The following is a 56442-nucleotide window of genomic DNA, read 5'->3' as shown; positions in this document are numbered from 1 at the left end:
CGACCAGCTGCCCCGCAACCCCAGCGGAAAGCTCCTCCGGCGGGAGCTGCGCGAGAGGTTCTGGCAGCACCTCGACCGGCGCGTGGCCTGAGCGCCGGCGCGGTCCCCATCCGGCCACCAACACCCACCCTTCGTGCAAAGGCGGATCCATGCACATTTTCCTGCGACACAACAGCGACCGGATCGCGCTGTCGACAGGCAGCCCCAACCGGCTCTCGCTCGGCTACTCCGAGGACCCGCGAGCGGTGGCGAGCCGGCTCCCCCGACGCGGTGCCGACGAGCCGAAGAACGTGCTCCTGCTGGGCGCGAACGGATACGTCGGCATGCACATGCTGCGTGAGCTCCTCGGCGACGCCCGGGTGGCGACGGTCTACGCCCTGGTGCGCCGCAAGGGCGACAAGTCCGGCGAGGACCGCATCGCGCGGCAGCTCCGCAAGTACAAGATGGAGCTGCCCGACACCGGGAAGCTGTCGGTCCTGGAGGGCAGCTACCTGGAGCCGGCGATGGGGCTCGACCCCGCCGCCCACGACGAGCTGCTCGCCGAGGTCGACGTGGTCATCGACGCCGCGGGGGCGACGACCCACGACTACCCCTACTCCCGGTACCGCCAGGAGAAGGTCCTGCCGACGCTCCGGCTCGCCGAGTTCTGCCTGCAGAAGCGGTTCAAGACGCTGCACGTCATCGGCTCGGTCGGCAGCGAGGTCTACCAGCAACGGCGCGACTTCTACCGCAACAGCTTCTTCTACACCGGCTACAGCAGGATGAAGTGGGTCGTCAAGCACCTCAGCCTGCGGGCGAACCGCGACGGCGTGCCCATCCACATCTACCAGGCGCCGTTCGCGTTGGGCGGCGCGCCCACCGGGTTCAAGGACCCCGGTATGGAGTACTCGTTCTGGAACATGATCTCGCACATGCTCCAGCTGGGCCTGATCTGGGACTCGGAGGTCACCAGCCCGATCGTCGCCGGCGACGTGCTGGCCCGGTCGGTCGTGGACAACGCGTTGTCGGACGCGCCGCGGCCGATCAGCTACCCGGTGACCCCGGCGACCACCCGCGAGATCGCCGAGCGGTTCGACCTGAAGCTGGTGTCGTGGCAGGAGTTCCGGCGCGAACTGATGCGGCAGCACCGGTTCCGGCCGGGTCAGATCGACTGGTCGAAGCCGATCACCAGCATCAAGCGCGGCCGGCAGCAGTCCAAGTTCGTACGCTCGCTGTTCCCGCGGTCGTTCCACACGCTGCTGAGCAACATCCACCACGCCGCCGCCAACCCGACGACCGTGCGGCTCGACACCGACCTGCCGCCGATCGACGTCCTGGTCAACAACGCCAGGCGGATCCGCAAGCTCGGCAAGTACCTGCCCGAGGAGACGGTGGCTCCCGTCGCCGTCGCCGCGTCGGTCCCCGCTCCGGCACCCGCCGGCGAGCCGGCCCCCGGCGAGCCGGTGACCGTCGGGGCCGTCTGAGCCCTCTTCTCGCCCGACCGCGCCCCGGCTGCCCCGGCACCCGTCCAGGTCAGCCGGGGTCAGGCGGGCAGGCGGGCCCAGCCCGGCGCCCATGCCCCGGCCACGGATGCCCTCCGCGCCGACATCAGGTGCCGGCGAAGGGCGGTGAGGCTGGGGTGCCGGTTGCCCGCGCGGCGTACGAACGAGTGCGGGTAGACCGGCGTCGGGCCGTGCAGCGGGATGCGGCGCAGGTCGTGGGTGGCGGGCCAGACGTACCGGTCGCCGGCGCCCACGAGGGTCCCCAGGTCGGCGGAGTCGGCGATCGCGTCGAGCAGCGCCTCCGTGCCGAAGTTCGGGCCGATCGCGTCGATCCTCAGGTCGAAGGCTTCGGTGAGCTCGTCGTAGTAGGCGGCCCACTCGGTGCCCCGCCGGATGCCCGGGATCCAGATGCGGTGCCCGGCCAGGCCGGCCGGGGTCAGCGACCGGGCGGCGGCGAGCGGATGGGACGGCCCGACGAGCATTTGCAGCGGGTCGTCCAGGGCCCGTTCGACCAGGATTCCGTCGGGTAGCTCGCGCACCGGTACGGGCACGGCCCGGAAGGTCGCGTCGATCTCCCCGGCGCGGACCGCCTCGATGGCCGTCGCGGCGTTGGCGTCCGACAGCGTGACGACGTCCAACTCGATCGCCGGGTGCGCCCGGTAGAAGCCCTGCAGTGCCACGGCCGGGGCGATGCGGCGGTTCAGGACGTCCACGCGCAGCGCGCGTTCGCCCGGCCGGACCGAGGCGGCAGCCCGTTCGGCCGCCCGGAGCAGTTCGCGGGAGTGCGGAAGGAACGCCTGCCCGTCGAGGGTGAGCCGGGCGCCGCGGGCGGTACGGGCGAAGAGGGTGACGCCGAGGTCGCGTTCGAGATTGGCGACGCGCTTGGAGACGGCCTGCTGCGTGATCCGCAGGTCGACGGCGGCTTCCTGGAACTGTCCGGCGTCGGCGACGGCGACGAAGGTGCGCACGGCCTCGATGTCCACGCCCGGATCGTACGACCGCACAAACGCCGGTTGTGGCTCGCCGGTACGTCCCTTGTTGGACGCCAGCTCACCCGCCCTGGTCGAATCCCTGCCGTCAACGATCGGTTGTGACGGGGAGGATCAGCATCGGACGGCGGCGGTTGGGACGGTCGTTCGGGTGGTTGTGGTCGGCTGACCGCGCTGTGGGGCGCTCTCGCCGCGCTCGCCGGGGTACGCGCCGCGATCGGCGTCGCCGGCGTGCTGCTCCTGGCCACCCCGTTCCTGCTCCCACGCGCCGGCACGAGGACGCCGGTCGGCGAACCCGCGCAGCCGACCGTGAGCGCTGCGGCGTGACCGGTGCCGGCAGGGCGCACCGGCGGCCGTTCGACCGTTCGACCGTTCGACCGTTCGACCGTTCAAGGCTTTGACGAATCCGAATGCGTTGCCCCCGTTACGGAGTCGCCGCCGCACGCAGGAACGGGAATGACCAAAGGCCCGCCGAACTGTACACCGATCGGCACACGAATGACCCACCCGCGACCCATCGAGGGAGAATTCCGCCCCGCCGATCGGTCGCTGCCGACCCTGGAGGTCGCCTCGCATCTCCATTGATTCTCGCTGTAAGACGGTGGCAGAGCGACCGCCGACCCCTTGGCAGGAGGTCGACGCATTCGCTACCTTCTCTATTGCCGCAAGCGGGAACGGAGAAGGGGGGTTGTCGTGCCGGTGCGCCGCTCGGAGAATGTTTCCGAATTTCTCTTTCGGGGCCTCCGAAAGCTGCCGCAGTCGACTTTCCTGCCTCCTCCGCCCGGCCGATCCGCATCCTGACTGCGTTTCCGCGGCACTGAGGTTCCCCCGAACGCCCGTCTCGGAAGTAGCGGAGACGGTCCCGTCCAGGGGTGCACCGAGTCCATCGCGCCCGAGAGGAGGTACACACCATGGCCTTCGACATCGTGATCGTCGAGACGAACGAAGTTGTGCTGAACCACGGGGCCGTCTGACGCGCCCGGTGCCGGACCCGCATGCGGGTCCGGCACCATTCCGTCTGTCGTGCTTCGTCGTCGAAAGGGCATCGGAATGCGGGTACGTCGCCGCGACCAGCTCGTGTGCCGCTGGGACAGCGACGCGCTGATGGTCGCCCTGCCCGGTCAACGCCGGTGGCTGCGGGTCACTCCCGACCTGCTGAACCTGTTGCAGCGGCTGGACGACTTCACCGGCATCGACGAGATCGCCGCCCAGTTCCCAGGCGAGGCCGCCGACGCCGCCACCCGGGCGGTCCACAAGCTCCGCGACGCCGGCATCCTCGTCGCCGACACCGACGACGCCTGCACCCCGCCCGTCTGGCAGCACTGGGGGCCCATCGCGTCCCGCATGCACACCGAGGCGCGCGATGCCAACTACCTCGTGGACTCGCCGCAACGCGACGCCACCGCCGCGCAGATCGCGGCCGACGGTGCGCCTCCGGCGCCGTTCAAGCGGTATCCGGACGCCCCGGCCGTGCACCTTCCCCGCCGCACCCTGCCGCTGCGTACGCCCGTCGAGGAGGTCTTCGCCGCCCGGCGCACCCACCGCGCGTTCGCCGGCACCCCGGTCGGCATCGACGCGCTCGCCACCGTGCTGTCCTGCACCTTCGCGCCCCAGCGGTTCCTCGACGGCGGCGCGTTCGGCCCGCAGCAGGGACGCATCAGCGCCTCCGCCGGTGGCCGGCACGAGGTCGAGTGCTACGTGGCCGTCTACGACGTCACCGGCGTCCCGGCCGGCCTCTACCACTACGCGCCCGAGGTGCACCGCCTGGAACTCCTCGACGCCACCGTCGACCGCGAGCGCATCGCCGCCCTGGCCTACGAGCAGGAACCCTCCTACCAGGGGGCCTTCACCTGCCTCACCACCACCGTCGCCGCCCGCCTGTCCTGGAAGTACCGGCACCCCCGGGCCTACCGGCTGTGGATGTTCGACGCCGGCCACTACGGTCAGACCTTCGCGCTGACCTGCACCGCGCTCGGCCTGGCGCCGTTCCAGACCGTGGCGTTCCACGACAGCGGCGTGGAGGCGATGCTCGGCGTGGATCCCGACCACGAGTTCGCCACCTACCTGCTCTCCGCCGGCAATCCCGCGCCCGATGACGGCACCCGCCGCACCGGGCCGGGGTATCCACCGCCGGCGCGCCTGGCCGCCAGCGCCCACCGGTCACCGGCCGACCCGGCCACCGGCCGGGAACAGCTCGGATGAGCCCGACCGGCCGCACCGGCGTCCCCACCGCGGCGTCCGGCACCGCCAGCCGCGGGGTCCCGCCCGGCCGCGCCACCAACCCGGCGACCCTCGTCGGCGCGCCGGCCACCGGCCACCGCCGGACGCTCCGCACGCCATGAGCGCACCCGCCAGCCCCGCCACCGCCGCCGCGCAGAAGCTGAGTCAGCATCCGCGGTTCCTGCGGGTGTGGGCCAGCCAGTCTGCCGGGGCCGTCGCCGACCAGATCCTGCCGGTCGCGTTCGCGCTGTACGCCGTACAACTCGGGGCCGGTGCCGGCACCATCGCCGTCATCCTCGCCGGGCGGGCGATCGCCCTGGTGGTCTGCCTGCTCGCCGGCGGCATCCTCGCCGACCGAGTCTCCCGGCCCCGGATCCTGTTCACCGCCGACCTGATGCGCACCGCCATCGTCCTCGGCACGCTGCTCGCCCTCGACGACCTGCCCCTGGCCGCGCTCGGCATCGTCACCGCGCTCTCCGGTGTGGCCGAGTCCCTGTCCCGGCCGGCCATGCGGTCGTTGATCCCGGCGCTGCTCCCCGCCGGCCTGCTGGAGCGCGGCAACGCCATGGTCTCCGCCGTGCAGCGCTCCGCGACCCTCCTCGGGGCGCTCGCCGGCGCCGCGATCGTCACCGCCATCGGCATCCACGCCGCGCTGGGCCTGGCGGCCCTGCTGTTCGCGACCGGCGCCCTCGCGGTGCTGGGCGTGCGCGACGTCGCCGCCGACAACCGGGCCCGGACCAGCATCCTGGCCGACGCCGCGGCCGGCATCGCCACCGTCCGGCGTCGCCCCTGGGTCGCCGCCGTCATGGCTGCCGTCGCGGTCCAACTCTTCGCCGGCACCGCGCCCAGCCTGACGCTGCTGCCGCTGATCGCCGCGGACCGCCTCGGCGGCGAACTCGCCTACGGGCTCGTCCTCGCGGCTGCCGCCGCCGGTGCCCTCCCGGCCATCGCGCTGGCCGGCCGGTGGCGGCCCCGGCGGCCCGGCACGGTCAGCATGCTCGCCCTCACCACCTACGCCGCCCTGCCCGCCAGCCTCGCCTTCGCGCTGCCGCTGCCGGTCACGGCGCTCTGCTTCGCCCTCGGCGGGTTCGTCGTGGAGATCTACTTCATTTCCTGGCTCTCCGCCCTGCAACGCGAGATCCCCGCCGAGGTGCTCGGCAAGACCCTCGCCCTGGACCAGCTCAGCGCCTTCGCCCTGCTGCCGGTCGGTTACGCCCTCACCGGGCCGGCGGTCGCGGCGTTCGGGATCCAGCCCACCCTCGTCGCGGCGGCCGTCCTGACCGCCGCGGCCAGCGCCGTCACGCTGCTGGTCCCCGGCGTCAGCACCTTCAGCGACCCCGGCCGCGCCCACGCCACCGACGCGACGGCGGGCGGCGCGGACCGCGGCGGATGATCCCGTCGGGTACGCGCGACGGGCCGTGACCGGCTGGCGGTCACGGCCCGTCGCGCGCGGTGGACACCGCCGCCGGGTCAGCCCACCCGGGCGGCGCCGGCGGTGACGCCCGTGACGCCGCTGCCCGACTTCGTGACGTGGTAGGTGACGGTCGTGCCGCTCCAGAAGTGGAAGGTGAGCGTCACCCGGGCGCCGTCGTCGACCTCCGCGAGGAACGCCTCCGTCAACGTGATGCGGTTGCCGGTGTAGTCGGGGGCGAAGGCCACGTCGAACTCCTTGAACGGCGTCCAGTCGTGCGGGCCGGCGTTGCTGCCGTCGGCGTACCTCGCCTCCATGGTGGCGAGCTGGTCACCACGGAACTGGGTCGGCACGGCGAACGAGGTGGTGTTCCCGGTCGCGCTCGACAGCACCGGCGGGTCGTAGGTGATCACGTTGACCCGCCACGGCACCCCGGCGGAGAACCGCGCGTGCAGGGTGGCGTTCACGCCGTACGCCCGGTTGCCGACCAGCCGGGTCAGCGCGGTCGCGGTGAGCGTGAGCTGGTTGCCCGACACGGTGTAGTCGGTGCCCCGAACGAGGGCGGTGCCGCCCTGGTACAGCCCCTGGAAGGTGGTGCCGTTCGGGTTCAGGGTCAGCGACCTGGCCGTGATCGAGCCGGTACGCGGCACGTACACCTGGTCGGACGAGGCGGTTCCGGACCGGCCGGTCCAGCTCGACCTGATCTGCGCGAACAGCTCCGGGTCCTTCCACCGGAAGCCGAGCCGGTCGAAGTGCTGCCCGTTGTCCCAGAGCTGGGTGGTGATCTGCCTGGTCTTCGCGTACCAGCCGAGGAACTCGAAGAACTTCAGCTTCTCGCCCTGCTGGATCGTGCCGGTGTGCCGGTCGAAGCCGAGCAGACCGTACTCGCCGATGACCACCGGGATGCCCTTGGCGACGAAGGCGCTGTGCACCCGGTCGAAGGCGTCGGTCAGGTCCTTCTGGGTGGTGGCGTCGAACCGGGTGCCCCCGGCGACGTTCACGCTGAACGGCCAGTAGCCGTAGAAGTGCACGGTGGCGATGAGGTTGCGGTCGCCCAGCTGGGTGAAGGTGCTCGTCAGCTCGTCGATGCGGGGCTGCTCCGACGAGGTGTGCAGGGTCGGCAGCACGAGCATCCGGGTGGCGTTGTTGCCGCCGGAGGCCCGCACGATCCGGTGGAACGACGTGTTCAGCTCGTGCAGCAGCTGGGCGTTCTGGGCGTCCCCGGAGCTGTTGGCGAACTGCGGCTCGTTGACGCTCTCGAAGTGCAGCTTCGGCGAGGCGTCCCGGAACGCGGTCGCGATCTGGGTCCAGAGTGCGTTGTAGCGGTTGAGGACGGTGGTGCGGTTGGCCGGCATCTCGTTGATCCACTGCCACGAGTCGTGGTGAATGTTGATCATCACGTAGAAGCCGTCGTCCAGGGCCCAGCCGACGACCTCCTTGATCCGGTTCAGCCACGCCGGGTCGATGGCGTACGCCGGCGCCGGGCCGTGGTGGTTGCTCCAGGTGACCGGGATCCGGATGCTGTTGAAGCCCTGCGCCCGGATGGCGTCCAACTGCGCCTGGGTGACCCGCGGGTTGCCCCAGGCCGTCTCGTCGCTGCCGACCGCGTCGAACGTGTTGCCGAGGTTCCAGCCCGGCTGCATCGCGGCCACGTAGGCCAGCGGGTCGCCGACCGGCGGCGGGGTGGTGGGTGGTGGAGTGGTCGGCGGGGCGGTGGTCGGCGGCGCGGTGGTGGGGCCGACGCCGCCGGTGCAGGTGACGCCGTTGAGGGCGAACGACGTGGGGGCGGTGTTGGCACCCGACCACGAGCCGTTGAAGCCGAAGGACACCGTGGCGTTGGTGCCGATCGCGGCGTTGTAGCCGACGTCGGTCGCGGTGGCGTCGGCGCCGAGGGAGGTGACGTTGGCGTTCCACGCCGAGGTCACCCGCTGCCCGGAGGGGAACGTCCAGGTCAGCCGCCAACCGTCGACCGGGTCACCGAGGTTGGTCACGGCCACGTTCGCGGTGAAGCCACCGGGCCACTGGTTGGCCGAGTACGCCACCCGGCAGCCGGCCGCCGCGTGCGCGCTCACCGCGAACGTCAGACCGAGACTCACCAACAGCAGGGTGAGGGCGCTGGTGAACAGGCTCAGCCGCCATCGGGTTCTTCTCGTCGTGCCTCGGATCTCGGCCATGACGCTCCTCGCCTGGGGGTACCGCTGGGACGGGCTCGCGGCAGGCGCCACCACGAACGCGGCCGCACCCGATCGCGAACCGCAGATTAAGTTTGGATTCCAAACTTTGTCAATCGGCGTATCTCTATCTGGGCGAGGGTGCGGGGAAGCGGCGCGGGACGGCCGGAGGTTCGACCGCCCCCGCGCCGCGCCTCACTGGTTGCGGCGATACACCTCGATGTACGCCGCGGCGCGGTACTGCTGCCTCACGTCCTGGGCCAGCACACCGATCCACAGCGGACCGGTGCCGGTCTTCGAGCTGACCGTCGTGTGCGCCTGGTCCAGGGCGCCGGTGGGCAGGAACGCCGGCTGCTCCACCACCGCCGAGTGGTACGCGTCCGTGCCTCCCAGCCACCAGACCAGCACGTCCTTGGCCGCGACGTGGCGCGCGTTGTCGATCCGCCCGAGGGCCTGGTACTCGTCGGCCAGCACCTGCGGCAGGAAGCCGCCCCACACGGTGTACCTGTGCGCGCCGAAGGTGCCCAGCGAGTAGCCGTGGCAGAAGAACCTCTGGTCACCGGTGACGGTGGGCCCCGCCCGCCACGCCTCCACGCGGGTGCCGAGATCGGTCCGTACGGACAGGTTCATCCCGCTGACGTTGTTCGCCAGCGCGGGCTGGTGGAGGATCTGGTCGCCACTGGTCAGGTCGAACGGCTGCATGGGACTCCTCGGACGCACGTGCGGCGGATGTGAGCAGGGTTCGACCCTCGGTCATCCGGTCACGTACGGCAAGCGCGCGGTCACCAACCCGACCGCGCGGGAGTGGTGTCGGGCGTCAGCCGGCGCAGCAGCCACCGGTCTGACCGCCGGCGGGCGAGGCATCGAGAGTCGTCAGGTGCAGCGGCGTGGACAGCAGGCCCCCGGAGAGGCCGGTGGCGAGACCACGACCGGCCGGCTCGGCGCCGGCGGGAGCGGGACCGCAGCAGCCGTCGCCGTCGACGGGCTCGGTGGGGTTGCCGTTGCACACCCCGGTCTCGGGCAGCTCGAGCTGGACGTCGCGGGCGGCCTCCCAGTCCCCGGCGAGGGCGGCGACGACGGAGCGGACCTGCTCGTAGCCGGTGGCCATGAGGAACGTCGGCGCCCGACCGTAGCTCTTCATGCCGACGGCGTAGTAGCCGGTCTCCGGGTGGGACAGCTCGTCGACCCCGTGCGGGGGCACGGTGCCGCAGGAGTGCTCGTTCGGGTCGATCAGCGGGGCCAGGGCCCGGGTGGCGCCCATCACCGGGTCCAGGTCCAGTCGCAGCTCGGCGGCGATCGAGTGGTCGGGCCGGAAGCCGGTCGCCGCGACGATCCGGTCGACCGTGATCGACTCCTCGCCGCCGTCGGCGTGCCGGACGACCACCGCGACGCGACCCCCGGTCGGGGCGAGCGCGTGCACGGAGAAGCCGGTGAGCAGCCGGATCCGGCCGGCGTCGACGTGCCCGCGCAGCCGGGAGCCGAGGGCGCCGCGCGCCGGGAGGGCGTCGGCGGCCCCGCCGCCGTAGTTGCGGGTGGGGCTGGCCGAGCGGATCGCCCAGGTGACCGTGGTGCCGGGCTCGGCGCCCGCCAGCTCCGCCAGGGACAGCAGCGTGTTCGCGGCGGAGTGACCGGCGCCCACGACGAGGGTGTGCCGGCCGGCGAACCGGGTCCGGTCCGCGCCGAGGACGTCCGGCAACGCGTGCTCCAGGAAGGCGGCGACGTCGGCCTCACCACGGGCGGGCAGGCCGCAGGCGCCGAGGACGTTCGGGGTGGACCAGGTGCCGGAGGCGTCGATGACCGCACGCGCGAGGAGCTCCTCGCCGTCGGCGAGGCGGATCAGGAATGGCGTCCGCTCGCGGCCGGCGGTGCGCAGCCGGTCCAGGCCGCGGCGGCTGATTGCCTTGACCCGGGCGCCGTGGCGCAGGTGCGGCTTGAGGCCCGGCAGGTCCGCCAGGGGCTGGAGGTAGTCGCTGACCAGTTCGGCGCCGGTGGGCAGGGCCTCCGGGTCGGGGGCGACCCAGCCGGCGTCGTCCAGGAGTCGGCGGGCGGCGGGGTCGACGTTGTACCGCCACGGGGAGAACACGCGCACGTGGCCCCACTGCCGTACCGCCGAGCCCGGGGTGTCGCCGGCCTCCAGGACGGTGAAGGCGATGCCGCGCTCGTGCAGGTGCGCGGCGGCGGCCAGGCCCACCGGTCCGGCGCCGATCACCACGACGGGCAGGTCGCTCAGGTTCTTCATCAGGCAACTCCCACTGTGTAGACACTTGTCGAATCAAAAGGGCTGAGGGCGGCCCCGTCACCGGGGCGGGACCGGTCAGGTGATGACGGGACTGCGCCGCTCGAGCAGGACGACGTCGCGCCACCGGCCCCGGTGGCGACCCACCCGCTCGCGGACGCCGACGACGCGGAAGCCGGCCCGCCGGTGCAGGCCGAGGCTGGCGGTGTTCTCCGGGAAGACACCGGACTGGATGGTCCAGATGCCGGCCGCCTCCGTGGACGCGACGAGCGTGTCCAGCAGGAGCCGGGCCACGCCACGCCCCCGCGCGCCGGGGTCGACGTAGACGGAGTGCTCCACCACGCCGGCGTAGACGGCGCGGGTCGAGGTCGGCGAGACGGCGACCCAGCCGACCACGGTGCCGCCGTCGTCGACGGCCACGAAGCGGTGCTCGGGCAGCCTGGCCGCGTCGAAGGCGGCCCAGGTCGGCGCGCTCGTCTCGAAGCTGGCCTCACCGTCGTCCAGGCCGGCCTGGTAGATCGCCAGCACCCGCTCGGCGTCGTACGGACGCATCGGGCGGACGGTGGTGTCGGCCATCAGCAGGCTCCGCGCGGACCGCAAGCGGCGACGGCCGGGTCGTCACCGGGCCCACCGACCCTCGCCCGACCCGCCGTCGGCCATCGATCCTCGCCCACCATGACGTCCCCCTCTCACGAACCCTACCTAGACGTTCGTCTAAGCAGACGGTTGCACGTTGATTAGAAGGATGTCAACCTAGAGGAATGTCGAAGCAAGCGGCGCCGCTCGCCCTCCTGGATCTCACCGCCGACGTGGCCTGCTGCCCTTCCCTCGCGCAGCGCCGCGTGCCGGCCGAGACGGCCGCGGCGCTCGCTCCCGCGTTCAAGGCGCTCGGGGATCCGGTGCGGTTGCAGCTGATGTCGATGATCGCCTCGGCGGAGGGCGGCGAGGCGTGCGTCTGCGACCTCACCCCCGCCTTCGACCTCACCGGGCCGACGATCTCGCACCACCTGAAGACGCTGCGCGAGGCGGGCCTGGTGGACGCCGAACGGCGCGGGACCTGGGTCTACTACCGCGCCCGCCCGGCCATCCTGCGCCGGCTCGCCGCGCTGCTCACCATCGAGCCGGCCCCCGCCCCGTAGACCACGGCTGCTGTTCCCGTCCGGCGGCATCGGGAGGCTCCCGGGTCCGGTCACCCACCGTCGGGCGCCTCGGCTCAGGTCGATGACCGGCCGGGTCAGGATCTCGCCGGCGGCCGGGCCGGGGCCGATCCGCGTCAGCCGGCCGCTTCGACGTACGCCGCCAGGTTGGCCAGCGAGGAGGCGATGCCGGCCTCGTGGTCCGCCTGGCCGATGCCGGGTGGCACGTCCGTGGCGGTGACGGTCACCTCGGTTCCCGCGCCGGTGGCGGCGAGGTGCCAGGTCATCGTCATGGTGCCGGCGTACGAGGGGTCGTCGGCCTCGAACACCGCCCGCTGCACCACGCGCTCGGGTGGCACCAGGGCGGCGAACCCGACGTCGACGACATCCGTCGCATCCGACGTCTTGCCGGGGCTGTCGGCGGCGTCGAGGTAGGTCAGGACCATCCGGAACCCGCCACCGGGGCGCGGATCCCACCGCTCGACCCGCCCGCGCATGCCGTCCGGCGGCAGCCATGCCTCGAGCGACTCCCGGTCGAGCAGGGCGCCGTAGACGGTCGCCGGTGGTGCCGCGATCACCCGGCTGGCGCGGTCGGTCCTTCGCATGACCCGATCCTAGGACCGGGGCTCCGGCAGGCCCGTCCTCATCGCCCGCGGCGGTGGGATCAGCTCGGTTTCGAGCCGGTCACCGTGGGGTTGCGGGCGCCGAGGAAGAAGATGCCGGGGTAGCCGCGCGTCTCGAAGCCGTCGCTCGGGTTGCGGCGCAGGGTGGAGTCCTCGATCCGCATGGTGCCGGTGCGGTCGTTGCTGACGAAGAAGACGGCCCCGCCGCCCTCGTTCGCCCTGTTGCCCTCGACGATCGTGCCGGCGATCCGGACGGTGAACTGGTTGCCGTCGCAGTAGATCGCCCCGCCGCTGCCGCCGCCCGGCGTGCCGGCCCTGGCCGGGTTGGCCCCGGTGCCGACCGCCCGGTTGTCGCGCAGCACGCTGTTGAGCACCACCCAGCTGACGCCGATGCTGCTCAACGCGCCGCCGTTGGCGCAGACGCCGCCGTCGAACGTGCTGCCCACGACGTACACCGGCTTGTTCTCGTACTGGCTGAGTACCCGGATGGCCGCGCCGCCCAGGTCGGGGCCGGTCCGGTCGCAGCGGTTGCGGACGAAGCGCGAGTTGACCACCTTGAACCGGCCGCCCCGGACGAAGATGGCCCCGCCGCCGCCACCCTCGGCCCGCTCGCCGGTGGAGTTGCCGTCGGCGAAGGTCAGGTTCTGCACGGTGAGCTGCGGGTGGTCCTGGTTCTGGCAGTGCGAGGTGGTCCAGCCCTGCGCGCCGTCGCAGGTGTTCATGTAGAGGATCCGCCGCCGTCCCGCACCGCTGAGGGTGACCTTGCCGCCGCCGTCCAGCACGACCCTGGGCCCGTTGGCGTTGCGGACCTTGGCCGTCGCCGTCATCTTGATCGTCACCGGTTCCGACCCGCAGTCGAACGTGATGACGCCGCCGGCCGCGACCGCCTTGACCACCGCGGCCGAGGTGCAGCTGGCAGCGGTACCGCTGCCGATCGTCCGGGTCGGCTTCAACGTGTCGACGGCGCGCGCCTCGGCCGGCACGTCCGCGCCGCCGTTCGGGTTGCCGGCCTTCGGCACCCCGGCCTTCGTCGAGGGCTTCGGGCTGGCACTCGCCCCGGGCCCGCCGAGGCCGGAACGGGCCGCCGGGGCCCCGCGGCCGGGCGTCCCGACCCCGCCGGCCGACGTCGACGCGGCGACCGGGGCCGGCGGTGGGTCGCCGTCGGGGGCGGAGTCTCCGCAGGCGGGCAGGCCCGCCCCGGCGACAGTCAGGACGAGCAGGGCAGCAAGCGACTTCACACGCACCCCGTGATGCTAGGAGCCACCGGACCGGTGAGCGAATCCGCCGCACGGGCGGACGAGCCCCCGGTCGACCGACCAGCGATCGACCGGGGCTCGTCCGGAGTCGCGTCAGGCGAGGTCGAACCGGTCGAGTTCCATGACCTTGGTCCAGGCCGAGACGAAGTCGGCGACGAACTTCTCGCGCGCGTCCTGACTGGCGTAGACCTCGGCGAGGGCCCGCAGCTGGGAGTTGGAGCCGAAGATGAGGTCGACCGCGGTGGCGGTCCACTTCACCTCGTCGGTGGCCAGGTCCCGGATCTCGTACACGTGCTCGTCGGACTCCGACGCCTTCCACCGGGTGCCCGGGGAGAGCAGGTTGGTGAAGAAGTCGTTGGTGAGCACGCCGGGCCGGTCGGTGAGGACGCCGTGCCGCGCACCGCCGACGTTCGCCTCGAGGGAGCGCAGGCCGCCGACGAGGACGGTCATCTCGGGCGCGGTCAGGTTGAGCATGTAGGCGCGGTCGAGGAGCAGCACCTCCGGCTGGGTCTTCTCGCCGGGACGTAGGTAGTTGCGGAACCCGTCGGCGCGCGGCTCGAGGACCCGGAAGGACTCGACGTCGGTCTGCTCCTGGGTGGCGTCGGTGCGGCCGGGGTGGAACGGCACGGTCACCTCGACGCCGGCGTCGCGCGCCGCCTTCTCGACGGCGGCCGAGCCGGCCAGCACGATCAAATCCGCGAGCGAGATCTTCGCCCCGCCGGCGGAGTTGAACTCCCGCCGGATGCCCTCCAGGGCCTCCAGGACCGTCGCGAGCTGCTCGGGCTCGTTGACCTCCCAGTTGCGCTGCGGCTCGAGACGGATCCGCGCGCCGTTGGCGCCGCCGCGCTTGTCGGTGGACCGGTAGCTGGCGGCCGAGGCCCAGGCGGTGGAGACCAGCTGGGCGGTCGTGAGGCCGGCCTGGAGGACCTTCGCCTTGAGGGCGGCGACGTCGGCGTCACCCACGAGCTCGTGGTCGACGGCCGGCACCGGGTCCTGCCACAGCTGGGGCTCGGGGACCCACGGCCCGAGGAAGCGGCTGACCGGGCCCATGTCGCGGTGCAGCAGCTTGTACCAGGCCTTGGCGAACGCCAGCGCGAACTCGTCGGGGTGCTCCAGGAAGCGGCGCGAGATCTTCTCGTACGCCGGGTCGACGCGCAGCGACAGGTCGGTGGTGAGCATCGTCGGCTTGTGCTTCTTCGAAGGGTCGTGGGCGTCCGGGATGATCGCCTCGGCGTCCTTGGCGACCCACTGCTTCGCGCCGCCGGGGCTCGTGGTGAGCTCCCACTCGTAGCCGAAGAGGATCTCGAAGAAGCGGTTGCTCCACTGCGTCGGCACGTCGGTCCACGTCACCTCGAGACCGCTGGTGATCGTGTCCCCGCCCTTGCCGCTGCCGTAGGTGCTCAGCCAGCCGAGGCCCTGCGCCTCCAGCGGGGCGGCCTCGGGCTCGGGGCCCACGTGGTCGTCGGCGACGCCGGCGCCGTGGGTCTTGCCGAAGGTGTGGCCGCCGGCGATGAGGGCGACGGTCTCCTCGTCGTTCATCGCCATCCGGGCGAAGGTCTCGCGGATGAAGTGCGCCGCCGCGGCCGGGTCCGCGTTGCCGCGGGGGCCCTCCGGGTTGACGTAGATGAGACCCATCTCGGTCGCCCCGACGCCGGTCGCCATCTCCTTCTCGGAGGCGTAGCGCTCGTCGCCGAGCCAGGTGTCCTCCGGACCCCAGAAGATCTCCTCGGGCTCCCAGACGTCCTCCCGGCCGAAGGCGAAGCCGAAGGTCTTGAAGCCCATCGACTCCAGGGCGACGTTGCCGGCGAGCACGAGCAGGTCGGCCCACGAGATCTTCTGGCCGTACTTCTGCTTGACCGGCCACAGCAGCCGGCGGGCCTTGTCGAGGTTGGCGTTGTCGGGCCAGCTGTTGAGCGGGGCGAACCGCTGCCCGCCGTCGCCGGCGCCGCCGCGGCCGTCCTCGATGCGGTAGGTGCCCGCGGCGTGCCAGCTCATCCGGATCATGAGGCCGCCGTAGTGGCCGAAGTCGGCCGGCCACCAGTCCTGCGAGGTGGTGAGGACCTCGACGATGTCCCGCTTGAGGGCCTCGACGTCGAGCTTGGCGAGCTCCCTGGCGTAGCTGAAGTCCGCCCCCAGCGGGTTGCCCTTGGACGAGTGGGCGTGCAGCACCGACAGGTCGAGCTGGTTGGGCCACCAGTCCCGGTTGGTACGCGGACGGCCTCCGGTCTTCGGCGTCGGCGAGTCGATCGCCGGGTTCTCACTCTCGCTGCCGTGCGCGGTCACGGAGTCGTGCGCGACCGGGCAACCGGCCGCCTCCTTCTTGTCCACGCCCTGCGCGCTGACGGGGCCGTTGTCCTGGGTGTCGCTCATGTGCTTCCTTCCGAACTGGCGGATCACTGAACGGTGCGTTCGGTCGCGCAGTCGGGGCAGGTGCCCCAGTAGACGACCTCCGCCTCGTCGACCGCGAAGCCGCGGTCGTCGGAGGCGGTGAGACAGGGGGCATGGCCGACGGCGCACTCGACGTCGGCGATCGCGCCGCAGGAGCGGCACACGACATGGTGGTGGTTGTCGCCCACCCGGGACTCGTAGCGGGCGGTCGCCCCGGCGGGCTGGATGCGCCGCACCAGACCGGCGTCGGTGAGCGCCCGCAGCACGTCGTACACCGCCTGGTGGGAGACCGTGGGCTGCTCCGCCCGCACCAGGGCGATCACGGTGTCGGTGTCGACGTGCGGATGGTCGCGCAGCGCTCTGAGCACCGCCAACCGGGGCCGCGTCACGCGCAACGAGACCGCCCGCAGCTGGGTCTCGAAGTCGGGCGTCACGTGATGAACATAGTCCAGTATTTTGGAACGGATCAAGTTTTTCCCGGGTTGAACCCGCACACCTCCGACGCGGCCCCCGGCCGCCCGACCGTGGGTTCGAGGTCGCTCACCGACGGCTTCCGGATCGGCTGTCGGACCGCAGCAGCTCGTCCACGCTGTCGCGCAGCGCCCTGCGGTTCGCGTGCCCGGTCTTTGAGCAGCAGACTGGCGACGTGCTTCTCGACCGTACGGGGCGAGAGGTGCAACAGCGAGGCCAGGTCCTGGTTGTCGTGGCCCTTCGCGAGCAGCACGAGCACCTCGTGCTCCCGGGCGGTCACCCCGACGGCGCGCAGCCGGGCCGGGATGCGGTCGTGACCGGAGCGCCGTTGCCCGAGCGATGCGCCGGCCTGACGGAGCAGGCCCCGGCAGGCGCCGGCGATCACCGGCACGTCGACGTTGTGCAAGTGTTCCTCGGCCGTCCGCACAGGTCGATGAGGGCGTACGAGTCGGTGAGGCCGTCAAGGCCGCCGCGAGCGTGCCGCGGCAGGCGACCCCGCAGAAGACCATCGCCGGGCTGACGCCGGTCCAGCAGGGCATCGCCAGCGCCCGCGAGATCACCACCGCGACAATCACGCAGATCGACAACGCACGACAACTCGTCAGCGCGGCCCTGCACGGTGGGCAACCGGGCCCGCTCCTGTAGTCCCTCGACAGCATCAAGCAAGTGTTGGTGCTCCTCGTACAGCGCAGCGGCACCGCCCAGCGGGCTGTCGAAGCGGCGACCAACAGGCTCGGCAGTTGGGATCGTCGGGAAACTGATCGGGGCCCTCGAAGGTTACGTCTTCGACTGCTACTCGCCGGCGGCTCGCACGTCGGTGCGCAACATCTGGAGCCAGGTCCGGGAGAAGGTCGATGACGAGCAGACCCAGCGCGTGATCGTGAACCTCAAAGACTGGAAAGGTGACATGACGGCTCTACGGCGCCAGTTCGACGACTGGCCCATCGACGGGCTGAAGGAACTGGTTGTGGTGAGACCCGACGGTACGATCCGACAGATCATCCGGCAGGATTGAGGAGGGGCAGACATGGCCGTCGAGTTCCGTCTGATCCTGGCCGGTGATCCTCCCGTGCACGAGATCGCCGCTCTGACTGCCACGGACCCCAGCGAGAAACCACAGCCGACGTCCAATCCGCGCCTGTTCACCGCCAGGTGGCGCCGCATGAGTCTTGGGACTGCCGCGTCAAGAGCAGGTGGCGCTGGAGTATCAGGGCGCGTCGCAAGGTCCGGGCTGGTAGCCGCGGTGAGCGGCAGACGAGGTTCGGGTCAGGCTGGGGTGAGCAGGCAGAACTCGTTGCCTTCCGGGTCGGCGAGGACGGTCCACGGGACGTCGTCGTCCAGGTCGACGGCGGTGGCGCCGAGGGTCCGCAGTCTGGCCGCCTCGGTCGCCAGGTCGTCACCCGGGTACGGGCGGACGTCGAGATGGACGCGATTCCACACGGTCTTGACCTCGGGTGTGCGAATGAACCGCAGATATGGGCCGACGCCCCTGGCGGAGCGTAGTACCGCCTTGTGGTCGGTCACCTCGTGCAGGTCCCAGTCCATGGCCTCGCCCCAGAAGCGGGCCATGGCTCGCGGATCCGCGCAGTCGACCACCACCGCGGCGATCGGTCCGGTGTCCCGGTAGAGCGGTCGGGGGTCCAGCACGCAGAACTCGTTGCCCTCCGGGTCGGCCATGACCGTCCACGGCACGTCGCCCTGGCCCACGTCGGCGGGTGTCGCGCCGAGATCCTTGAGACGCGCGACCACCTCCGCCTGATGGGCCGCCGAGGTCGTGGCGAGGTCGACGTGCACGCGGTTCTTCACCGTCTTGGGTTCCGGGGAGACGACGAGGTCGAGGCAGACCGCGACGGGGTCGGGGTAGACGAAGCCCTCGGGTTCGAGGTTGGTCACGCCGGGTCCCTCGCTGGAGACCCCCCAGCCGAGCACCTCCGCCCAGAAACCGCCCAGCGCGGAGTCGTCCCGAGCTTTCATGTTGATCTGAACGAGCCGCGTCGCCACGCCGGCAATGCTAGGGCACCTCCGGTCGGCGGCCATCAACGAGTGGCGGTGCCCGACTTCGACCAGACCCCGGTCGGGCAGCGGCGCGGCCCGGGCACGGGGCCCTCGGCTGCTCACGGTCACCGTCTCCCCCGCCTCCCTGCGCGGGCTGGCCGGGAATACTGACGCACACACCCTCTAAAGCGTCCTAGGACATTGGTTTCAGGGGCCAGAGGAAGCCGACCGTGCCCTTACCGCTCCCCCGCTCTCCTGGCCGGCAAGGTGCGGTCGAGACCGGCGAGAGGCGCTCGTCTCGACCGACCAGACCGAACCGCAGCTCGGGTCGGCGGTGACCGCCCGCCAGGTGGCGCCCCGTGAGACACCTCCGCCCCCGAGGCGGGCCGGTCCCCGCGTTGCCGGTAGCCGCCGGCCGCGCCGGAGTCGGTGACGGACAGGCAGGCCAGCGCCCTGGCCTCCATCCGGGGGCAGCCCCTGTCGTACGAGGAGGGCGGTGAAGGATTCGGTGCGGTCCTGGACCGCTCGGGGGTCACGCCCCGCCCCCTCAGGGACAGCGGCGGGCGTTGAGCCGGGCGGCCTGGCGCGTCAGATGGTCGCGTTCGGCGAGGTTGGGCGCCTTCTGGGCCGCCTCGGCGTACAACCGTGCCGCCGTCGCCAGGTCGCCGTCGCGCTCGTGCAGGTACGCCGCCGCCGCCGCGTGGCGGGGCAGCGAGTCGTCCAGCGCCGCGAGTGCCGCCAGGCCGGCGCGCGGTCCGTCGGCCTCGCCGACTGCCACCGCGCGGTTGAGCCGGACGACCGGGCTGCCGGTCAGGCGCGCGAGCTCGTCGTACCATTCGACGATCTGCACCCAGTCGGTCTCCCCGGCGGTGGGCGCGTCGGCGTGCAGTGCCGCGATGGCGGCCTGGGCCTGGAACTCGCCCAGCCGGTCGCGGGCGAGGGCCGCCTGGAGCATCTCGACGCCCTCGGTGATCGACGTGGTGTCCCACCGGCCACGGTCCTGCTCGGCGAGCGGCACCAGACTGCCGTCGGGCGCGGTCCGGGCAGCGCGCCGGGCGTGGTGCAGCAGCATGAGGGCGAGCAGCCCCGCCACCTCGGGGTGGTCGATCACGGCCGCGAGCTGCCGGGTGAGCCGGATGGCCTCGGCGGCGAGGTCGACATCGCCGGAGTAGCCCTCGTTGAAGACCAGGTAGAGGACGCGCAGTACGGTCGCGACGTCACCGGGCCGGTTGAACCGCACGCCGGAGACGGTGCGCTTGGCCCGGCTGATGCGTTGCGCCATGGTCGCCTCGGGCACCAGGTAGGCCTGGGCGATCTGGCGGGTGGTCAGCCCGCCGACGGCACGCAGCGTCAGCGCGACCGCGGACGACGGCGTCAGGGACGGGTGGGCGCACAGGAAGTAGAGCTGGAGCGTGTCGTCCACCGTGGGCGCGGGCCCGGGCGCCGGTTCCTCGTCGACCAGGGCCTCACGCCGACGGCGGGCGACGTCCGCCCGGGTCGCGTCGAGGAACCGCCGCCAGGCCACGGTGACCAGCCAGCCCTTGGGATCCCGCGGCGGGTCGGCCGGCCAGGTGCGGACCGCCTCGACCAGCGCGTCCTGTACGGCGTCCTCGGCCGCCGCGAAGTCGGCTCCGCGGCGGACGAGGACCCCGAGCACGCTGGGGGTGAGGCTCCGGAGCAGGGCCTCTTCCATCAGGTCACTCGGTGATGGTGGGCGGCGCGGTCAGGAACGGGCGCAGCTCCAACCACTCGTGGATCGGCTTCCCGCCCGCCCCGGGGGCGGCCGACAGCTCCCCGGCCAGCTCGACGGCGCGCTCGTAGCTGTCGACGTCGATCACCATCCAGCCGGCGATGAGGTCCTTGGTCTCGGCGAACGGGCCGTCGGTGACCGGCGGGCGCCCCTCACCGTCGTACCGGACGAACGTCCCCTCGGGGGCGAGCGCCTGACCGTCGACGAACTCGCCGGTCCCCTCGAGCCGGGTCGCGAAGTCCTGCATGTACTGCATGTGCGCCGAGATCTCCTCCGGCGTCCACTGCTCCATGGGTACGTCGTTGACCGCGGCCGGGGCACCCCTGTAGTGCTTGAGCAGCAGGTATTTTGCCATCGTGTTTCCTCTCGGCGCTGGCGCGAACCCATTCTGGTCGCGTTCACTGCGGGGACGGAGCCGGTCGCGGATTCTCGACATCGCCGTCCGGGTCTTCCTGGATCCCGTACCCGGGCCTGGTGAGCCGCCTATCGGTGTCCGGCTCTCCACGCTGTGGCGCGGGGGGCACCTCCGCCCATCATCGCCGGACACGTCGCCGGGTCGTGACCGACGCGCCACAGGTTCGAGCATCCCCAGGATCCGGTGTGCGCCGGCTCCTGCATGACGTACTCGATCGATCAGCGACGACAGCAGAAGGTCGGAGGACTCCGTGACCGGGCAGGAACCGGCGAACCAGCGCGGCGACGCGAGAAAGATCGCCGCATTGGCCGCGCCGCTGTACCTTTCGATGATCGCGGCGTCCGTCAGCGCGCTGGTGAACACGGCCGCACTGGGCCGGTTCGGCACGGTGGCCCTCGCGGCGTTCGCGCTGACCGGCGCCGTCTACTTCCCGGCGACCGCCGCGGTCACCGGAGCGGTACGCGGCGTCATGCCGTTCGTGTCGGCGTCGGCCCACGACCGTGACGGCGTGATCAAGGTGGTCCGTGACGGCACCTGGCTCGCCGTCACGATCGGCCTGCTCGGCGCGGCCGCCGTGTCCGGGGCGGGCCTGCTGGCGCGTTCCAGTGGCGTACCGGACGAGACGATCGCCGAGTTGGGCCACTTCCCGCTGCTGATGGCCGGGTCCGTGCTGCTGGGCTCGATCGCCGCGATGGCCTCCTCGAGCCTCGTCGGCCTGGGACACAGCAGGATCGTGATGCGGGCCGGTCTGGTCGCGGCCGCGTGCACGGCCGTGCTGTCGTTGCTGCTGGTCAACGGAATCGGGCCGCTGCCGGCTCTCGGACTGGTGGGTTCGGGCGTGGCCACGCTGGTGGCGAACCTGGCCACCTGTGTGATGACCATGCTCGGCCTGCGCGCCAGGCTCGACACCCCGTTGTCGGGCCTCGCCATAGCCAGGCTGCACCCCGACCGGGTGCTCGAGTTGGCCAAGGTCGGCATCCCGATGGCCGGCACCGTACTGGTCAAGTTCGGCGTCCTCGGCGTGCTCGCGTTCGCCGCCGCCCGGATCAGCACGACCGCCGCCGCCGCGCACAGCATCGCCACGGCGTTGGTCGGTCTGACCTTCGCCGCTGCCGTCGCGGTCGGTCAGGCGGGCATCCCGCTCGTCAGCAGCCGGGCCGCGACCGCCGACATCCCGGGGGTCCGCCGCAGCGTGCGGGCCGGGCTGCTGGTCGCCGCCACCGTGGTCGGGACGCTGTGCGCACTGCTGGTCGTCCTGCGTCCCGTGTTTCTCCCGCTGTTCACCGTGGATCCCGACGTCCGCGAGGTGATGGTCGGACTGATGCCGGTCGTGGCCCTGGCCATCCTCGGCGACGGCCTCCAGGCCGTCCTCGGCTTCGGCCTCACCGGCCTCAAGCGCACCGTGCCGAGCTTCCTCGTGTTCTCTGTCCTCTACGGCGTGCTCGCCGTGATCGCCCTGCCGGTCGCCTCCGTCACGGGCATCATCGGGCTCTGGACCGCACTCGTGGTCATCAACGTGCTGGTCGGGATCGGCCAGGGCACCGCGTTCCTGCGCGTCAGCGGCGGGCTGCGGAAGCCTGCGCCGGGTGTGACGAGCCCGTCGTGCTCCGCAGCGGGCGCGCGAGCGGCCCGCTGCGGACCCGGATGAAGCGCCCGTTGGCCTCGGGGCTGCCGGCCGAGTCGCTGGCGGCCGAGGCCGGGCACCGTGGGGTGAAGGTCGCCATCCCGCTTCGCGGACGTGGTCTGGCGGCTCGGCCAGACGGAGTCGGCGCCGCTACGGCTGCCGGCGGGACCGGACTCGCCGCGCAAGACTCCGTCCGGTCCCCGGGTTGCCGCAGCCACCGACTCCGGCAGGCATCTGTCCGGAACGTGGCCGCCGAGGGTCGAGCGGGCCGTTGATCCCCACCGGGTACGCCACCCCGCAGTGTCGGGGCGACGCCCGAGTCGGGGCCTCGGCACGCACGACACGTGCGGTGGAGGGCGTCGCAGCGGCGCGCCGCGTTCAGAACTGCCGCACGGCCAGGAGGCCGAGGGCGACCACGAGCACGACGCCCGCCGTGACGGTGATCGTGCGGATCCGTACCCGCAGGTCGGCGTCCCACCTGTCGCCGGTGCCGGCGGCGCGGCGGGCCAGCGGGGTCATCGCGCGTCCGACCCCGAACCCGATCCCGGCGAGCATCGCGACGTGCAGGCGCTGACCGCCGAGGAGCAGGGCGACCGCCAGCACGTACGGAGCACTCGCCGAGACGTAGGTGCGGACTCCGGTGCCCATCTCGAAGCCGAACTGCAGCGCCCCACGCCGCAGGCTGCGCTGAAGCACGTCCTGCGGCACCTGCCGGGCGTTCTGCGGCAGCCGGATCGACACCAGGCCCACCTCGCGGAGCAGCCCCAGCACCGCCACCGCCACGATGCCCGCGTGCCGCCACGGGACGGGCAGGGGCGCGGACAGGCCGGAGAGCAACCCCAGCACCGACCCGCTGAGCAGACCACCGGCGATCAACCCTACGACGAACAGGCTGAGGACGACGCCCTGCCGATCTCGATCCCGCCACCCGGGCGAGGCCAGCGCGTGCGCGCTGTTGTGCGTTCAAACGGAGCCGGAGAGCGTGTAACCCGCGAGCCCTCCGATCATCGCCCAGGTGAGCACGTGTCCGTACGCGGCGGCGGCGAAGGCACCGGCGGCGAGCAGCACGAGGGGTACGAGGGGGTCGCCGGCCCGGCGCAGCGCCGCCCGGGCGTGCCCCGGCAGTGTCCGGGTCACACGGCGGCGCCGGTCAGCGTCCGCCAGGAGTTGACCCCGATCACCCCGTCGACCGTCAGCCCGTTCTGCCGCTGGAAGTCGCGCGCCGCGCTGTCCGTCGCCGGGCCGAAGGCCCCGTCGACCACCAGCGCGTAGCCGCGCCTGTTCAGCTGGCGCTGCGCGGCGCTGACGGCGTGGCCGCTGTTCCCGGAGCGGACCGTGGTCACGAGCGCCGGCCAGGTGGTCGCGTTGACGACACCGGTGGCGCCAAGGCCGGCCGCCGCCTGGAAGCTCTTCACCTTCGCCTCGGTGTCGGCACCGAAGATCCCGTCGATCTCGGTCGCGTGCCCACGGACGGTCAGCAGGTGCTGCACGGTGTAGACGTTCACCCCGGTGTTGCTCCGCCGGGTGGTGGGCCAGCTGGCCGTGCCCAGGCATCCGCACTTGGTGTTCCAACGGCAGATCGACTTCACCCAGCCGGAGCTGGTCTTCTTGTACCCGTCGTGGCACCGGCGTTCGACCGAGCAGGCGCAGGCGCCGCACGCCCCGTTGTAGGCCCACAGCCAGCCGTCGTAGGTGCCGCCGTAGCACTGGTTCGGCCGCAGGATCCAGGTGACGCCGTCGTTCTTGTGGAATCCGGCGTACGTCCCGCTGGTGTTGCAGGAATCGGCGAAGATCGTGCTCGGGCCGCACCCCGGTGAGCAGTTGTGGTCGCTGGCGTACGTCGGGCACCCGGCATAGATGGTGTAGCCGTCGGCGTACGCGCGGCGGGCCGCCGGGAACACACTGAGCGCGGCCATCCCCACCGCGGTGCCCGCCCGGAGCAGGGTGCGCCGCGACAGTTCCCACCCGGCGCGCCTTCGGCCGCCCGGCTGCACCGGGACCCGCCGGACGGCGGGCCCGGTCCCCGGGTCGTCTCCGCGCAGCCAGGGGACGGTGTCGATACCGGTCATGCCCGATCTCCCTGATTCGTGGCGACCGCCGGTGCGGGGCCGCCGGGTGGGCTGTCGACTTCGTCGAGCAGGCGGTGCAGTGCCGCGCGGGAGCCGAGCGGCTCGGCCCGGAGCACCCGCCCGGCCCGGTCGACGACGGTGGCGAACGGGGTGGCGAGGGCGTCGTAGCGTTCGAACAATTCCGCCTGTCCACCGAGCACGGTGATCGGCAGCTCCGCCGCCCGCGCCGGAGGGTCCTCCCGGTAGAGGACCCGGAACTCCAGGCCGGGGCGGACGTGGTCGCTCGCCTCGGCCAGCACCTCGGTGCACGTCCCGCAGTCGGGTTCCAGGAAGAGCAGCACCAGCGGAACCGCCGGTGCCGCCGGCGCCAGCCGGGCGAATTCGGGGGCTGGTGCGCCCGGCCGCAGACCGACCGACTCGGGACGACGCTGGACCGCCCCGCTCGACAGCGCGTGCACCTGACGTACCAGGCCCGAGACCGTGAACGCCAGCAGGAGTATCGCGATCCAGCTCAGGATCAGTGCGCTGGTCTGGAAGCTCATCCGGGCAGGCCCCCCTCTGTCGTGCCGATGGAGCGGCGGGTCGTGGGCCGCCGGGCTGTCGCCGTCGCCGGCTCGTACATCGCGGCGGGCAGGTGCCACAGCAGCGCGGTGAACGTGGCGGAGGCCAGCAGCACGACGGCCAGTGCGGCGTCGGCGCGATCCACCGGGACGATCGAGCCGGACAGGAGCAGCGCGACCAGTGCCAGCCCGGCGAGGACCGCCGCCCGCGCCACCACCCAGCCGGTCATCGGCAGTTCGATCCGGGAGCATCCGCACGACCCGGCGCGCCCGGTCGACCTCACGTACAGGCCGTAGCCGGCGTACAGGGCGAGTAGCGCGACGCTGCCGCCGAGGACGGCGGCGAGCAGGCCCTCGCCGGCGGGGTGGAGCAGCGCCACGATCCCGGCGCCGGCGAGCAGGCCCTCGCCGGCGATGGCGATGGCGGCGACCGCGACCGGAGCCGGAAGCACCCGGTGCGCGGCCAGGGCCCCGGCGAGCGCCGCCGGCCGTGACAGGTGCTCGGTGGTGCTGACGAGCAGGGTGAACAGGACGGTGTACGTGGCGACACCGGCCAGCAGTCCGGACATCCCGACCTACCGGGCGGTCTGGACGCGGAGCCGGCCGACCAGGGTGGGCACCTGATCCATGTCCGTGTCGGCGAACGGCACCAGACTGAGCCAGGCGTCCGCCGCAGCCAGTACGAAGTAGGGCTGCCCGTCGGGCAGCACGTCCCGGAAGAGTTCGCCCGCCTGCGTCTGCAGGCCACGCCAGGTGGGCAGTTGCCCGGCACGCTGCTTGGTGAGCGGTGCGATCTCCAGCAGACCGAGCCCGGGAACCTCCTTGAGCACGGTGGCGGGTTCGGCGAACTCGGCCGCGGTCTTCGAGGTCGGGCGCAGGGCCAGCCCGTCGTCGCGCTCCTCGATGCGCAGTGCCCGCAACGCCCCGAGCAGGTCGGTGGTCGCCGCGCCGTACATCTCGGTGAAGAAGCAGTGCCGCCGCCCCCGCCAGACCGCCACGAGCCGCTCCTCGGCCAGCTGGATCTGCGGGTCGTACGACCGGATGCGCGCGGTCAGCAGCGTTCCGCCCTGGTAGGTGAGTTCCTCGTCGAACGTCTCGACGCCGAGCGTCCGGGCCACGTCGTCCGCGAGCCCGATCGCGCCGGCCGTGAACTCGTGCAGCCGGCCGCCGATCGTCACGTCGGCCACGGATGTGAACGGTGCGCTGAGGTCGAGTGCACCATCGAGCAGGAAACGACCATGATCGATCGCCCGATGCGTCACCGGCGTCCCTCTGGCTGCCATGCGACCGCCCTTCGTCCGGGTCCGGAACTTACCAACGGCACGGTATACGGATGCGTAAATATATGACAAGGTCAATCGCTGTCACGGTGCGGTGACAGCTCCGGCCCCGGAAGGCCCGACGCTGCGGGCGGCGGCGCCCGGCCCGAGCGGTACGGGCAGGGGAAGACGCCGACCGGCCGGTAGGGTTTCCGCGTGGACCTGGCCGACACCGCCGCCCGGCTCGGCGTACCCGTCGAGGACGTCGACCGCGTACACCGGCTCGCCGGCGACCGGCCGTCGGTTCCGCTGCCCGCCAGGGCCGACGCGCCCGCGATCCTCGACCGGCTCGCGGTGCGGCCGGACGACGCCGCGGAGATCCTTGCCGGCTGGCCCGGGTCCGACTCTCCGCTGTGGACTCCGGAGCTGCGCTGGCTGCTCGACCGCTCGATCGCCCTGGTCCGCGCCGATCTCGGGGGCCACGGCTGGCTACCGCCCGGTCCGGCACTGCCGCGCGGGCGGGGCCCCGCCTGGCGCCATCTCTACGTGTACGCGTACCTGGCCCTGGTCGACGTCGTCACGGCGTACCACCGCGACCACGGCATCGCCGACGCCGTGTCGTGGGCGACCCTCGCGGACCTGGGCCGCAACCTCGCGATCGACCGGCGGATGCACGGCGAGGGCTGGCCGGTCATGCAGAGCTGGCTGACGCTGCACGCGCGCGGCGGGATCTACGAGTTGGGCCGGCTGCAGCACCAGCGCGGCGACGCCACCATCCACCTGCACATCCCCGAGTCGGGGCCGATGAGCCCGGAGGCGGTCGAGGCGTCGCTCGACGAGGCCCGCGCGTTCCTCCCGCGGCACTTTCCCGACGAGCGCCACACGGCGTTCTCGTGCGGCTCGTGGCTGCTCGACCCGCAACTGCGGGAGTACCTGCCCGCGGACTCCAACATCGTCCGGTTCCAGCGCAGGTTCGAGCTGGAACCCTACGAGGAGCCGGAAGGGCTGGACGCCGACGTCGAGGTGCGGCGGTTCGTGTTCCGCACCCTGACCACGCCGCTCGACCAACTGCCGCGCCGCACCCTCCTCCAGCGCGCGGTCGTCGACCACCTGAAGGCCGGCCGCCACTGGCGGTGGCGCCGCGGCACCTTCCCGGTCTAGCCACGCCCCCGGGTTGCGCACCGGTCAGCCGGATCGGCGGCACGGGCGCGGACACGGGGGCGGGGCCGCCGGTGTCCGGCGGCCCCGCTGGTGTGCCGTCGCTCAGACGATCTCCACTCCGTAGACGCTGAGCGCCTCGGTGACCGGCTGGAAGTAGGTGGTCCCGCCGGAGGAACAGTTACCGCTGCCACCCGAGGTCAGGCCCAGGGCGGTACTTCCGCTGAAGAGCGCGCCGCCGCTGTCGCCCGGCTCGGCGCAGACCGTGGTGCGGATCAGGCCGCTGACGCTGCCCTCGGCGTAGTTCACCGTGGCGTCGGTCGCCTCGACGGCACCGCCGTGCAGGCCGGTGGTGCTGCCGGAGCGCTGCACCGACTGCCCGACGAAGGCGTCGGCCGCGCCGGTGATGTCGCGGGTCGTGCCGTCGTACAGGTACACGCTGCCGTCGGCGGCGGCCGGGTTGGTGTGCTGCACGATGCCGTAGTCGTCGCCGGGGAAGCTGCCGGTGCCGCCGGTGCCGAGCAGGTTGCCCTGCCCCGAGTCGGCGTACCAGTTGGCGGTGATGTCGGTACAGTGCCCGGCGGTGAGGAAGTAGTGGGTGTCCCCGCTGCGGACGTTGAAGCCCAGCGAGCAACGACCGCCACCCTCGGCGTAGATGGCCTCGCCGCCGGCGGCCCGGGTGCTCAGCGTGCCGGCCTCCCGCTGGATGCGGACGGTGCCGCCGAGCCGCTCCGCGACGGCCTCGACACGTTCCAGCTTCGCGCCGGTCACCGTGCTGTCGACGGAGACCACGACCTGGTTGGTCGCCGGATCGGTCCACCACGCGGTGCCTGGCACCCGCGCGGCGCTGTTCAGCGTGGTGGTGGCGCGGGCGAGGTCGTCCGCACCGCGGGCGACGAGCTTCGGGGTCGCGCCGGCCGCGCGGACCTTGCGGGCAGCGGCGTCGTCGGTCACGGTGACGACCATGGCGCCGTCGGCCCCGGCGTACGCCCCGCCGGAGCGGTCGCCGAGTGCGGCGGCGAGCGCGGAGGCCTGGTCGGGGGAAGCGGGCGTAGCGGGCGCTGCCTGGGCGGGACTGCTGGTCAACGTGCCGACGACCAGCGCGCCAGCCACCGACAGTGCGGTGGCGCGGTGCAGCGGAGACCCGGAGAGTCGCATGTGGTACCTCCATGGAGCTGAGCACGGGCTGCCTTTCAGGTAGCCCCGGGCACCCGATCGGCTGACGAGGCTCACCCGACCGGAGGCGTCGATCTATTCATAGATCTCATATTGATTGCAAGAGTGACGGTTGGCCTGACTCGGCCGCTTCTCATACCTTGGGTCCGGACAGCCCGACGAGTGGCGTCTGCGGCGATTAGTGGCTATTCGCCACGACTTGGCAGGTCAGCGAGCCCGGCCCGCGACCCGCCCGACGGCTCCCGCCACTCACCCCGACCGGATGGCGGGACGAGGTCGCCACATCGAAAAACGGCCGACGGCGGTCGGCCGGCACCGGGCACGTCGACCCCTCCCCCGCCGCCGTGGCCCGGGGCGGGCTCGGCCGTGCGCCGAGCCGAGCCCGCCCCTCCAGTTCCACCCGGTCCCGACCGTGCGCCCCCTGTCGTTCGGCCCACCTCGTTGCCGCGGACGTCAGGACCAACCGAGCCGGACCGGTGTCACGCCCTCAGCGCTGCAGGGTCAGCAGACCCGGCCGGTAGGGCAGGCGGCCGTAGTCGCCACCGGAGTCGGGGGCACGGCCCTGGTAGAGCAGCCGCAGGTTGCAGGGATCGACGGTCATGGTCTGATCGGCGTTGCTGCGAATCAGTTCGCCGTGGCTGATGTCGTTGGTCCAGGTGGCGCCGCTGTTGGCCTTGCCGGCGAAGGGGTTGCTCTCGGTCGCGGCCTGCGGCGTCCACGTACCGCCCAGACTGGTGGCCGTGAACGAGCGGAAGTAGCGACCCTGCGAGCCGATCGCCTCGACGAGCATGAGGTACCGGTCCTGGCCCTGGAGCTTGTAGACCTGAACCGCTTCGAAGAGGTTGTTCGTCGTGTCGCTCATGATCACCGTCGAGGTCGAGCCGAAGCTGCCCGGGAAGTTGCCGATCGGCATGCTGGCCCGGTAGATCCTGCCGTTGTCCCCGGCGAAGAACAGGTACATGTTGGTGCTGTCCCCGATGACAGCCTGGTCGATGGGGCCGGTGCCGGAGTCGGAGATGCTCCCGGAGAAGAGCGTCTGCGGCGACGACCAACTGTTTACATTGGTCGGGTCGCTCGACGTCCGGTAGGAGAAGGCGGGTCCGCCCCACTGGTAGGCGAGAACCCAGATGTTCCTGGGGGCGAAGTAGAACAGTGACGGCGCGACGGCCGAGAAGGGCATCTGGTTCTGGCTGGCCGAGGCCATGTCGGACCAGTTCGTGAAGAGGCCGAAGTTCATCGAGCCCCACGTCGTCCCCGTGTCGTGCGTGGTCGCGTAGACGAGCTGCCGGCCGTTGTAGGGGGCGTGGGTGAAGTCCTTCAGTGACACCCAGCCCGCCCTCGGCTGCGCCAGCGGACCCGTCGACGACCACCGGTACGCAGACGGCAGAGCGCACGTGCCGGGCGGCGGCGTGGTGGGGTTGCCCCCGCCGTCGACGCGGACGAGTTGCCACTGCTGGTTGTTGCCGTTCCAGTCGTCGTACTGCACGATGTTCCCGCCGTCGGCGGTCGAGGCGCCCTGCACCTCCACCACCTTGCCGCTGTTCCGGTTGATCAGGCGGACGTAGCCACCGGCGGAGTCGGCCAACCGGAACTGCTGGTTCGTCGAGTTGCCGTCGGCCCACTGCACGATGCCGGCACCGTTGGCGGTCGAGAAGTTGTAGACGTCGAGCACCTTGCCGGACAGCCGCGACCGCAGCCGGTAGTAGCCACCGCCGGAGTCCACGAACTGCCACTGCTGCTGGTTGCCGTTGTTCCGCGTCCACTGCACGATCCGCGCGCCGTCGTTCGTGGCCAGGTTGTACACGTCCAGGGCCTTGCCACTGTTGCGGTTGACCAACACGTACCACGCGCTCGGGTCGACCGTCGCCGCGGCGGCGGGTGCCGACGACACCACCGCCGCGACGGCACCACCGAGCAACACGGCCATGCCGGCGGCGACGATCCGCAGCCACCAGCCACGCCCGCGCGACGGCGGCGCGACCGGTGGAGCTCCACCTGAAGCAGACATGATCCTCCTTCGATGAGAATTGCCAACGGGATGCCCGAGGACGGGCGTACCGCGATGCGTGACCGGGGCGCGGGCGCACGGGAGTTAGCGCTAATGCGGCTGGTGCGCCCTGGTGCACGCCTGGTCCACGCGACGAGCCGGGCCTGCCCGGTAAGCCACACTGTCGCCGCCCTTAGTCATCGACTGTGAGCGATAACATGCCGATCGTCAAGCGGCAACTCTCGGCCTCACCAGGCGGGCGGCGGCGCAGCGTGCGACTGGTAGCCGCCGCAGCGCGGCGACGGCTGGAGTCGCGGTCGCGCGCCGCTGCATCAGTCGAACGGCATCTATCCCAACACATCGATGTAGTGCTATTAATCGTTCACCAACCGGCGGACGATGGAGGGGTACATGACCAGAACCCGGATGCTGACCCTGCTCGCAGGCGTTCTCTCCGCGACACTCGCGCTACTCGGGCTGGCCAACCCGGCGCAGGCCGCCGGCCACCACTACGTGGCGCTCGGCGACTCGTACGCCTCAGGTGTCGGCGCCGGCAGCTACACCTCGGAGAGCGGCACCTGCAAACGCAGCACCAACGCGTTCTCCGCCCGCTGGGCGGCGGCCAACGCACCGGCCTCCTACACATCGGTGGCCTGTGCGGGCGCGAAGACGACCGACGTGATCAACTCGCAGGTCGCCGCGCTCAGCTCGCAGACCACCCTCGTCAGCATCACCATCGGCGGCAACGACGCCGGCTTCGGCAACATCATGTCCACCTGCGCCCTCCGCGGCTCCAGCGCCTGCATCGCCGCGGTGGACGCGGCCCAGGCACAGGCCCGGGCGAACCTTCCCGGCCTGCTCGACCGCGCGTACGCCGCGATCCGCGGCAAGGCCCCGAACGCCAGGGTCGTGGTGCTGAGCTACCCGGTCTTCTACCAGCTGGGCACGACCTGCATCGGCATCGGCGAGGCCGCCCGCGCCAAGGTCAACGAGGGCATCAATTTGGTCGACAGCCTGATCTCCGCCGCCGCGGCCCGCGCCGGGTTCACCTTCGCCGACGTACGCAGCATCTTCGTGGGACACCAGATCTGCAGCGGCAACAAGTGGATCCACGCCGTCGACATCCTGAACCTGTCGAACTCGTACCACCCGATGGTCACCGGGCAGACCAACGGTTACCTGCCGGTGTTCACCCAGGCGGTCGGCCAGTCCGCCACGGCCAAGAAGGCCGCCGCCAGGGTGTAGCCCGCAGGGCTGGCCCGTTCGCACGGTCGGCACGAGCCCGCGCGCCCGAAGCCATGCGCACCAGCACGGGAGCCAGTTGAAGACGACCAGTACGTGCCGCGAGGTCTCCGGTTCGGGCCTGTTCTCGCCGAACAGCCCCTTACCGGAGACCTCGCCATTGCTCGGCGGCGCCGTCGCCGCGCCGCTGCTGGCGGCGGGCACCTCCGCCGTACCGCTGCTGCTGGGGGCGATGGCGCTCGCCTCCCTGTCCGCCGCGACCGGCCAGGGCGTACCCGCCCTGCGAGCGACCGGCGTCGTGCCGGCCTGTCACAAGGCCGGAGCCCTGGGCCTGTCCAACCTCGCCTACCTGCTCAGCGTCGCGTTCGGACCGGCAATCGCCCTGACGCTCGCGCAGCCGACCGGCTGAGATCCGGCGGCGGCCGGCGCGGTGCCGGCAGACGCCGAGCCCGGCGTCCGGACCTGGGGGCACGAGCTTCGTCGGGAGCGCCGAACCGCTTCCTGTTCGGCAGTGCCGGATGGCGCCGGCCGGGGCCGGCGCCATCCGTCGGGACACAGCCGGACAACGGTGAGCAGGTGAGAGGTCCTACCTACCAGTTGCAGTTGGCGGCCGGGATCCAGCCGTCCTGCCCCGGCGCCTCGGCCCCGTGGCCGTAGTACCAGGTCTGGATGTCACTGCCGCCGTAGATCGAGTGAACGCGGAAGCCTCGCCCCGGGCTCAAGGTGCGCAGGACGTTGCCCCAGGGCTGGTCGCGCAGCCAGGTGGCCTGGTTGGTCACGCAGATGTCACCGGGGCCGTCGCTGGCGGCAGCCGGCGCGGACGCCACCGCCGACCCGGCCGCGACGACGGCCATGACCGCCAGCACGCGTACAACCTTGCGCTTCATGCGTTTCCTCTCGGTCGGATGCCTTGCGAGCCAGCCGATTATGCCCAACACCCCTGACATGACAAGCCGGCCAGCCGAGCAGCCTCAGGGCATGTGGCGGCGAAGCGGCGATCGACAGGCGAGAAGCTCCAGGTGGGACGGCAGCGGTGTCCTGCCCCGGCTCGGCCGCCGGCAGCGTCACCGACCGGTGCGGCTCAGCGGGTCCGGTAGCGCGCGTAGACCAGTCCGCTGCCGAAGGCGCGCTCCTCGGCCAGCTCGAGATCGAGGCGCACGCCGTCGGGGAAGAAGCGCTTGCCGCCGCCGACCACGCTGGTGGTGATGAACAGGTGGTACTCGTCCACCAGGCCGGCCGCGATCGCCTGGGCCGCGAGGTTCGGGCCGTCGACGGTGAGGTCGTGATCAGACTCGGCCTTGAGCCTGCGCACCTCGACCGGGTCGAAGGTCCGCTCGATCCTGGTCTTCGCGCTGGACACCGACTCCAGCGTCGTGGAGTACACGATCTTCTCCGCGGCCTGCCAGTCGCGGGCGTACTGGAGGATGTGCGGCGGCTGGTCGGGCTCGGTGTGCGCGGTCTCCCAGTAGACCATCGTCTCGTACATCCGTCGGCCGTAGAGGTACGTGCCGACGGGGCGGAAGAGGTCGTTGATGAAGGTGTGCACCTCCTGGTCGTCGGCCCCGGTGCCGAGGCCGCCCTCCGCCGCCTCGGCGTAGCCGTCGAGCGAGGTGACCATCGAGTAGATGAGCTTCGCCATGCGTCTCCTTCGGGTACGAGCGCTCAGTCTGCCAGCGGTCCCGCAGGCGGCCGCGGCGGGTGCGACTCGCCGCCGGGTCCCGGGCAGGCCGCCGCCGCCGTGATGACGGCGGCGGCCCGGCACGGGGTCAGCAGGGGCCGAGGTCGCGCCACTGTGCGGTGAGCCCCGGCTCGGAGCCGAGCGTCCACCAGTTCGCCTGCCAGAGCCGGCCGTTGTGCCGCACCCGCTGGCCGCCGAGGTACACCGTGCCCCGGTCCCAGCTCGGCGCGTCGGCACAGTTCGCCGGCGGTGACGAGGGGGGCGGGGACGACGGCGGCGGCGAGGACGGCACGCCGGTGGGCGACGGCGACGACGTGCTCGGCGGCGTCGTGGGGCAGGCGCCGCCCGCGCCGACGGTGTCGGTGTGGGTGGTGCCGGCGGAGCGCTGGCCGGCCACCCGCGCCGCCACCTCGGTCGGCGTCAGCACCTGCCGGTCGGCGAAGTACAGCCAGTCGACCTGCTGGTGGTAGGTGCTGCGCCCGCCGGTGTGGGTGACCAGATCGATGAACCACAGGTTGAAGTTGATCGACATCGGCGTCTCCGGGTAGTACCGGTCGCCGTGGTCGGCCACCAGCTGCCCGTCCACGTAGTACTTCACCCGCCCCTGCGAGACGGTGAACAGCAGGTCGTGCCAGCCGTCGAAGCTGCGGCGCTGCGAGGTGTGGGTGTTGTCGGCCACCCAGGGCTCGTTCTGGTACGTCTCCCAGGTGGTCTGGTAGAAGATCGGGCCCTGTTCGCCCCACCCGCCGTTGGGTAGGTACTCGAAGTCGATCTCGCCGTAGTTCGGGTCCATCGGACGGTCGAGCGGGGTGATCGTGAAGAACGTCTCGACGAGACGATCGCCGTCGTTGCCGGCGACCGGGGCGTCGGCGAAGCGCACCCGGGCCGCGTACGTGCCCTCGAAGAACGCCCGGCGCTGGAACAGTTCGGCGTGGCTGGTGCCGGCGGCTGTCCCGTCCGTGGAGGCGGCGAGCTGGAGCACCTTCTGTCCGCCGGAGGTCGGGAACGAGATGTTGGACGCCGGCCACGAGGCGCCCGGCACGCCGGGGCCGCCGGCGTTGGTGCGCACCGTCCAGTTGCGGGCGGGCAGCGCCGGGTCGGCCGACGACGCGTACGCGAAGTCGTCGAACAGCACGCCGCAGGTTTCGGCCGCGGCGGCGGCGCTGCCGCCGGGGCCGAATGCGGCGAACGCGGCGACGGCGGTGAGTGCCGCCGACGCGGCGGCGAAGGCCGCGCGGGATCTCCGTGACATGGGGGGTCTCCTCACGGTGGGAGGGAAAGGGTACGCGCGGGCGGGCGACGACGACCGCCCGCGCGGTGGAGCCGGACGGAAAGGGCCTACCTGATCGCCCCCGCGGTGAGGCCCGTGCGGATCTGCCGTTGGAAGAGCACGTACGCGGCGAGCACCGGCAGCATCGCGATGGTGAGGCCGGCGAAGAGGCCGCTCCAGTCGCTGCGGTAGCCCTGGCTGACCGACAGTGCGGCCAGGCCCTGTGCGAGCACGTACCGGTCGGGGTCGGGGTTGAGCACCAGCGGGAGCAGGTACTGGTTCCACAGCCCCAGGAAGTTGAAGATGGCGATGCTCACCAGTCCGGGTCGGGCCAGCGGCAGCATCACGCGGACGAGGACGCCCCAGTGCGAGCAGCCGTCGAGGAACGCCGCCTCGGCGAGCGCGGTCGGCAGCGAGCGGAAGAACGCGTGCAGGAAGAAGACCGTGAACGGCAGCGCGTACGCGGTGTAGACGAGGATCAGGCCCGGGTAGGTGCCGAGCAGGCCGAGCTGCTCGACCACGAAGAACAGCGGCACCAGGGCCAGGAACACGGGGAAGAGCAGCCCCGAGACGAACGTGTAGTAGACGATCCGGTTGCCCCGGAACGGGTAGCGAGCCAGGGCGTAGGCGACGGTCGAGCCCAGCACCATGGTGAGGACGAGCGCCGCCCCGACGACGATCGCGCTGTTGCCGACGTACCGGCCGATGGCCGCCTGCTCCCAGGCCCGCGACCAGTTGTCGAACCGCGGCTGCGCCGGCGGCGTCCACGGGCTGGTGAGGATCTCGCGGTCGGTCTTGAGCGAGCTGACCACCGCCCAGAGCAGGGGCAACGTGACGATCGCCGCCCACGTCACGAGGAAGACGTGCGGGCCCCAGGTGCCGCCGCGGCGTCGGCGCCGGGTCGGCGACGCGGGTCGCGCGTCGACGGGCCGTTCGATGAGGGTCGTCATGTGTATTCCACCCGCTCCCGGCGTCCGGCCCGCAACGCCACGACGGCGACGGCGAGCGTGAGGAAGAAGAGCGCGACGCCCATCGCCGCGGCGTAGCCGAACCGCCCGTACGTGAAGGCGTTGCGGTAGAGCCCGAGACCCATCACCTCGGTCGCTCCGTCCGGCCCCCCGGGACCCACGGTCATGATCTGTACGACCGCGAAGCCGTCCAGAGCGAGCACGCCGAGGTAGACGAACGCGACCTGGACGTTGTCCCAGAGCAGCGGCACGACGACGTGCCGCAGGACGGCGAGGCGCCCGGCGCCGTCCAGCACCGCCGCCTCCAGCACCTCGCGCGGGATCGACTCCATCGCGGCGCCGAAGAGCACCATGTAGAAGCCGACCGACGACCAGACCAGCACCGCCATGACCGCCCACAGCGCGACGGCCGGGTCGCCGAGCCAGCTGCGGGCCAGCCCGCCGAGCCCGACCCCGCGCAGAGCGCCGTTGAGCAGCCCGTCGGTGGGGCCGTAGACGAACTGCCAGAGCACCGCGACGATCGGCAGCGAGAGCACCTGCGGCAGGAAGTACGCCACCTTGTACAGCTCGCCGCCGCGGACGGCGGACGGTCCGCCGGCCCCGCCGCGCCCACCGAACGAGACGAGCGCGGCCAGCAGCAGCCCGAGGGCGATGGTGACCGCCGGCACGACGAGGAGCATCAGCCCGTTGTTGCGCAGGGCGGCGCGGAACAGCGGATCGTCGGCCAGCCGGCGGAAGTTGTCCAGCCCGACGAAGCCCACCTCGCCGGAGACGCCGGTCCAGTCGGTGAGAGCCAGGTAGAACGCCTGCGCGTACGGCGAGAGCACGAAGACCGCGTACAGGGCGAGAGCGGGCAGGATCGCACCGGCGAGGAACCGGTTCCGGCCGGATCGGACGGTCCTCATCGCTACCGCTCGTACTTGGTGACGGCGCTGTCGGCCGCGACGCGGTCCGCCGCCCGCTGGATCCGGTCGGCCCACTGGGCCGGCGTGACGCGCCGGGTGACCAGCTCGCCGGTGGCGTCGTCGACCGCCTTGGCCAGGGGCGCGTACCAGGTGCGGAAGCGGTACGCGAACGTGTGCGAGGCGGCCGCGTCGACGGCGGCCTTCACCGAGCCGAGCCCGCTGGAGAGGGTGAGGCCGTCGGTCGCGCCGGTCACCGTGGGCAGGGTGGAGTTCAGCTCGGCGAACCGTCGCGCGGCCGACTTCGAGAACAGGACGCGCAGAAACTCCAGGCCGCCCTGCGGGTTCTTCGCCTTCGCCGGCACGATGAAGGACTCGCTGCTGGCCGCCTGAAGCCCGCTCACCGGCATCCGGTCACCGCCGCCGAGGGACGGCACCGGGGCCATCACCATGTCGAAGCCGTCGGGGGCGATGCCCTTCTGCTCGGCCTCCAGCCAGGACCCGCAGGGAATGATCGCGGCACGGCCCTGGCACCAGGCGGCCTGCGCCTCGGTGTGCGACAACGCCTCCGAGCCGGGCAGGAGGTAGCCGCGCCCGGCCAGCTCGGCGACGGCGGTGGCCGCGTCGAGCAGCGCCGGCTGCTTCCACGCGTTCGGCTCCAGGTTGTCGACCGCCTTGACGAGATCGACCCCGCCGGCCTTGGCCGCCATGGCCAACAAGGGGTCGTTGACGTACTCCGGGTACTTGCCCTGGTACGTCCACGGCGCGGCGCCGGTCTTCCTGATCTCCGCGCAGAGCGCCAGCATCGCGTCCCAGGTCGTCGGGAACGTCCAGCCGTTGCGGGCGAAGAGCGACCGGGAGTACCACAGCCCCCAGACGGTGTAGGTGAAGTTGAGCGTGCGCGGGACGCCGTCGAACGTGCCGTCGTCGACGACGCCCGGCAGCAGGGTGTCGCGCACCTTCGCGCCGCCGCCGTCGAGCGCCGGGGCGTCGAGCAGTTCGCGCAGGTCGGTGAGCTTGCCGGCGGCGACGAGCGTGGCGAGGTCGAGCCGTCCGGCGCCGGTGTTGTCGACCACGTCCGGCGGGGTGTCGGCGACGAACCTCGGTTGGAGCGCCTCGCCCACCTTCTGGATGCCCTTGTGGTCGACCGTCGCACCCGGGTGCCGCTGCTGGTAGAGCTTCTCGGCGTGGACGGCGTAGTCGTCGCCGTAACCGCCCTTGAAGACGACGACCTCGAGCGGTGTCGCGTCGGGCACGCCGAGCGGGTTCTCGGCGCTCTTCGTGCCCTCGGCCGCGGGGGCGCCGTCGTCACCGCCGCCGGCGGTCACGCATCCGGCCAGGGGCACGGCCGCGGCGACGGCGGCGCCCGCGCGCAGGAGGGTGCGCCGGGTGGTGGGGTGGCGTCCGTGCGGAGAAGAGGGGTTCATGACTGGGCTCGCCTTCTCTAGGCGGCGCGCCGGATGCGCCCGGCGTACCGCGCCTCCAACTCCTGGTTGTGTCGGTCTCCGCCGGGTACGTTCGCCGACAGGTAGACCGGGGGCGTCTCACCGTCGGCGACGAGCCGGGCCACCACCTCGCACACGACCTGCTGGGCCAGCAGCGCCCCGGTGATGGACGAGATCGCGCCGACCGCTCCCCCGCCCTCGATCGGCAGGGCGGCGTCCCCGAAGGGGGCGCCGTTGTCGAGCACCACGTCGGCGAGGTCGGCCAGCCGCAGGCCGCTCGGGTGCCGCGGCGGGACGGCGTTCGTGTGGGCGAGCGAGGTGATCGCGACCAGCCCGTGGCCGTGTTCGCGTACCAGGCGCGCCAGTTCCACCACCACGCCGTTGACCCCCGAGTTCGACGCGATCACGAACACGTCGTCCGGCTTGACGGGAGCCAGCTCGTAGAGGCGGTGGGCGACCGCAGGGTCGCGCTCGAGGAACGGGTCGTCGAGCGACGCCCGCTCCGCCCCGCCGTACAGGACGATGTCGCGCAGCGCGATGCGGTTGGTCGGCACGAGGCCGCCGGCCCGGCCGGCGATCTCCATGGCCAGGGCCTCCGAATGGCCGCTGCCGAACGCCTGCACCACGCCGCCGGCACGCAACCCGGCCGTCAGCAGGTCCGCCGCGCGGCGCACGGCATCCTGCTGGGTGGCGGCCACCTGCGCGATCGCGGCGTTGACCGCGGTGAGGTACTCCTGGGCGCCGATCATCGTTCCTCCGGTCGGTGACGCCGCCGGGGCCGGCGGCTCTCGTCGGGCAGGCGGTGGGCGGCGACCGCGCGGGCGGTCACCTCGAAGGCCGCGGTGGTACGGCGGTACGTGCGCTGCGCGACCGCGACGTAGATCAGGTCGAGCACGAGCAACTGGGAGTGCAGCGCCGACAGCGCGGCGAGCCGGAACGTCGTCTCCTGCACCGCGGTCGTCATCACGACGTCGGCCACCTCGGCCAGCGGCGAGCGCGGGAACGAGGTGACGGCGACGGTCAGCGCGCCGTGGTCGGCCGCCTCGGAGAGCACCTCGATGACCTCGCGGGTGCGGCCGCTGTGCGACAGCCCGATCGCCACGTCGCCCGGCTCCAGCAGTGCGGCGTTGGTGAGCGCGGTGTGCGGGTCGGGGCGATGCCAGCACGGCACCCGGATCCGTTCGAGGCGGAACGCCATCTCGCGGGCCGCGTTGCCGGAACTGCCCAGCCCGAACAGCTCGACCCGGCGCGCCTGGGCCACGGCCGCCGCCACCCGGTCGACGGCGGCGAGGTCGACCTGGCCGGCCGTGTCCTGGATCGCCCGCCCGTCGGCCGACGCGACGACGTCCAGCAGATGGTTGAGCGGGTCGTCGGGGCCGATCTCGCGGTCGATGTCGGTGTCCCAGCGGGCCTGCGCCGCCCGGCCGGTCTCCGTGGCGACGGCGACCCGCAGCTCGGCGTAGCCCCGGTAGCCGAAGGTGCGGCAGAAACGGGTGACCGTGGCCGTCGAGGTGCCGGCCCGCTCGGCGAGGTCGACGATCGTGGACCGCGCGGTCTCCTCGGGGTCGCCGAGGAGCCGCTCACCGACCCGCTGGAGAGCCTCGGGCAGGGTCGGCAGCTCGGTGCGGACACGGCCCAACAACCCGGTCCCGGCCATCGGCATTCCTTTCACTCAACCCTTGTGATGAGCAAAATTATGATTGAACGTTGATGGATGTCAATACTTTGCACATCGACGATTCTCGTTCTCGGCGCCGACTGTGGCGGCTCGGCGACCCGGGCGGTCGTGGCGACGCCCGACGGGCGGGTCGTCGGCCGCGGCCGGGCCGGTGCCGGCAATCCGGCCACCCAGCCGCCGGCCGAAGCAGCTTCCGCCCTGGTCGCGGCGGCACGGGAGGCCCTCGCCGGACACGACCCGGCGCGGGTGGCGGGCGCCGTGGTGGGACTGGCCGGGCGGTCGGCCCTGGACCGGCCGGCGGTGGCGGCGATCTACCTGGACGCCTGGCGGGCCACCGGGCTGCCGTGTCCCCTTCGGACGGTGGGCGACGCGGTGGTGGCGTTCGCGGCCGGAACACCGGCGCCGTCGGGCACGGTGCTGATCGCCGGGACCGGGGCCGTCGCGGTGCAGATCGTCGAGCGGTCGGTGGGCCGCACCGTCGACGGGTTGGGCTGGCTGCTGGGCGACGAGGGCGGCGGCTTCTGGCTCGGCCTCGAAGCGGCGCGGCTGACCGCCCGGACGCTGGCCGGCGGCCGCCGCGCGGACGGCCCACTGGTCGACGCCGTGTCCGACGCCGTGTCCCGCGCCGCCACCCCGCCCGTCCACACCGGTCCCGCACCTACCAGCCCCGGGCAGCTCGTCGAGCCACCCGCCGGATCGACGGGTGCGGCACCTCCCGTGGCGGCCGACGGTTTCGTCACCGCGTTCTACGCCTTACCCCGCGATCGGGTGGCGGGGCTGGCCCCGCTCGTGTTCGACGCCGCCCGCGTCGGCGACCGGGACGCGCACCGCCTGATCGAGGCAGCCGCCGACCGGCTCGCCGCCACCGTGCGTGCCGTTCCTGCCGCTCGCGGACCGCTCGTCCTGGCCGGCGGCCTGCTCACCGGCCCGCCGGAGCTTCGCACCGCGTTGTCGGCCCGGCTCGGACGCCGCCCGGTGACGGTCGCCGGAGACCCCGCCACCGCAGCGGCCTGGCTCGCCGCCCGCGAGCTCCTGCCCACCGGCACCGAACACGGCGCATTCGTCACCCCGCCCGCGTGATGGCGGGCCCGGCGACCGGGCAGCCGGCACCGTCGGACGACATGGCGCTCCTCGTCGACCCACAGCCGTGCGGTGACCCGGACCGCTCCCCGCAGGCCGGCTCCGAGTCCTGATCGGCGGCCTGGACCGGCTCCTCGCGCGGACCGGCACCGAATCCGCCGCGCTCCCGCCGACCTGGTGATCGAGATCAGGTTCCGTGCCGCACCGGAGCCCGCCGAGGCGGAGTCGGCGCACCGGGCCTGCCCCCGCCTCACCGCCGGGGCGCCGGCGGCTCGGCGGAGGAGTTCGCCGCCCGCGCCGCACGCACCGGCGTGCGCCGCGCCCGCCCACGTCGGAACCGTCCGGCCGCTGCCGGCACCGCCCGCGCCGTGATCCGGCGGTGGCCGGGCCCCGGGCGGGCACCGGGTGACCGGTCGTCCTGGCGAGGCCGCCCCCTGGGGGCGTAGGCCCTCGCCCGCTCCAGGTGATGCCGGCCGCGGCGTGCCCTCGGGGCCGGGAGCCCCTCCGCGCGTACCAGACCGTTGACGAACCGGCGACCCATCTGAAACATTGACGGGCATCAGGCGAAAGAAGTTGGCACGTCATCGCAAGAAGACGATTACCGCTTTGGAAATTTCCGACAACGGCGCCCGCTTCCGGCCGCCGCAGTCCGCGCCGCACGATCCACCACCGATCTCACAGAACAGGGACGCCATGAAACGAAGGAAGCTCGGCCGACGGGGGCTCAGCGGCCTCCTCGCGGCCGGCCTGATCGGCCTGACGGCCGTCTCGCCCACCCCGGCGCTCGCGGCCGGAGGCCCCAACCTGTCGACCGGCAAGGCGGTCTCGGCCAGCGGATCCCACGGCGGCTACGTCGCGGCCAACGTCAACGACGGCAACCAGCAGACGTACTGGGAGAGCCCGTCGAACGCCTTCCCGCAGTGGGTGCAGATCGACCTCGGCAGCAGCGTCACCGTCGACCAGGTGAAGCTGAAGCTGCCCCCCTCGACGGACTGGGGCACCCGTACCCAGACCATCGCCGTGCAGGGCAGCACCAACGGGAGCACCTTCGGCACACTCTCCGGGGCGGCCGGACGGGTGTTCAACCCGGCGACGGCCAACACCGTCACCATCGACTTCGCCGCCACGGCCGTCCGCCACGTACGGCTGACCATCACCGGCAACACCGGCTGGCCCGCCGCCCAGATCGCCGAGTTCGAGGTCTACGGCGTGGGCGTTCCGGGCGGTGGCGACCCCGGCGACCCCGGCGGCGCGAACCTGGCCGGCGGCAAACCGATCGAGGCGTCCTCGTCGGTCTTCACCTTCGTCGCTGCCAACGCCAACGACAGCAGCCCCAGCTCCTACTGGGAGTCGGCCGGGTTTCCGTCGACCCTGACGGTGAAGCTCGGCGCCGACGCCGACGTCACGGCGGTCGTGGTCAAGCTCAATCCGGACCCGGTCTGGGGAGCCCGCACGCAGAACATCGAGGTCCTTGGCCGCGCGCAGACGGCCACCGGCTTCACCTCACTGAAGGCCCCGGCGAGCTACGCCTTCGACCCGGCGGGCAACCAGAACTCCGTGACGATTCCGGTCCCGAGCCGGGTCGCGGACGTACAGCTGAGGTTCCTCGGCAACACCGGCGCGCCCGGCGGGCAGGTCGCCGACCTCCAGGTGCGGGGATCCTGGGCCCCGAACCCGGACCTCGTCGTGACGACGACGAGCTGGAGCCCCGCGACGCCGAGCGAAGCCACCCCGATCACCCTGTCGGCCACGGTCAGGAACACGGGGACCGCGGCGGCCGGCGCGACCAGGGTGGACTTCAAGCTCGGCGGCGCCCTGGTGGGTGGCGCCTCCGTCGCCGCGCTCACCGCCGGCGCCTCGACCACCGTCTCGGCGAACATCGGCACCCAGTCGATGGGCAGCCACACCGTCTCCGCGGTGGTGGACCCCGCCAACACGGTCGCCGAGCAGAACAACGACAACAACAGCTTCACCTCGACGACGCCACTGGTCGTCACCCAGGCTCCCGGCCCCGACCTCCAGGTCGTCGGCGTCACCCCCAACCCGTCCAACCCGGCCGTCGGAGCGGCGGTCACGTTCACCGTCGCGGTCAGGAACCGCGGCATCACCGGCGCCCCCGCCGCCTCCGTGACCCGACTGGCGGTGGGCGGCACCACGCTGAGCGCCAGCACCGCCGCGGTGGCCGCCGGCGCGACGGTCAACGTGGCCGTCGGCGGGAGCTGGACCGCCACCGCCGGCGGAGCGACCATCACCGCCACCGCCGACGCCACCAACGTCGTCGCCGAGACCAACGAGACCAACAACTCGTTCTCCCAGGCCATCGTGGTCGGCCGTGGCGCGGCCACGCCGTGGGTCGAGTACGAGGCCGAGGCCGCCCGCTACCAGGGCACCCTGCTGGAGGCCGACCCCCTGCGCACGTTCGGGCACACCAACTTCGCCACCGAGTCCTCCGGGCGCAGGTCGGTGCGGTTGAACAGCACCGGGCAGTTCGTCGAGTTCACCTCGACCAACCCGTCGAACTCCATCGTGGTGCGCAACTCCATTCCCGACGCGCCGGGCGGCGGCGGCATCAACGCCAGCATCAGCCTCTACATCAACGACACCTTCGCCCAGAAGCTGACGCTCTCGTCGCGGAACAGCTGGCTGTACGGCACCACCGACGACACCGAGTCGCTGTCCAACACGCCGCAGGCCGACGCCCGACGGCTGTTCGACGAGTCGCACGCCCTGCTGTCGCGGTCCTGGCCGGCCGGGACCAGGTTCAAGTTGCAGCGGGACGCGACCGACACCGCGTCGTTCTACATCATCGACCTGATCGACCTGGAGCAGGTGGCGCCCCCGGCCACCAAGCCGGCCGAGTGCACCTCGATCACGGCTTACGGCGCGATCCCGGACGACGGGCTCGACGACACCGCGGCCATCCAGCGCGCGGTGACCGACGACCAGAACGGTGTGATCAGCTGCGTCTGGATCCCCGCCGGGCAGTGGCGGCAGGAACAGAAGATCCTCTCGCCGGACCCGAACCGCGGGCAGTACAACCAGCGGGGGATCCGGAACGTCACGGTCCGTGGAGCGGGCATGTGGCACTCACAGCTCTACACCCAGACCGAGCCGCAGAACGTGGTGGGCAACATCAACCACCCGCACGAGGGCAACGTCGGCTTCGACATCGACGACAACACCAGGATCTCCGACATCGCCATCTTCGGCATGACGACCAACCGCGCGCACCGGGGACACGGGCTGAACGGGCGGTTCGGCAGGAACACGAAGATCAGCAACGTGTGGATCGAGCACGTCAACGTCGGCGCCTGGGTCGGACGGGACTACTCCGACACGCCCGCCTACTGGAACCCCGGCGACGGGCTGGAGTTCACCGGCATGCGGATCCGCGACACGTACGCCGACGGCATCAACTTCTCCAACGGCACGCGAAACTCGCGGGTGTTCAACTCGTCGTTCCGTACCACCGGCGACGATTCCCTGGCGGTCTGGGCCAACCCGCGGGTGAAGGACGCCAGCGTGGACGTCGCACACGACAACCGCTTCCTGAACAACACCATCCAGCTGCCCTGGCGGGCGAACGGCATCGCGATCTACGGCGGCCACGGCAACACGATCGAGAACAACCTGATCTACGACACGATGAACTACCCCGGCATCATGCTGGCGACCGACCACAGTCCGCTGCCCTTCTCCGGCACCACGCTGATCGCCAACAACGCCCTCTTCCGGTGCGGTGGCGTCTTCTGGAACGAGGACCAGGAGTTCGGGGCGATCACGTTGTTCCCGGCGACGACGGACATCACCGGCGTCACCATCCGTGACACGGACATCCACGACTCGACCTACGACGGCATCCAGTTCAAGAACGGCGGAGGCAACATGCCGAACGTCGCGATCACCAACGTGAAGATCGACAGGTCGAACAACGGCGCCGGCATCCTGGCCATGAGCGGCGCTCGCGGCAACGCCGTCCTGACCAACGTCACCATCACCAACTCGGCCGACGGCAACATCGTGAAGGAACCCGGCTCCACCTTCTCCATCACCGGCGGCTGACACCCGCCCGACGACGGTGACGCGAGGTGCCTCCGGCCGCGGCCGGAGGCACCTCGCGTCGAGGCGACCGCGCGGGCGCGGCGCCCGCACGAGCGCCTCTACGATCGGGGAGAACGAATCCATGATCGTGGAGGTTCGCAGGATGACGGTCGGGTTCGGTCTGCTGGGACCCGTGAACCTGTGTGTCGACGGCCGCCGCGTCGCGCTGCCGACCGGCCGGCCGCAGCTCCTGCTGGCCGCGCTGCTCATGGGTCGCGGGCGGCGGGTGTCCGCCGACCGGCTCAGGGGCAGTCTCTGGGCGGAGCCACCACCGTCGGCACAGGTCAACATGAGGGCCTACGTGGCCCGGTTGCGGGTCGCCCTGGGCCCCTACCGTGACCGGCTGACCTGGGTGCACTCCGGCTATGCGCTGAGGGTCGAGCCGGGCGAGCTGGACCTCGACCGCTTCGAGACCGACGTACGCGACGCTCTCGACGCGAGCCGCGCGGGACGCCCGGAGCAGGCCGCGGACCTGCTCGCCACCGGGATGCGCCGGTGGTACGGCGAGGCGGCCGAGGGTCTGCCCCGCTACGGCGCGCTGGGCCACGGCCTCGACGCGCTCGACGAGAGCCGCGCGGTGGCGGTCGAGCAGTACGCCGACGCGTGCGTCGAGGCCGGCCGGACCGATGCCGCGGTCGGCGCGCTGCGACCGCTGCTCGCCGACCAGCCGGGGCGCGAGTCCGCCTGGGAAGGGCTGGTCCAGGCTCTGGTCCGCTCGGGCGACCGGGCCGCGGCCATGGCGGCCCTGGCCGCGGCGAACGCCGCGCTGCTCGCCACGTTCGGCCGGGGCGCCGGATGGGTCCTCCAGGACATCGAGCGCAAGCTGCTCCATGAGACGTCTGGCCCCATACCCCGCCCGATGCCGGCGCCCGGTGCGGCGTCGCCGGACGGGCCGCCGTCCACCCTTCCGCCGCCGGTGGCCCTCGTCGGCCGGCAGCGCCTGCTGGCCCGGATCGAGGCCGAGCTCGGCGCCGCCAGGATGCTGGTGCTGCACGGCCCCGCCGGGGTGGGCAAGTCGGCGTTGGCCGGCAACCTCGCCGCCCGGCTCGCCCCGTCGTGCCCGGGCGGACAGCTCTACCTCGACCTGTGCGGCAGCAGCCCCGGCCTGACCCCGATGACGGTCGAGGAGGCGATCGGCAGCCTCCTTCGCGCGCTCGGTGGGGACCGGTCGGGCGGTACCCCCGGCGCGGAGGCGGCCGAGCTGGGGGTGCGGGTCGGCGGCCGGCGGGTGCTTGTCGTTCTGGACAACGTGGTCGACGCCGGCCAGGTACGACGGCTGTTGTCGGTGCTCGGCAGCGCCACGGTGATCGTGACGAGCCGGACCACGCTGCCCACGCTGGACGTGGCCCACCTCGCAGTCGACGAACTCGACGCCGAAGAGTCGATCATGCTGCTCGCCCGGCACGCGGGCACGGACCGGTTCACCAGTTCGCCCCGCGAGGCCGAGGAGCTGGCCGCGATGTGCGGGCACCTCCCACTCGCGCTGCGGATCGTGGGTGCCCGACTGGCCAGTCGTCCGGAGTGGACGCTTGCCGACATGGTCGTCCGGCTCTCCGACGAGCAGTACCGGCTGGACGAGCTGAGCTGCGACGACCTGGCCGTGCGGGCGAGCCTGGCGGTGACGTGCGACGTTCTCGCCGAGCGGGCGGGCGGACCGGAAGCGTTGGACCTGTTCGACCGCTGGGGAATGATCTGCACCCCGACGCTCGACCTCGATCTGGCCCGGGTGCTGACGGGGGCCACCGCGCGCGAGGTGCGCACCGCGCTGGACCGCGTCGCGGACGCGGGGCTCATCGACCCGTACGGAACGGGCCGCTACCGCCTGCACGACCTGGTGCGGATCTACGCCGTCGAACGCGGCCGTCGTGACGCGGCGGCCCGGGCGGCTGCGATACACGCGGCACGCTGCTACTTCCTCGACACCGCGCGGCGCGCCCGGGACCAGGTCCGGCCCGATCCCCATCGGCTGCCCGACGTGTTCGTCGAGGCCGTACCCACCGTCACCTTCACCGACCAGCGGGAGGCCCTGGGGTGGCTCGAGGCGGAACGCGACAATCTCCTCGCCGTGGCACGCGTGGCGGCGCGGGACGGCACGCCCGAGGGCGACCTGTTCGCGGTCGGGATGTGCACGGCGCTCTATCCCTTCCTGCCGATGCGGGGCCACTACCGGGAGCTGCGTGAGCTGGCCGAGAACGCGCTGCCCTGCGCCCGGCGGCGGGGCAGCCGTCCGGACGAGGCCACCGCGCTGACCTACGTCGCGGTCGCCCGGTCCCGGCTCGGCGAGACCGAACAGGCGGTCGACGGCCTCCGAGGGGCACTCGCGCTCCAGACGACCGAAGGGGACAGCCACGCGGTCGCGGTGACCCACGACCATCTCGGAGTCGTGCTGGCCGCCGCCGGCCGCCTCGACGAATCCCGCATGAGCTTCCTACGGGCGCTCGAGATGCACCGCCAGCGCGACGACCGGCAGCGGGTGGGCCTCACCCTGAACAATCTGGCCGACGTGCTGCTGCAACTCGGCCGGACCGAGGCGGCGCTCGTCAACCTGCGGGAGAGCCTGCGGTTGCGACGTGAACTCGGCGACGAGCTGGGCCTCGGCATCACCATGTTGACCATCGGCCAGGTCTACGCCCGCAGCGGCCAGCCCCGGCATGCGTACGGATGGCTCGGCAAGGCCCTGACCGCCGCGCGTGCCACCGGCAACCGCGAGGCGGAGTGGCGGGTCCTCATGGTGCGGGCGCAGGTCCACCGCGACACGGGGCAGCGGCTGGCGGCCCGCGACGACCTGCACCTGGCGCTGGCTCTCTCCGAGCGGATCGGCGATCCGAACGGCACCCGCGAGGTGCGTCGCGCCCTGGCCGAACTCGACTCTCCGGCCGGGACGGGCGGAAGGTCAGTCGACGGTGAACGCTGCCGGGCGGCGGGTGGATCAACCGGTGACGGCCGCTAACGGGGCTCGTACATTCCGAGTACATCATCGATGACCGTCTTGACGAGCCGGTTCGTTGACTCGATAGTCAGGCAACCGTCCCTTGCGTCCGTGGCAGGGGATCCGGTCGGCGGGCCCTCCGACGCGTACGTCCACACCGGCTCGACGGATTCACCGCCGGCGTCCCGCGCCGCTGACCGACCACTGCGTGACGGCCAGACAGGAGCTCAAGTGATCACGAGAAGAAGCCTGCTCGTTGCCGCGGGCGCGGCGGTGGCCACCGCCGGGCCGTTGGCCCGCCCGGTCGCCGCCGCGTTGCCCCAGATCGACATGGAGGCGCTCATCAAGGCCGCCCAGATCGATCCCCGCCGGGCGGACACCGCCATCACGGCGGGCGCCAAGGACAGCGTTCTGCTGATGGAGCGGGCCCTACAGGCCAGAGGGCTGCTGTCGGCCACCTACGTCGACGGGCACTTCGGCACCAGCACGGTCGCCGCGTACGCGGCGTACCAACGGTCCCTCGGCTACACCGGCCTCGACGCGACCGGGCTGCCCGGGCCGTCGTCGCTACGGCTGCTCGGCGAGGGCCGGTACACCGTCGTCCGCGCCATCTCGCCCGGCAGCGTCGTGACCCTGCGCGGCTTCCAGGTCAACACCCGGACCAGGGCGATGCTGCTCGAGGCCGAACGTCTCCTCGGTCGCCAGCTCAGCATCACGCAGGGGTCCTACAACACCGGTGTGGGCGCGTCGGCGGGCACCCACGACGGCGGCGGCGCCCTCGACCTGTCGGTCAGCGGTCTCTCCTCGGCCACCCGGACCGACGTGCTGCGCCGGCTCCGCACGGTGGGCTTCGCCGCGTGGCTGCGTACCCCGAGCCAGGGGGACTGGGGCTACCACATCCACGCCATCGCGCTCGCCGACACCGACCAGTCGACAGGCGCGCAGAACCAGGCCGGCGACTACTACCTCGGCCGCAACGGGCTGGCGAACCGCGGCCCCGACGACGGTCCCGCGGTCAGCCCCAAGCGCACCTGGGAGGAATACCAGCGGACCCTCTGACGACGACGGACCCCCGCGTCACCACGACCCGCATCGATGCCGATCACCAGCACGACCAGGAGGAAAGTTGTCCATCCGTAACAGCCGCCTCACCCGTGGCGCCGTCGCCGTACTCACCACGGTCCTGACGACCGCGGCGGTCGGCCTCACCGGCGCCACCGCCGCCCACGCCGCCGTGAACACCTCCCCCAACCATGTGGTGGTCTACAACAACAACATCGAGAACTGGCTGCCCGCCTCCTGTGCCGACGGGTTCATCTGGGACCGGCTGATCACCTACCTCAAGGGCCGCCCGCTGAGCCCGGACATCTTCACCGTGCAGCAGGTCTCGAACCAGACGCAGCTCAACGCCCTGACCCAGCGCCTCTCCGACGAACTGCCCGGGACCTACGCCGGACAGCTCGCGATCGCGAGTCCCGGCTCGATGGGCTACACCAGCACCTGCGGCAAGATGAAGAACCAGCAGACCAACGCGGTCATCTACCGCTCCGACCGGTTCACCTACGAGGCCGCCACCCGCTGGCGCTCCGACGCCCCCGAAGACTACGACGCGGGCACCGGCGGATGCCAGAATCTCGAACCCACGCGCAGCAGCCAGGACCGGGTCCACAACATCGCCGTCCGGCTGCACGACAACATCGCCAACCAGGACGTCTCGGTGGCCTCGATCCACTGGCCCACCAACACCTGGCACGGCCCGAAGTGCGCGGACGAGAACATCAAGGAGGCCGACGAGGCGATGAGCCGCCTCGGCGGCGACCTCAAGATCGTCGGGGGTGACGCCAACACCGAACCCGACACCGAAGGCTGGTGGAACGACGGCAAGGCCCTCGGGTACCGCGACCCGATCGCCGAGAAGTGCGGCAGCCGCAACTGCTCCGCGGCGTACGACACCCTCAACAGCCGGCGCATCGACTTCCTGCTGGTCAAGAGCGGCAACGGCTTCAGCAACGTCGCCACCATCACCCCCACGATGACCGGCGGTGAATACTCCGACCACCTCGCCCTCACCGCCTACGTCAACTACTGACGACCAGCGACCGGTGGGATCAACCGGGTGAGCCGAAGGCGGGGTCGGTACCGGTTCCCGCGCCGCGGTGCCGGCCCCGACCAGGAACGCGACGGCCACTGCCCGGCAGCGCCGCCGCCGGTGGAATCCAGCCGACGGTACGGACGTTGCCGGGCAGCGCCACCCGCGTCAGCCGCTGCTCCGGCCGGACCAGGACGGGTTCGGCGTCCACGAGATCCACCGCGTCCAGCCCTTCGGATAGAACTTGAGCTGCCTGGGGCGCCCGGCCCTGCTCGCACCGGCGCCCGAGCCCGACGGCCTGCTGTCGGAGCGGACGAGTCGGTCGGCGAGTCCGGTCCTCGCCGCGGCGGGGTCGGGGCTGCGGTCCTCCCCCGGTCCGAGGACCAGGCGCAGCTCACCGACCATCCCGCCGCGAACGCTTGCGACCCGGGCCATGCGGTCCGCACCGGCGCGGAGCCCGGGCCCGGCCCTCGTGGCCGCCGGCCCGGACCCTCACGCCCGGATGAGCCGGTCCCCGTCGGTGGGAATCGTCAGTCAGCTGTTCAGGTTGGCCAGCAGCGCGTTGGCCATGCCCTGCTCACCCCTGGCGTTGGGGTGGAACGGGGCGGCGGCGTTCTGCGGGATCAGCCCTTCGACCCACCGGGTGCCGCTGCTCTTGCACGTGTCGTGGCCGACGGACGGCCGGTAGACGTCGGCGTAGCTGGCGCTGTTCGCGGCCGCAGTGTTGGCGAGCATCGTGTTCAGGGACTTCTGGACGCCGCGCAGGTACGGCACGTCCTGGTAGGCGATCGGGACCACGGGCCAGCAGCCGTAGCCGCTGTCCGGCAGGATCGCCGGGTACCCGAGCACCACGACCCGGGCGCCCGGGGCGGCCCGGCGTACCGCCTGCAACACGGCGGTCACCTTCGGCGCGGTGGCGGCGATCCTGGCCTGCAACTGGTCGACGCCTCCGGCGGTGTACCTGTTCTTGCAGGGCGAGCCGAGCGGGCTGCTCAGGCTCGCCTCCGCGCAGTCGCTGATGATGCCGGAGAAGCCGATGTCGTTGCCGCCGATCTGCACCGTGACCAGTGTCGTGTCCGGGGTGATCGCGCTGAGCTGCGGCGGCAACGAGATGCCCAGTGCGCCGCTGCCGCCGACGAGGATGTCCTCGGTGGTGGCCCCGGAACAGCTCACGTCCGCGAACGCCGACGAGCCGGCGGCGGCGGCAACCAGCGACGGATAGTTACGGTTGGAGCGCAGGCAGTTCAGGTCGACCTGGGTGGGGATCAGCGGACCGGAGGTGTACGAGTCGCCCAGCGCGACGTAACGCCCGGTGGGTACGGCGGCGTTGGCCGGTGCGGCGAAGGCGAGCAGCACACCGGCGGTGGCCGCGGCGAACGCGGCCAGCCGGCCGGCCCGCAGGAACGACAGGCGGGGACGGATCATGGCATCTCCAGAGGGGATCATGGTGGGTGCCGTGATTCTGTCCGCGCCGTCGTCGAACGTCAATATCGATGGCCATTGCTACAGCCTGCTTTCGACGCCGGAACCGGTGCGCGGCGGGCGGCATCGAGCCCGACGAGTACTGGGGCGTCGCGGTGCCCTGCAACCTCGAGCTGCTGCACCTCATCGCACGACAGAACTACGTCGGGGTCAGCCTGCCCGACCGGACGACGATCGCCGGCTGGAAGAGCAGTCACCTGGCCCTCTGGGACCGGACGATCGACGGCGTGGAGCCCGGTCCGGAATACCGGCGGCAGCGGCGCGCGACCCTCGTGCGCACATTCGACCAGCTCGCCGAGTTGGCGAAGGAATAGGCAACGGGCGGCCGGCAGGCTCATGCCGGGGCCGCGACGCGCGTCACGACGGGCCCGGGTCCGGCCGGCGACGCGGCACGGGCTGCCGCCGTCACCGACGGGGCATCGGCGGCCGGATTCAGCGGGCTGGGCGGGTCCCTGCCAGGACGCACACGAGCGTCACCAGGGCTACGGCCTGCGTGACGACCACCACGACCACCAGACCCGCCAGCGAGAACTCGTACAGGAGACCGGCCGCGGCACCGCCGATCAGCGCCCCCGCGCCTTGCACGGCGGCGAAGGCCCCGTACGCGGTGGCCCGACGCTCCCCCGGCACGAGATCGGCGACCAGCGCCTTGACGGTGGAGTCCTGCACCCCAACGGCGGCACCCCACACCAGCGCCCCCGTCACCGCCAGCGGCAGACCACCGCCGAACACCAGGGCGGGAACGGCGGCGACCAGCGCCGGCAACGCGATCAGCACCCACGGCCCGGCCCGGTCGTACAGCAGGCCCGTCAGCAGGGCGGCGAGCGCGCCCGCGGCCATCGCGGCCGCGTACATCAACGGCACCGCTGCGGCCGCGACCACGCCCGCGCGGACGAGGTGGAATCCGATCAACCCGAACGTCACCAGACCCGCCGTGCACAGCGCCATCGCCGCCGCGAACAGATGGAACCGGGCGGGCAGCGGCTTCCGGCCCGCCACCGACGGGGTACCTGCCGCGGTGGCCCCGCCGGCCGCCGGTGAAGCGGCCGCGCGCGCCCGGATGGTGAGCAGCAGCAGCATCGCGAGCACGCCGGGCAAGGCCAGGACGGCCAGGCCCGGCCACAGCGACCCCGCGGCCATCGCGACGACCGCGGCGACGAGCAGCGGGCCCGCGAAAGCGCCGACCTGGTCCAGCGCCTTGTGGACACCCAACCCCCGCCCCAGGCCGACGCGGCTCGCGGCGTCGGCCAGCAGCGCCGACTTCGCCGGGCTACGGATCGCCTTGCCCAGTCGCTCGGCGAGGATCAACGCGGCGGCGACGGCGAGACCGGCGCCGCCCAACAGCGGGGTGACGGCGAGCAGCGGCACGCACACCGCGGTCAGCCCGTACCCGAGAATCGTCAACGACCAGTACCGGCGGGTCCGGTCCGCCAGTGGTCCGGACACCAGCCGCAGCACCAGCGCCGCCGCCTCACCGGCGCCGGTGACCAGCCCGACGACGACCGCCGACGCGCCCAGCGAGGCCAGCAGCGGCCCATAGATCGAGCGGGCACCCTCGTACACCATGTCCGCGGCCAGGCTCACCACACCGAACCCGACGACGACCCGCCACGCCGACCCGCCACCCCCGGCCGCACCTAGCCCGCGCGACGGCAGGGAGTCGACCGTCGACGTCCTACCCCCGGCCGGCTCTCCTCCCACCTCGGCGACGTCATCCACACGATCCACTCCCGGAGGCATGCTGGGCATTATCCGTAGTCCTCCACCGCCCGGCCGACGAGGCCGTCCGCCCCCCGGCCGCGTCGGAGTCCGTCGCGGCACGAGACAGGTCGGGCCGGGCGTCGGCGGCCCGCCGGCGCCGCCGATCCATTGGTCGGAACCCCTACCGGAGACCTCGCCGTCCGGCGACCACCGACACGGCGAGGGCTGGCGGTGGTACCCCACAGGACCTTCCCGCATCCGCCGTCCGGGGCGTCGCCCGAAGGTGACAGGGCGGCACCGCAGGTCAGTCGTGGCGGTGACGCACGAGGTAGTCGATGTGGCGGATCGTGTCCTCGCGGTCATCCTCGCTGATCGAGTCCCACAGGTCCGCCAACCAGTAGAGCGAGCCCGACAGCATCCAGGCCCACCCGCGCACCCAGGTCGCCTCGTCGAACCCGAGCGCCTCCCGGTAGGCGGCCCGCGCGCGGGCATCGAACAGGTTCCAGCCCGGCCGCACCTCCACCGCCGGATCGCCGCGGCCGAGACCGCCGAAGTCGATCACTCCGGTGAGCCTGCCCCGGTCGACCAGCAGGTTGCCTTCCAGGAGATCACCGTGCAGCCACACCGGCGGTCCGGGCCACTCGTCCACCGTCATCGCCTCGTCCCACGCCGCGCTCACCGCCCGCCCGTCGATCCGGTCACCCAGCGCCGCGATCGACCGGCGGGTCAGCTCGTCGCGCTGCGCCAGAGGTGCGCCGCGCTGAATCCCCTCCTTGACCGGCCCGCCCATCGGGTCGATCGCGATCATCGTGCGTACGAAGCCGGCGAGGTCGACAGCGAGGTCGACGAGGTCCTGCCCGGCTACCGGATTGCGCCCGTCCAACCATGGGACGACCGTCCACGGCCACGGATAGTCCCCGCCCGGCCGGCCGACCGCGATCGGCACCGGCACCGGCACCGGCAGATGCGGTGCCAGCCGCGGCAGCCAGGTCGCGTCGGTCGCCACCTGGTCGACCGCCCACTGCGCCCGCGGCAGCCGCGCCGTCAGGGAATCACCCAACCGGAACAGCGCGTTGTCGGTGCCGGTCAACGGCTGCGGAACGATCGGCAGGCCCGACCATTCGGGGAACTGCTCGTCGATCAGGGCGCGTACCTGCTCGCCAGTGACGACGATTTCTCCAGGGCGCATCGGCGCGACCGTAGAACCCGCTGGATGATGCTGTCAATCGAATTCCGTCCACGCCGAACCGTGCGCCGGATCGCCCGGTCTTACCGCGGCCTCGGCCTCGGGGCGGCCAATCCGCCGGGTTCGCCGGTCGGTGTGCGACCGACCGGCGGACACCTCGGCTGCCTCGCGTCGTACCGATCGACACGCTCGGATCGCTGAGATCAGCTCACCGCCTGAGCGATGTCTCGTGACGCGGTAACGGTCCAGCGCAAACCGCGACGATCATCAATCGGTGCAGGTGTCGGACGCGCAGCGGGCGACCAGGCGCACGCGTGTCGGCGGTCGCCCGAGCCTCCAGGCAACGCGGCCTCAAGCCGGTTCTCCGGCTGCCTGGCGGTTCAGGATGGTCCGAGCCGGCGCAACTACCGACACTCGACCAACCGGCAAGTCTCGATCGACGCGAACAGCCGCCTGGTCATCCCCTGGGGTGACCCGCGACCCGGCAAGCGCAACGACACGATCGTGTATCGCAGCAGCGGCATCGGCACCACCCCCGCCGGACGCACCGTGATGGCCGACGGCGGCTATCGCGGCAACCGCGAGGTGATCATGCCGTACCGCAAACCCCGTGACGGCGGCGAACTACCCGAGTGGAAACAGGACTACAACACCGTCCACCGCAAGGTCCGCGCCCGTGTCGAACACGCCCTCGCCCGGCTCAAGACCTGCAAGATCCTGCGCGATCACGTCGGGCCGCCCAAACCCTAGCCACCACCGCAGCCGGCATCGCCCACCTGCACAACATCGCCCTGGCCGACTGACCGGCAACCCTTCAGCAGCAACACCTGCACCGCACTACGAGACATCCTTTAGTACTTCATCACGCAATAGACCACGGTGGGATTCGTGAACCGGTACCAGCGGTTCCATCTCTGGTCCCGCGTACAGCTGTTTCCGTTGGTGGCGCCGGGCACGATGTCGATGATGTGGACGGTGCCCTTCGCCTTGCACTTCGGCGCCCCGACGATCCAGCCGTTGCCCGTCGGGAACCTGTAGCAGTGCAGACGCACCAGGTGGCGCTCCAGGCAGAGCCGATAGCCACGTTCGGTCAGGTACGCCGAACCGGGATCGGCGCACCGCCCCTGGGAATGGTCCACCGAGACGACCCGGTAGGTGCCGCTGCTGCCGTTGCAGTTGCCGATGCCCTGGAACCTGCCCGCCACGCTGACGACGATGCACTGTCCGATCCTCGCCGGCGGCGGGGGCGGAGCCGCCTGCGTCGTGGGGCGGATGGGCGGCGGCGAGTACGTCGGCTCGCGCGGAAGCTCCCTCGTCGTCCTGATCGGCTCGGGCAGGGGTCTCGCCGCGGGCTGGCCCTTCTGCTCGCCGTTGGCCCTGATCAGGGCCACTCCGCCCAGTACGGCCCCGCAGAGGCCGATCAGGCAGAGCGCCAGCACCGCGGCGACCACACCGATGATCAGAGGCGTGTTGTGCTTCGGCGGCGGCGACAGCGGTGGCGGTGGTGGCAGTGGCGGCGACAGCGGTGGTGGGGCCCCGGGCGCTGGTGGCGTGGAGGTCGGCTGGCCGGGCTCGCTCGGCGGCGGAGGCGACGTCACCCGCAGAGTGTCACACAGCCTCGCCCGGGCGCCCGCCCCTCCGTCCTGTGTGGTGCGCCGCCGTGGCCGTGGCATTCCAGTCGATGCAGCCGGCGCCGGACCCGTGCCGTGGCGGCGCGTGCGCCCCCGGCCGCGGGTCTCACCCGTCGCGTAGCGCGTCCTGCACCCCGGTCTCGCGGCGGCCGAGGTGCGCCGGATCGCGGCCGGAGAGGAGGTCCAGGGTGGCCTTCACGCAGGCGCCGTACTCACGGGTGGAGCTGATCCGCCACGTCCTGTCGTACCGGCGGGCGGTCTCGTCGCCGACCCCGTTGGCGTCGACGCCGAGCCGCCGGCACACCGTCACGGCGCGGGGCAGGTGGAAGGACTGGGTCACCACCGTCGCCCGCTCCACCCCGAAGACCCGCTTCGCGCGGGCGCACGAGTCGTACGTGTCGAAGCCGGCCGGGTCCAGCACGACCCTGGTCGCCGGCACGCCGTTGTCGACCAGCCAGCGCCGCATCGCGCCCGGCTCGTCGTAGTCGGGGTTCATGTTGTCGCCCGAGAGCAGGATGGCGCGCACCTTGCCCGTGGCGAGCAGCCGCCGGGCGATCTCCAGGCGACCGGTGAGGAACGGCGACGGGGTCCCGTCGGGGTGGACCTTGGTGCCCAGCACCAGGGCGACCGGCGCCTCCGGGACGTCCTGCTCGGCGAAGATGTGCCCGTCCGCCCCGCCGTGGAT

52 protein-coding genes and 1 pseudogene (2 of these 53 running past the window's edge) are annotated in these 56442 nt (G+C 72.2%); 18 read left to right on the top strand and 35 right to left on the bottom strand.

Features of this window, described 5'->3' with window-relative positions:
- Positions 1 to 91, top strand: partial view of a long-chain-fatty-acid--CoA ligase gene (locus tag ACFHW0_RS20855; protein ID WP_416610030.1) — the 3' end only. It extends 1463 nt beyond the left edge of the window; only the last 91 of its 1554 coding nucleotides appear in the window; its start codon lies off the left edge, out of view; it ends in the stop codon at positions 89 to 91.
- A 58-nt stretch (positions 92 to 149) separates the two neighbouring features.
- Positions 150 to 1463, top strand: coding sequence for an SDR family oxidoreductase (locus ACFHW0_RS20850; RefSeq protein ID WP_416610028.1), 1314 nt, complete (start codon positions 150 to 152; stop codon positions 1461 to 1463).
- Positions 1464 to 1522: 59 nt separating this feature from the next.
- On the opposite strand, the gene ACFHW0_RS20845 is transcribed toward ACFHW0_RS20850, so the two are convergent.
- The gene (locus ACFHW0_RS20845) at positions 1523 to 2464 is read right to left on the bottom strand and encodes a LysR family transcriptional regulator (protein WP_416610026.1); all 942 of its coding nucleotides are present in this window, start codon (positions 2462 to 2464) and stop codon (positions 1523 to 1525) included.
- Positions 2465 to 3520: 1056 nt separating this feature from the next.
- Here ACFHW0_RS20845 and ACFHW0_RS20840 point away from each other — a divergent pair.
- Both ACFHW0_RS20840 and ACFHW0_RS20835 read left to right on the top strand, forming a co-directional pair.
- Positions 3521 to 4672, top strand: a complete 1152-nt coding sequence (locus ACFHW0_RS20840) for a SagB/ThcOx family dehydrogenase (protein WP_416610024.1) — start codon at positions 3521 to 3523, stop codon at positions 4670 to 4672.
- A 136-nt stretch (positions 4673 to 4808) separates the two neighbouring features.
- Entirely contained in the window at positions 4809 to 6083 is a 1275-nt protein-coding gene (locus ACFHW0_RS20835; RefSeq protein WP_416610022.1) for an MFS transporter, read from the top strand.
- Between the two features lie 77 nt (positions 6084 to 6160).
- Here the strand turns inward: ACFHW0_RS20835 and ACFHW0_RS20830 are convergent, their stop codons facing one another.
- From ACFHW0_RS20830 to ACFHW0_RS20815, 4 genes are all read right to left on the bottom strand, one after another.
- Positions 6161 to 8275, bottom strand: coding sequence for a cellulase family glycosylhydrolase (locus ACFHW0_RS20830; protein WP_416610020.1), 2115 nt, complete (start codon positions 8273 to 8275; stop codon positions 6161 to 6163).
- Between the two features lie 192 nt (positions 8276 to 8467).
- Positions 8468 to 8974, bottom strand: coding sequence for a hypothetical protein (locus tag ACFHW0_RS20825; RefSeq protein WP_416610019.1), 507 nt, complete (start codon positions 8972 to 8974; stop codon positions 8468 to 8470).
- 115 nt (positions 8975 to 9089) lie between these two features.
- Positions 9090 to 10511: an FAD-dependent oxidoreductase gene (locus ACFHW0_RS20820; protein ID WP_416610017.1), complete on the bottom strand. Its 1422-nt coding sequence runs from the start codon at positions 10509 to 10511 to the stop codon at positions 9090 to 9092.
- Between the two features lie 75 nt (positions 10512 to 10586).
- Positions 10587 to 11084 (bottom strand): GNAT family N-acetyltransferase, encoded by a 498-nt coding sequence (locus ACFHW0_RS20815; RefSeq protein ID WP_416610015.1) that lies wholly within the window; start codon positions 11082 to 11084, stop codon positions 10587 to 10589.
- Positions 11085 to 11269: 185 nt separating this feature from the next.
- Between ACFHW0_RS20815 and ACFHW0_RS20810 the strand changes: the two genes are divergently transcribed.
- A complete protein-coding gene (locus tag ACFHW0_RS20810) occupies positions 11270 to 11647 on the top strand; it encodes an ArsR/SmtB family transcription factor (RefSeq protein ID WP_416610013.1) in 378 nt (125 codons plus the stop codon).
- Between the two features lie 134 nt (positions 11648 to 11781).
- Here ACFHW0_RS20810 and ACFHW0_RS20805 read toward each other — a convergent pair whose 3' ends face one another.
- From ACFHW0_RS20805 to ACFHW0_RS20785, 5 genes are all read right to left on the bottom strand, one after another.
- Positions 11782 to 12249: an SRPBCC family protein gene (locus ACFHW0_RS20805; protein WP_416610011.1), complete on the bottom strand. Its 468-nt coding sequence runs from the start codon at positions 12247 to 12249 to the stop codon at positions 11782 to 11784.
- A 59-nt stretch (positions 12250 to 12308) separates the two neighbouring features.
- Positions 12309 to 13511, bottom strand: a complete 1203-nt coding sequence (locus tag ACFHW0_RS20800; RefSeq protein ID WP_416610010.1) for a hypothetical protein — start codon at positions 13509 to 13511, stop codon at positions 12309 to 12311.
- A gap of 105 nt (positions 13512 to 13616) precedes the next feature.
- Entirely contained in the window at positions 13617 to 15893 is a 2277-nt protein-coding gene (gene katG, locus ACFHW0_RS20795; protein ID WP_416610008.1) for a catalase/peroxidase HPI, read from the bottom strand.
- 23 nt (positions 15894 to 15916) lie between these two features.
- A complete protein-coding gene (locus ACFHW0_RS20790; protein WP_121401296.1) occupies positions 15917 to 16345 on the bottom strand; it encodes a Fur family transcriptional regulator in 429 nt (142 codons plus the stop codon).
- A 32-nt stretch (positions 16346 to 16377) separates the two neighbouring features.
- Positions 16378 to 16788: a helix-turn-helix domain-containing protein gene (locus ACFHW0_RS20785; protein WP_416610006.1), complete on the bottom strand. Its 411-nt coding sequence runs from the start codon at positions 16786 to 16788 to the stop codon at positions 16378 to 16380.
- Between the two features lie 71 nt (positions 16789 to 16859).
- Here ACFHW0_RS20785 and ACFHW0_RS20780 point away from each other — a divergent pair, with 71 nt between their 5' ends.
- Complete coding sequence (locus tag ACFHW0_RS20780; RefSeq protein ID WP_416610004.1) at positions 16860 to 17027, top strand: DUF6244 family protein; 168 nt, start codon at positions 16860 to 16862, stop codon at positions 17025 to 17027.
- Positions 17002 to 17397, top strand: coding sequence for a hypothetical protein (locus tag ACFHW0_RS20775; protein ID WP_416610002.1), 396 nt, complete (start codon positions 17002 to 17004; stop codon positions 17395 to 17397). The genes ACFHW0_RS20780 and ACFHW0_RS20775 overlap by 26 nt, the downstream gene beginning before the upstream one ends.
- A 251-nt stretch (positions 17398 to 17648) precedes the next feature.
- On the opposite strand, the gene ACFHW0_RS20770 is transcribed toward ACFHW0_RS20775, so the two are convergent.
- The 3 genes from ACFHW0_RS20770 to ACFHW0_RS20760 form a co-directional block, all read right to left on the bottom strand.
- Positions 17649 to 18383: a VOC family protein gene (locus ACFHW0_RS20770; RefSeq protein ID WP_416610000.1), complete on the bottom strand. Its 735-nt coding sequence runs from the start codon at positions 18381 to 18383 to the stop codon at positions 17649 to 17651.
- A gap of 541 nt (positions 18384 to 18924) precedes the next feature.
- A complete protein-coding gene (locus tag ACFHW0_RS20765) occupies positions 18925 to 20070 on the bottom strand; it encodes an RNA polymerase sigma factor (protein WP_416609998.1) in 1146 nt (381 codons plus the stop codon).
- A 4-nt stretch (positions 20071 to 20074) separates the two neighbouring features.
- Complete coding sequence (locus ACFHW0_RS20760) at positions 20075 to 20482, bottom strand: YciI family protein (protein ID WP_121401212.1); 408 nt, start codon at positions 20480 to 20482, stop codon at positions 20075 to 20077.
- A 310-nt stretch (positions 20483 to 20792) separates the two neighbouring features.
- On the opposite strand from ACFHW0_RS20760, the gene ACFHW0_RS20755 reads away from it, so the two are divergent.
- Positions 20793 to 22190: an MATE family efflux transporter gene (locus ACFHW0_RS20755; RefSeq protein ID WP_416609996.1), complete on the top strand. Its 1398-nt coding sequence runs from the start codon at positions 20793 to 20795 to the stop codon at positions 22188 to 22190.
- Positions 22191 to 22544: 354 nt separating this feature from the next.
- Here ACFHW0_RS20755 and ACFHW0_RS20750 read toward each other — a convergent pair whose 3' ends face one another.
- The 6 genes from ACFHW0_RS20750 to ACFHW0_RS20725 all read right to left on the bottom strand — a co-directional run bounded on the left by ACFHW0_RS20750 (position 22545) and on the right by ACFHW0_RS20725 (position 25982).
- The gene (locus ACFHW0_RS20750) at positions 22545 to 23042 is read right to left on the bottom strand and encodes a hypothetical protein (RefSeq protein ID WP_416609994.1); all 498 of its coding nucleotides are present in this window, start codon (positions 23040 to 23042) and stop codon (positions 22545 to 22547) included.
- A gap of 87 nt (positions 23043 to 23129) precedes the next feature.
- On the bottom strand, positions 23130 to 23303 hold the full coding sequence (locus ACFHW0_RS20745) for a hypothetical protein (RefSeq protein ID WP_416609992.1): 174 nt from the start codon (positions 23301 to 23303) through the stop codon (positions 23130 to 23132).
- Positions 23300 to 24235, bottom strand: coding sequence for a peptidoglycan-binding domain-containing protein (locus tag ACFHW0_RS20740; RefSeq protein ID WP_416609990.1), 936 nt, complete (start codon positions 24233 to 24235; stop codon positions 23300 to 23302). The genes ACFHW0_RS20745 and ACFHW0_RS20740 overlap by 4 nt, the downstream gene beginning before the upstream one ends.
- Positions 24232 to 24777, bottom strand: a complete 546-nt coding sequence (locus tag ACFHW0_RS20735) for a hypothetical protein (protein ID WP_416609988.1) — start codon at positions 24775 to 24777, stop codon at positions 24232 to 24234. Before ACFHW0_RS20735 ends, ACFHW0_RS20740 begins: the two co-directional genes overlap by 4 nt.
- Positions 24774 to 25364: a MauE/DoxX family redox-associated membrane protein gene (locus ACFHW0_RS20730; RefSeq protein ID WP_416609986.1), complete on the bottom strand. Its 591-nt coding sequence runs from the start codon at positions 25362 to 25364 to the stop codon at positions 24774 to 24776. The genes ACFHW0_RS20735 and ACFHW0_RS20730 overlap by 4 nt, the downstream gene beginning before the upstream one ends.
- 6 nt (positions 25365 to 25370) lie before the next feature.
- Positions 25371 to 25982 carry a hypothetical protein gene (locus tag ACFHW0_RS20725; RefSeq protein WP_416609984.1) on the bottom strand — a complete coding sequence of 204 codons (612 nt, stop codon included), beginning with the start codon at positions 25980 to 25982 and terminating at the stop codon, positions 25371 to 25373.
- A 288-nt stretch (positions 25983 to 26270) separates the two neighbouring features.
- Between ACFHW0_RS20725 and ACFHW0_RS20720 the strand changes: the two genes are divergently transcribed.
- On the top strand, positions 26271 to 27215 hold the full coding sequence (locus ACFHW0_RS20720; RefSeq protein ID WP_416609982.1) for an acyltransferase domain-containing protein: 945 nt from the start codon (positions 26271 to 26273) through the stop codon (positions 27213 to 27215).
- A 102-nt stretch (positions 27216 to 27317) separates the two neighbouring features.
- On the opposite strand, the gene ACFHW0_RS20715 is transcribed toward ACFHW0_RS20720, so the two are convergent.
- A complete protein-coding gene (locus ACFHW0_RS20715; protein ID WP_416609980.1) occupies positions 27318 to 28370 on the bottom strand; it encodes a S1 family peptidase in 1053 nt (350 codons plus the stop codon).
- Positions 28371 to 28875: 505 nt separating this feature from the next.
- Entirely contained in the window at positions 28876 to 30396 is a 1521-nt protein-coding gene (locus ACFHW0_RS20710; RefSeq protein WP_416609978.1) for a non-reducing end alpha-L-arabinofuranosidase family hydrolase, read from the bottom strand.
- Positions 30397 to 30786: 390 nt separating this feature from the next.
- Here ACFHW0_RS20710 and ACFHW0_RS20705 point away from each other — a divergent pair, with 390 nt between their 5' ends.
- Together ACFHW0_RS20705 and ACFHW0_RS20700 are read left to right on the top strand one after the other, a co-directional pair.
- Positions 30787 to 31620 carry an SGNH/GDSL hydrolase family protein gene (locus tag ACFHW0_RS20705; protein WP_416609976.1) on the top strand — a complete coding sequence of 278 codons (834 nt, stop codon included), beginning with the start codon at positions 30787 to 30789 and terminating at the stop codon, positions 31618 to 31620.
- A 76-nt stretch (positions 31621 to 31696) separates the two neighbouring features.
- The gene (locus ACFHW0_RS20700) at positions 31697 to 32026 is read left to right on the top strand and encodes a hypothetical protein (protein ID WP_416609974.1); all 330 of its coding nucleotides are present in this window, start codon (positions 31697 to 31699) and stop codon (positions 32024 to 32026) included.
- 181 nt (positions 32027 to 32207) lie between these two features.
- On the opposite strand, the gene ACFHW0_RS20695 is transcribed toward ACFHW0_RS20700, so the two are convergent.
- The 8 genes from ACFHW0_RS20695 to ACFHW0_RS20660 all read right to left on the bottom strand — a co-directional run bounded on the left by ACFHW0_RS20695 (position 32208) and on the right by ACFHW0_RS20660 (position 39537).
- Positions 32208 to 32504 carry a hypothetical protein gene (locus tag ACFHW0_RS20695; RefSeq protein WP_416609972.1) on the bottom strand — a complete coding sequence of 99 codons (297 nt, stop codon included), beginning with the start codon at positions 32502 to 32504 and terminating at the stop codon, positions 32208 to 32210.
- A 194-nt stretch (positions 32505 to 32698) separates the two neighbouring features.
- A complete protein-coding gene (locus ACFHW0_RS20690) occupies positions 32699 to 33256 on the bottom strand; it encodes a dihydrofolate reductase family protein (RefSeq protein WP_416609970.1) in 558 nt (185 codons plus the stop codon).
- Positions 33257 to 33383: 127 nt separating this feature from the next.
- A complete protein-coding gene (locus tag ACFHW0_RS20685) occupies positions 33384 to 34547 on the bottom strand; it encodes a carbohydrate-binding protein (RefSeq protein WP_416609968.1) in 1164 nt (387 codons plus the stop codon).
- 86 nt (positions 34548 to 34633) lie between these two features.
- Positions 34634 to 35515: a carbohydrate ABC transporter permease gene (locus tag ACFHW0_RS20680; RefSeq protein ID WP_416609966.1), complete on the bottom strand. Its 882-nt coding sequence runs from the start codon at positions 35513 to 35515 to the stop codon at positions 34634 to 34636.
- Positions 35512 to 36438: a carbohydrate ABC transporter permease gene (locus ACFHW0_RS20675; RefSeq protein WP_416609964.1), complete on the bottom strand. Its 927-nt coding sequence runs from the start codon at positions 36436 to 36438 to the stop codon at positions 35512 to 35514. The genes ACFHW0_RS20680 and ACFHW0_RS20675 overlap by 4 nt, the downstream gene beginning before the upstream one ends.
- Before the next feature lie 2 nt (positions 36439 to 36440).
- Entirely contained in the window at positions 36441 to 37862 is a 1422-nt protein-coding gene (ngcE, locus tag ACFHW0_RS20670; protein ID WP_416609962.1) for an N-acetylglucosamine/diacetylchitobiose ABC transporter substrate-binding protein, read from the bottom strand.
- A gap of 17 nt (positions 37863 to 37879) precedes the next feature.
- The gene (locus ACFHW0_RS20665) at positions 37880 to 38629 is read right to left on the bottom strand and encodes a sugar isomerase domain-containing protein (RefSeq protein ID WP_416609960.1); all 750 of its coding nucleotides are present in this window, start codon (positions 38627 to 38629) and stop codon (positions 37880 to 37882) included.
- A complete protein-coding gene (locus ACFHW0_RS20660; RefSeq protein WP_416609958.1) occupies positions 38626 to 39537 on the bottom strand; it encodes a MurR/RpiR family transcriptional regulator in 912 nt (303 codons plus the stop codon). The genes ACFHW0_RS20665 and ACFHW0_RS20660 overlap by 4 nt, the downstream gene beginning before the upstream one ends.
- A gap of 57 nt (positions 39538 to 39594) precedes the next feature.
- On the opposite strand from ACFHW0_RS20660, the gene ACFHW0_RS20655 reads away from it, so the two are divergent.
- From ACFHW0_RS20655 to ACFHW0_RS20635, 5 genes are all read left to right on the top strand, one after another.
- The gene (locus tag ACFHW0_RS20655; RefSeq protein ID WP_416609956.1) at positions 39595 to 40638 is read left to right on the top strand and encodes an N-acetylglucosamine kinase; all 1044 of its coding nucleotides are present in this window, start codon (positions 39595 to 39597) and stop codon (positions 40636 to 40638) included.
- A gap of 693 nt (positions 40639 to 41331) precedes the next feature.
- Positions 41332 to 44700 carry a CARDB domain-containing protein gene (locus tag ACFHW0_RS20650; protein WP_416609954.1) on the top strand — a complete coding sequence of 1123 codons (3369 nt, stop codon included), beginning with the start codon at positions 41332 to 41334 and terminating at the stop codon, positions 44698 to 44700.
- Between the two features lie 142 nt (positions 44701 to 44842).
- Entirely contained in the window at positions 44843 to 47689 is a 2847-nt protein-coding gene (locus ACFHW0_RS20645; protein WP_416609952.1) for a tetratricopeptide repeat protein, read from the top strand.
- Between the two features lie 210 nt (positions 47690 to 47899).
- Positions 47900 to 48727, top strand: coding sequence for a peptidoglycan-binding domain-containing protein (locus ACFHW0_RS20640; RefSeq protein ID WP_416609950.1), 828 nt, complete (start codon positions 47900 to 47902; stop codon positions 48725 to 48727).
- Positions 48728 to 48794: 67 nt separating this feature from the next.
- Entirely contained in the window at positions 48795 to 49757 is a 963-nt protein-coding gene (locus tag ACFHW0_RS20635; protein WP_416609948.1) for a hypothetical protein, read from the top strand.
- Between the two features lie 19 nt (positions 49758 to 49776).
- On the opposite strand, the gene ACFHW0_RS20630 is transcribed toward ACFHW0_RS20635, so the two are convergent.
- Positions 49777 to 49977 (bottom strand): hypothetical protein, encoded by a 201-nt coding sequence (locus tag ACFHW0_RS20630; RefSeq protein WP_416609946.1) that lies wholly within the window; start codon positions 49975 to 49977, stop codon positions 49777 to 49779.
- A 314-nt stretch (positions 49978 to 50291) separates the two neighbouring features.
- Complete coding sequence (locus ACFHW0_RS20625) at positions 50292 to 51182, bottom strand: SGNH/GDSL hydrolase family protein (protein ID WP_416609944.1); 891 nt, start codon at positions 51180 to 51182, stop codon at positions 50292 to 50294.
- A 68-nt stretch (positions 51183 to 51250) separates the two neighbouring features.
- Here ACFHW0_RS20625 and ACFHW0_RS20620 point away from each other — a divergent pair, with 68 nt between their 5' ends.
- Positions 51251 to 51553, top strand: coding sequence for a hypothetical protein (locus ACFHW0_RS20620; protein WP_416609942.1), 303 nt, complete (start codon positions 51251 to 51253; stop codon positions 51551 to 51553).
- A gap of 118 nt (positions 51554 to 51671) precedes the next feature.
- On the opposite strand, the gene ACFHW0_RS20615 is transcribed toward ACFHW0_RS20620, so the two are convergent.
- Positions 51672 to 52979 carry an MFS transporter gene (locus ACFHW0_RS20615; RefSeq protein ID WP_416609940.1) on the bottom strand — a complete coding sequence of 436 codons (1308 nt, stop codon included), beginning with the start codon at positions 52977 to 52979 and terminating at the stop codon, positions 51672 to 51674.
- A gap of 265 nt (positions 52980 to 53244) precedes the next feature.
- Entirely contained in the window at positions 53245 to 54129 is an 885-nt protein-coding gene (locus ACFHW0_RS20610; protein WP_416609938.1) for an aminoglycoside phosphotransferase family protein, read from the bottom strand.
- A 396-nt stretch (positions 54130 to 54525) separates the two neighbouring features.
- On the opposite strand from ACFHW0_RS20610, the pseudogene ACFHW0_RS20605 reads away from it, so the two are divergent.
- Positions 54526 to 54929, top strand: a pseudogene (locus ACFHW0_RS20605) (transposase family protein); the annotation flags it as partial.
- A gap of 48 nt (positions 54930 to 54977) precedes the next feature.
- Here the strand turns inward: ACFHW0_RS20605 and ACFHW0_RS20600 are convergent.
- A complete protein-coding gene (locus ACFHW0_RS20600; RefSeq protein WP_416609936.1) occupies positions 54978 to 55724 on the bottom strand; it encodes a hypothetical protein in 747 nt (248 codons plus the stop codon).
- Positions 55725 to 55863: 139 nt separating this feature from the next.
- Positions 55864 to 56442 carry the 3' portion of a SanA/YdcF family protein gene (locus tag ACFHW0_RS20595; protein WP_416609934.1) on the bottom strand. The gene runs 141 nt beyond the window's last position, so the window shows 579 of its 720 coding nt (coding positions 142-720); the start codon falls outside the window, past its right edge — the gene reads right to left on this strand; it ends in the stop codon at positions 55864 to 55866.

The sequence above is a fragment of the Micromonospora sp. LOL_025 genome (assembly GCF_048060285.1).
Classification (GTDB): Bacteria; Actinomycetota; Actinomycetes; order Mycobacteriales; family Micromonosporaceae; genus Micromonospora.
Note: the sequence above shows the minus strand (reverse complement) of the source record. Positions and strands in the feature narration are given on the sequence as shown.

What these genes read in the sequence shown, in the direction of transcription:
- ACFHW0_RS20840 (WP_416610024.1), top strand. Translation starts at nt 3,521, where the DNA reads ATGCGGGTACGTCGCCGCGACCAGCTCGTGTGCCGCTGGGACAGCGAC.
- ACFHW0_RS20710 (WP_416609978.1), bottom strand. Translation starts at nt 30,396, where the DNA reads ATGTCTGCTTCAGGTGGAGCTCCACCGGTCGCGCCGCCGTCGCGCGGG.
- ACFHW0_RS20820 (WP_416610017.1), bottom strand. Translation starts at nt 10,511, where the DNA reads ATGAAGAACCTGAGCGACCTGCCCGTCGTGGTGATCGGCGCCGGACCG.
- ACFHW0_RS20695 (WP_416609972.1), bottom strand. Translation starts at nt 32,504, where the DNA reads ATGAAGCGCAAGGTTGTACGCGTGCTGGCGGTCATGGCCGTCGTCGCG.
- ACFHW0_RS20650 (WP_416609954.1), top strand. Translation starts at nt 41,332, where the DNA reads ATGAAACGAAGGAAGCTCGGCCGACGGGGGCTCAGCGGCCTCCTCGCG.
- ACFHW0_RS20655 (WP_416609956.1), top strand. Translation starts at nt 39,595, where the DNA reads ATGTCAATACTTTGCACATCGACGATTCTCGTTCTCGGCGCCGACTGT.
- ACFHW0_RS20850 (WP_416610028.1), top strand. Translation starts at nt 150, where the DNA reads ATGCACATTTTCCTGCGACACAACAGCGACCGGATCGCGCTGTCGACA.
- ACFHW0_RS20805 (WP_416610011.1), bottom strand. Translation starts at nt 12,249, where the DNA reads ATGCGAAGGACCGACCGCGCCAGCCGGGTGATCGCGGCACCACCGGCG.
- ACFHW0_RS20660 (WP_416609958.1), bottom strand. Translation starts at nt 39,537, where the DNA reads ATGGCCGGGACCGGGTTGTTGGGCCGTGTCCGCACCGAGCTGCCGACC.
- ACFHW0_RS20730 (WP_416609986.1), bottom strand. Translation starts at nt 25,364, where the DNA reads ATGTCCGGACTGCTGGCCGGTGTCGCCACGTACACCGTCCTGTTCACC.
- ACFHW0_RS20620 (WP_416609942.1), top strand. Translation starts at nt 51,251, where the DNA reads ATGGCCATTGCTACAGCCTGCTTTCGACGCCGGAACCGGTGCGCGGCG.
- ACFHW0_RS20815 (WP_416610015.1), bottom strand. Translation starts at nt 11,084, where the DNA reads ATGGCCGACACCACCGTCCGCCCGATGCGTCCGTACGACGCCGAGCGG.
- ACFHW0_RS20765 (WP_416609998.1), bottom strand. Translation starts at nt 20,070, where the DNA reads ATGGAAGAGGCCCTGCTCCGGAGCCTCACCCCCAGCGTGCTCGGGGTC.
- ACFHW0_RS20825 (WP_416610019.1), bottom strand. Translation starts at nt 8,974, where the DNA reads ATGCAGCCGTTCGACCTGACCAGTGGCGACCAGATCCTCCACCAGCCC.
- ACFHW0_RS20685 (WP_416609968.1), bottom strand. Translation starts at nt 34,547, where the DNA reads ATGTCACGGAGATCCCGCGCGGCCTTCGCCGCCGCGTCGGCGGCACTC.
- ACFHW0_RS20690 (WP_416609970.1), bottom strand. Translation starts at nt 33,256, where the DNA reads ATGGCGAAGCTCATCTACTCGATGGTCACCTCGCTCGACGGCTACGCC.
- ACFHW0_RS20830 (WP_416610020.1), bottom strand. Translation starts at nt 8,275, where the DNA reads ATGGCCGAGATCCGAGGCACGACGAGAAGAACCCGATGGCGGCTGAGC.
- ACFHW0_RS20740 (WP_416609990.1), bottom strand. Translation starts at nt 24,235, where the DNA reads ATGACCGGTATCGACACCGTCCCCTGGCTGCGCGGAGACGACCCGGGG.
- ACFHW0_RS20735 (WP_416609988.1), bottom strand. Translation starts at nt 24,777, where the DNA reads ATGAGCTTCCAGACCAGCGCACTGATCCTGAGCTGGATCGCGATACTC.
- ACFHW0_RS20680 (WP_416609966.1), bottom strand. Translation starts at nt 35,515, where the DNA reads ATGACGACCCTCATCGAACGGCCCGTCGACGCGCGACCCGCGTCGCCG.
- ACFHW0_RS20625 (WP_416609944.1), bottom strand. Translation starts at nt 51,182, where the DNA reads ATGATCCGTCCCCGCCTGTCGTTCCTGCGGGCCGGCCGGCTGGCCGCG.
- ACFHW0_RS20665 (WP_416609960.1), bottom strand. Translation starts at nt 38,629, where the DNA reads ATGATCGGCGCCCAGGAGTACCTCACCGCGGTCAACGCCGCGATCGCG.
- ACFHW0_RS20760 (WP_121401212.1), bottom strand. Translation starts at nt 20,482, where the DNA reads ATGGCAAAATACCTGCTGCTCAAGCACTACAGGGGTGCCCCGGCCGCG.
- ACFHW0_RS20615 (WP_416609940.1), bottom strand. Translation starts at nt 52,979, where the DNA reads ATGCCTCCGGGAGTGGATCGTGTGGATGACGTCGCCGAGGTGGGAGGA.
- ACFHW0_RS20715 (WP_416609980.1), bottom strand. Translation starts at nt 28,370, where the DNA reads ATGCGACTCTCCGGGTCTCCGCTGCACCGCGCCACCGCACTGTCGGTG.
- ngcE (WP_416609962.1), bottom strand. Translation starts at nt 37,862, where the DNA reads ATGAACCCCTCTTCTCCGCACGGACGCCACCCCACCACCCGGCGCACC.
- ACFHW0_RS20705 (WP_416609976.1), top strand. Translation starts at nt 30,787, where the DNA reads ATGACCAGAACCCGGATGCTGACCCTGCTCGCAGGCGTTCTCTCCGCG.
- ACFHW0_RS20835 (WP_416610022.1), top strand. Translation starts at nt 4,809, where the DNA reads ATGAGCGCACCCGCCAGCCCCGCCACCGCCGCCGCGCAGAAGCTGAGT.
- ACFHW0_RS20675 (WP_416609964.1), bottom strand. Translation starts at nt 36,438, where the DNA reads ATGAGGACCGTCCGATCCGGCCGGAACCGGTTCCTCGCCGGTGCGATC.
- katG (WP_416610008.1), bottom strand. Translation starts at nt 15,893, where the DNA reads ATGAGCGACACCCAGGACAACGGCCCCGTCAGCGCGCAGGGCGTGGAC.
- ACFHW0_RS20645 (WP_416609952.1), top strand. Translation starts at nt 44,843, where the DNA reads ATGACGGTCGGGTTCGGTCTGCTGGGACCCGTGAACCTGTGTGTCGAC.
- ACFHW0_RS20810 (WP_416610013.1), top strand. Translation starts at nt 11,270, where the DNA reads ATGTCGAAGCAAGCGGCGCCGCTCGCCCTCCTGGATCTCACCGCCGAC.
- ACFHW0_RS20610 (WP_416609938.1), bottom strand. Translation starts at nt 54,129, where the DNA reads ATGCGCCCTGGAGAAATCGTCGTCACTGGCGAGCAGGTACGCGCCCTG.